46 protein-coding genes (1 of these 46 running past the window's edge) are annotated in these 57,671 nt (G+C 39.4%); 27 read left to right on the top strand and 19 right to left on the bottom strand.

All coding sequences use genetic code 11. From position 1 onward, the window contains the following. The 3 genes from ESZ39_RS07020 to ESZ39_RS07010 all read right to left on the bottom strand — a co-directional run. Window positions 1–392: the 5' end (the start) of an inner membrane protein YpjD gene (locus ESZ39_RS07020; protein ID WP_146879198.1), read on the bottom strand. It extends 409 nt beyond the left edge of the window; 392 of the gene's 801 nt are visible here — the first part of the coding sequence; the start codon lies at window positions 390–392; its stop codon lies beyond the left edge, outside the window. A 295-nt stretch (window positions 393–687) separates the two neighbouring features. Continuing rightward, a complete protein-coding gene (locus ESZ39_RS07015) occupies window positions 688–1,125 on the bottom strand; it encodes a permease (RefSeq protein ID WP_223270279.1) in 438 nt (145 codons plus the stop codon). 67 nt (window positions 1,126–1,192) lie between these two features. Further along, the gene (locus ESZ39_RS07010) at window positions 1,193–1,495 is read right to left on the bottom strand and encodes a permease (RefSeq protein WP_411266863.1); all 303 of its coding nucleotides are present in this window, start codon (window positions 1,493–1,495) and stop codon (window positions 1,193–1,195) included. Window positions 1,496–1,804: 309 nt separating this feature from the next. Between ESZ39_RS07010 and ffh the strand changes: the two genes are divergently transcribed. Continuing rightward, a complete protein-coding gene (gene ffh, locus ESZ39_RS07005) occupies window positions 1,805–3,187 on the top strand; it encodes a signal recognition particle protein (RefSeq protein WP_146879196.1) in 1,383 nt (460 codons plus the stop codon). Between the two features lie 163 nt (window positions 3,188–3,350). Here ffh and ESZ39_RS07000 read toward each other — a convergent pair whose 3' ends face one another. Further along, window positions 3,351–4,346, bottom strand: a complete 996-nt coding sequence (locus tag ESZ39_RS07000; RefSeq protein WP_146879195.1) for a DMT family transporter — start codon at window positions 4,344–4,346, stop codon at window positions 3,351–3,353. Window positions 4,347–4,607: 261 nt separating this feature from the next. Between ESZ39_RS07000 and rpsP the strand changes: the two genes are divergently transcribed. The 9 genes from rpsP (at window position 4,608) to ESZ39_RS06955 (ending at window position 12,860) form a co-directional block, all read left to right on the top strand. Beyond that, window positions 4,608–4,856, top strand: coding sequence for a 30S ribosomal protein S16 (gene rpsP, locus ESZ39_RS06995; RefSeq protein WP_146879194.1), 249 nt, complete (start codon window positions 4,608–4,610; stop codon window positions 4,854–4,856). Between the two features lie 28 nt (window positions 4,857–4,884). Further along, window positions 4,885–5,415 (top strand): ribosome maturation factor RimM, encoded by a 531-nt coding sequence (gene rimM, locus ESZ39_RS06990; protein ID WP_411266862.1) that lies wholly within the window; start codon window positions 4,885–4,887, stop codon window positions 5,413–5,415. Between the two features lie 43 nt (window positions 5,416–5,458). Then, window positions 5,459–6,268 (top strand): tRNA (guanosine(37)-N1)-methyltransferase TrmD, encoded by an 810-nt coding sequence (gene trmD / locus ESZ39_RS06985; protein WP_146879212.1) that lies wholly within the window; start codon window positions 5,459–5,461, stop codon window positions 6,266–6,268. 12 nt (window positions 6,269–6,280) lie between these two features. After that, window positions 6,281–6,634 (top strand): 50S ribosomal protein L19, encoded by a 354-nt coding sequence (rplS, locus tag ESZ39_RS06980; protein WP_146879193.1) that lies wholly within the window; start codon window positions 6,281–6,283, stop codon window positions 6,632–6,634. Window positions 6,635–7,213: 579 nt separating this feature from the next. Next, on the top strand, window positions 7,214–7,348 hold the full coding sequence (locus tag ESZ39_RS06975) for a PEP-CTERM sorting domain-containing protein (RefSeq protein WP_146879192.1): 135 nt from the start codon (window positions 7,214–7,216) through the stop codon (window positions 7,346–7,348). Window positions 7,349–7,637: 289 nt separating this feature from the next. Continuing rightward, a complete protein-coding gene (gene acs / locus ESZ39_RS06970; RefSeq protein WP_146879191.1) occupies window positions 7,638–9,581 on the top strand; it encodes an acetate--CoA ligase in 1,944 nt (647 codons plus the stop codon). Between the two features lie 513 nt (window positions 9,582–10,094). Continuing rightward, window positions 10,095–11,219: a 3-deoxy-7-phosphoheptulonate synthase gene (locus ESZ39_RS06965; RefSeq protein ID WP_411266861.1), complete on the top strand. Its 1,125-nt coding sequence runs from the start codon at window positions 10,095–10,097 to the stop codon at window positions 11,217–11,219. Window positions 11,220–11,234: 15 nt separating this feature from the next. Further along, window positions 11,235–12,377, top strand: a complete 1,143-nt coding sequence (tyrA, locus tag ESZ39_RS06960) for a bifunctional chorismate mutase/prephenate dehydrogenase (protein WP_146879190.1) — start codon at window positions 11,235–11,237, stop codon at window positions 12,375–12,377. A 12-nt stretch (window positions 12,378–12,389) separates the two neighbouring features. Continuing rightward, window positions 12,390–12,860 (top strand): thioredoxin family protein, encoded by a 471-nt coding sequence (locus ESZ39_RS06955; protein WP_146879189.1) that lies wholly within the window; start codon window positions 12,390–12,392, stop codon window positions 12,858–12,860. A gap of 208 nt (window positions 12,861–13,068) precedes the next feature. Here ESZ39_RS06955 and ESZ39_RS06950 read toward each other — a convergent pair whose 3' ends face one another. Next, the gene (locus ESZ39_RS06950) at window positions 13,069–13,665 is read right to left on the bottom strand and encodes an outer membrane beta-barrel protein (RefSeq protein ID WP_146879188.1); all 597 of its coding nucleotides are present in this window, start codon (window positions 13,663–13,665) and stop codon (window positions 13,069–13,071) included. 110 nt (window positions 13,666–13,775) lie between these two features. Next, complete coding sequence (locus tag ESZ39_RS06945; RefSeq protein WP_146879187.1) at window positions 13,776–14,522, bottom strand: hypothetical protein; 747 nt, start codon at window positions 14,520–14,522, stop codon at window positions 13,776–13,778. 221 nt (window positions 14,523–14,743) lie between these two features. On the opposite strand from ESZ39_RS06945, the gene ESZ39_RS06940 reads away from it, so the two are divergent. The 3 genes from ESZ39_RS06940 (at window position 14,744) to ESZ39_RS06930 (ending at window position 19,673) form a co-directional block, all read left to right on the top strand. Beyond that, on the top strand, window positions 14,744–15,802 hold the full coding sequence (locus ESZ39_RS06940; protein ID WP_146879186.1) for an efflux RND transporter periplasmic adaptor subunit: 1,059 nt from the start codon (window positions 14,744–14,746) through the stop codon (window positions 15,800–15,802). Beyond that, window positions 15,799–18,900 (top strand): efflux RND transporter permease subunit, encoded by a 3,102-nt coding sequence (locus ESZ39_RS06935; RefSeq protein WP_146879185.1) that lies wholly within the window; start codon window positions 15,799–15,801, stop codon window positions 18,898–18,900. Before ESZ39_RS06940 ends, ESZ39_RS06935 begins: the two co-directional genes overlap by 4 nt. 371 nt (window positions 18,901–19,271) lie before the next feature. After that, a complete protein-coding gene (locus ESZ39_RS06930) occupies window positions 19,272–19,673 on the top strand; it encodes a hypothetical protein (protein ID WP_146879184.1) in 402 nt (133 codons plus the stop codon). A 182-nt stretch (window positions 19,674–19,855) separates the two neighbouring features. Here ESZ39_RS06930 and pheA read toward each other — a convergent pair whose 3' ends face one another. The 3 genes from pheA to ESZ39_RS06915 all read right to left on the bottom strand — a co-directional run bounded on the left by pheA (window position 19,856) and on the right by ESZ39_RS06915 (window position 24,284). After that, window positions 19,856–21,034 (bottom strand): prephenate dehydratase, encoded by a 1,179-nt coding sequence (gene pheA / locus ESZ39_RS06925; RefSeq protein WP_146879183.1) that lies wholly within the window; start codon window positions 21,032–21,034, stop codon window positions 19,856–19,858. A 363-nt stretch (window positions 21,035–21,397) separates the two neighbouring features. After that, on the bottom strand, window positions 21,398–21,781 hold the full coding sequence (locus tag ESZ39_RS06920; RefSeq protein ID WP_146879182.1) for an MAPEG family protein: 384 nt from the start codon (window positions 21,779–21,781) through the stop codon (window positions 21,398–21,400). Window positions 21,782–21,848: 67 nt separating this feature from the next. Continuing rightward, on the bottom strand, window positions 21,849–24,284 hold the full coding sequence (locus tag ESZ39_RS06915) for a penicillin acylase family protein (protein WP_146879181.1): 2,436 nt from the start codon (window positions 24,282–24,284) through the stop codon (window positions 21,849–21,851). 244 nt (window positions 24,285–24,528) lie between these two features. Between ESZ39_RS06915 and ESZ39_RS06910 the strand changes: the two genes are divergently transcribed. The 7 genes from ESZ39_RS06910 to msrQ all read left to right on the top strand — a co-directional run bounded on the left by ESZ39_RS06910 (window position 24,529) and on the right by msrQ (window position 30,905). Beyond that, the gene (locus ESZ39_RS06910) at window positions 24,529–25,170 is read left to right on the top strand and encodes an NTP transferase domain-containing protein (protein WP_146879180.1); all 642 of its coding nucleotides are present in this window, start codon (window positions 24,529–24,531) and stop codon (window positions 25,168–25,170) included. A gap of 79 nt (window positions 25,171–25,249) precedes the next feature. Continuing rightward, window positions 25,250–25,720: a (2Fe-2S)-binding protein gene (locus tag ESZ39_RS06905; protein WP_146879179.1), complete on the top strand. Its 471-nt coding sequence runs from the start codon at window positions 25,250–25,252 to the stop codon at window positions 25,718–25,720. 2 nt (window positions 25,721–25,722) lie between these two features. Then, the gene (locus ESZ39_RS06900) at window positions 25,723–27,978 is read left to right on the top strand and encodes a xanthine dehydrogenase family protein molybdopterin-binding subunit (RefSeq protein ID WP_146879178.1); all 2,256 of its coding nucleotides are present in this window, start codon (window positions 25,723–25,725) and stop codon (window positions 27,976–27,978) included. Window positions 27,979–28,160: 182 nt separating this feature from the next. Continuing rightward, window positions 28,161–28,712: a DUF2058 domain-containing protein gene (locus ESZ39_RS06895; RefSeq protein ID WP_146879177.1), complete on the top strand. Its 552-nt coding sequence runs from the start codon at window positions 28,161–28,163 to the stop codon at window positions 28,710–28,712. A gap of 55 nt (window positions 28,713–28,767) precedes the next feature. Then, window positions 28,768–29,130, top strand: coding sequence for a glutaredoxin family protein (locus tag ESZ39_RS06890; protein WP_146879176.1), 363 nt, complete (start codon window positions 28,768–28,770; stop codon window positions 29,128–29,130). 129 nt (window positions 29,131–29,259) lie between these two features. Continuing rightward, window positions 29,260–30,267, top strand: coding sequence for a protein-methionine-sulfoxide reductase catalytic subunit MsrP (msrP, locus tag ESZ39_RS06885; protein ID WP_146879175.1), 1,008 nt, complete (start codon window positions 29,260–29,262; stop codon window positions 30,265–30,267). Continuing rightward, complete coding sequence (msrQ, locus tag ESZ39_RS06880) at window positions 30,267–30,905, top strand: protein-methionine-sulfoxide reductase heme-binding subunit MsrQ (protein WP_223270278.1); 639 nt, start codon at window positions 30,267–30,269, stop codon at window positions 30,903–30,905. Before msrP ends, msrQ begins: the two co-directional genes overlap by 1 nt. Window positions 30,906–30,997: 92 nt before the next feature. On the opposite strand, the gene ESZ39_RS06875 is transcribed toward msrQ, so the two are convergent. Beyond that, on the bottom strand, window positions 30,998–31,297 hold the full coding sequence (locus ESZ39_RS06875) for a peptidylprolyl isomerase (protein ID WP_146879174.1): 300 nt from the start codon (window positions 31,295–31,297) through the stop codon (window positions 30,998–31,000). A gap of 985 nt (window positions 31,298–32,282) precedes the next feature. Between ESZ39_RS06875 and ESZ39_RS06870 the strand changes: the two genes are divergently transcribed. Then, window positions 32,283–36,641, top strand: coding sequence for a PKD domain-containing protein (locus tag ESZ39_RS06870; RefSeq protein ID WP_146879173.1), 4,359 nt, complete (start codon window positions 32,283–32,285; stop codon window positions 36,639–36,641). Between the two features lie 115 nt (window positions 36,642–36,756). Here the strand turns inward: ESZ39_RS06870 and ESZ39_RS06865 are convergent, their stop codons facing one another. The 5 genes from ESZ39_RS06865 to ESZ39_RS06845 all read right to left on the bottom strand — a co-directional run bounded on the left by ESZ39_RS06865 (window position 36,757) and on the right by ESZ39_RS06845 (window position 43,091). Further along, on the bottom strand, window positions 36,757–37,284 hold the full coding sequence (locus ESZ39_RS06865) for a hypothetical protein (protein ID WP_146879172.1): 528 nt from the start codon (window positions 37,282–37,284) through the stop codon (window positions 36,757–36,759). A gap of 669 nt (window positions 37,285–37,953) precedes the next feature. Continuing rightward, window positions 37,954–40,125: a malate synthase G gene (locus ESZ39_RS06860; RefSeq protein ID WP_146879171.1), complete on the bottom strand. Its 2,172-nt coding sequence runs from the start codon at window positions 40,123–40,125 to the stop codon at window positions 37,954–37,956. A 923-nt stretch (window positions 40,126–41,048) separates the two neighbouring features. Further along, a complete protein-coding gene (locus ESZ39_RS06855; protein WP_223270277.1) occupies window positions 41,049–41,765 on the bottom strand; it encodes an LrgB family protein in 717 nt (238 codons plus the stop codon). A gap of 5 nt (window positions 41,766–41,770) precedes the next feature. Beyond that, complete coding sequence (locus ESZ39_RS06850; protein ID WP_146879169.1) at window positions 41,771–42,166, bottom strand: CidA/LrgA family protein; 396 nt, start codon at window positions 42,164–42,166, stop codon at window positions 41,771–41,773. Further along, a complete protein-coding gene (locus ESZ39_RS06845; protein WP_146879168.1) occupies window positions 42,156–43,091 on the bottom strand; it encodes a LysR family transcriptional regulator in 936 nt (311 codons plus the stop codon). The genes ESZ39_RS06850 and ESZ39_RS06845 overlap by 11 nt, the downstream gene beginning before the upstream one ends. Window positions 43,092–43,442: 351 nt before the next feature. Here ESZ39_RS06845 and ESZ39_RS06840 point away from each other — a divergent pair, with 351 nt between their 5' ends. Next, window positions 43,443–45,026: an isocitrate lyase gene (locus tag ESZ39_RS06840; RefSeq protein ID WP_146879167.1), complete on the top strand. Its 1,584-nt coding sequence runs from the start codon at window positions 43,443–43,445 to the stop codon at window positions 45,024–45,026. A 466-nt stretch (window positions 45,027–45,492) separates the two neighbouring features. Here the strand turns inward: ESZ39_RS06840 and ESZ39_RS06835 are convergent, their stop codons facing one another. Beyond that, on the bottom strand, window positions 45,493–46,344 hold the full coding sequence (locus ESZ39_RS06835; RefSeq protein WP_146879166.1) for an AraC family transcriptional regulator: 852 nt from the start codon (window positions 46,342–46,344) through the stop codon (window positions 45,493–45,495). Window positions 46,345–46,698: 354 nt separating this feature from the next. Between ESZ39_RS06835 and ESZ39_RS06830 the strand changes: the two genes are divergently transcribed. The 4 genes from ESZ39_RS06830 (at window position 46,699) to ESZ39_RS06815 (ending at window position 51,771) form a co-directional block, all read left to right on the top strand. Beyond that, complete coding sequence (locus tag ESZ39_RS06830; protein WP_146879165.1) at window positions 46,699–47,367, top strand: glutathione S-transferase family protein; 669 nt, start codon at window positions 46,699–46,701, stop codon at window positions 47,365–47,367. A 336-nt stretch (window positions 47,368–47,703) separates the two neighbouring features. Next, the gene (locus ESZ39_RS06825; RefSeq protein ID WP_146879164.1) at window positions 47,704–48,198 is read left to right on the top strand and encodes a (2Fe-2S)-binding protein; all 495 of its coding nucleotides are present in this window, start codon (window positions 47,704–47,706) and stop codon (window positions 48,196–48,198) included. Window positions 48,199–48,204: 6 nt separating this feature from the next. Next, complete coding sequence (locus ESZ39_RS06820) at window positions 48,205–50,490, top strand: xanthine dehydrogenase family protein molybdopterin-binding subunit (RefSeq protein ID WP_191321718.1); 2,286 nt, start codon at window positions 48,205–48,207, stop codon at window positions 50,488–50,490. Between the two features lie 516 nt (window positions 50,491–51,006). Further along, window positions 51,007–51,771 (top strand): ice-binding family protein, encoded by a 765-nt coding sequence (locus ESZ39_RS06815; RefSeq protein WP_223270276.1) that lies wholly within the window; start codon window positions 51,007–51,009, stop codon window positions 51,769–51,771. A gap of 203 nt (window positions 51,772–51,974) precedes the next feature. Here ESZ39_RS06815 and ESZ39_RS06810 read toward each other — a convergent pair whose 3' ends face one another. The 3 genes from ESZ39_RS06810 to cynS form a co-directional block, all read right to left on the bottom strand. Next, on the bottom strand, window positions 51,975–53,678 hold the full coding sequence (locus ESZ39_RS06810) for a bifunctional protein-serine/threonine kinase/phosphatase (protein ID WP_146879162.1): 1,704 nt from the start codon (window positions 53,676–53,678) through the stop codon (window positions 51,975–51,977). Window positions 53,679–53,854: 176 nt separating this feature from the next. Next, on the bottom strand, window positions 53,855–54,667 hold the full coding sequence (locus ESZ39_RS06805) for a formate/nitrite transporter family protein (RefSeq protein WP_146879161.1): 813 nt from the start codon (window positions 54,665–54,667) through the stop codon (window positions 53,855–53,857). 178 nt (window positions 54,668–54,845) lie between these two features. Beyond that, complete coding sequence (gene cynS / locus ESZ39_RS06800) at window positions 54,846–55,286, bottom strand: cyanase (protein WP_146879160.1); 441 nt, start codon at window positions 55,284–55,286, stop codon at window positions 54,846–54,848. A gap of 336 nt (window positions 55,287–55,622) precedes the next feature. On the opposite strand from cynS, the gene ESZ39_RS06795 reads away from it, so the two are divergent. Beyond that, window positions 55,623–57,494 (top strand): sigma-54 interaction domain-containing protein, encoded by a 1,872-nt coding sequence (locus tag ESZ39_RS06795; RefSeq protein ID WP_146879159.1) that lies wholly within the window; start codon window positions 55,623–55,625, stop codon window positions 57,492–57,494. Window positions 57,495–57,671 lie beyond the last annotated feature (177 nt).

The raw sequence follows: 57,671 nt of genomic DNA, 5'->3' as shown, positions 1-57,671 counted from the left end.
GTAATATGGCTCAACATAGCAAGTTTATCGGTAACAATTTCCATATTACCCATAGGTGAAATGAAGATCATACTGAGTTGCCAAAGGCCGGCAAAACCATAAATCACCGGCAACAATAAATTAACCTTGAAGCGTAAAGCGACTGTTGAAATAACTAAGGTAATAATTAAACTGACCAGCGACACTACGTTAGGCAGTGAGAAATTGAGGTTGTTATGAGTAAATAAAAATTGTGAGCTACTTAATACATGAAAAACAATCGCCAAACAGGCAAAAATCAAGGTAATAATTAAGTTGGGCCCTTTAGGATGAAATAAACGCGATAAAATTGATATCGTCGCTACGCTGTAGCATACAAACGCAGTAAATGAACTGATACTTGAAAATTCCACAAAGAGCTCCAAAAAAATTAAAAAATGTCCATAAAGTAAATAATACTACTAGTTAATATTTACTATGGCGATTCTAGCAGAACCGCTAGCAGACTCCATAACTATTGTTTATTTTATATCAACAGTTTACGCAAAGGTTTAATGGCTAGAAATGTCAGCATGCCAAGATAAGTTAAGCCAAGCCAAAAAGGTATTAACTGGTGGCTGTGTTGCATTTGCTGACTAATATTAATGTTAAAATACATTAGTCCCCAGTCCAGTAATAAGCCAGAAATAATCGCTGAAATACTAATGCCTATAGGTATTTTATTAATACGCCACTACCCATTTCATTTTTAATAACGTCTAAGGTTGAAATGTTAGTGGCTGGTCTCGCCATCATAAAAACTAAGGCAGTACCTGGAGAAATGCCTGCCATAATAAAGCCTGCGGCAATAGGTGTTGAGGCAGTAGCGCATATATACATAGGAATTGACATAGCAATCATCACTAGCATAGCGCCTAGCTTAATAAAAATCATTTGGCTACAAAGGTTTTTTACGGCAGTGGCGAATAATAAGCCAAGTAGTAGCCAGCGCACTAAGTCATCAATCAGTTGTGTCGCGCTATAGCGAATGCCGGTCAATGTTTTGGCTGTTACAGAGTTGCTAAGCTTTGCTGATTTGCTTGCACAGCATGAGCTTGTTGGCTCTGCTGCTTTAGCTTTAACAGCGGCTGTTTTTTTGCATAGCAAGTTGTCGATTCACTACTTGTTTTAGGGCTTTTTACTTGCGGACAACTCTCTTTAGTTGTCGCGACAATCATACCGGTAAATATTGCTGATAATATGGCCGTAATATCAGCAATATGGCCGTAATTGGGCGGTAAATGGCTAAGACAGGCCCTAATAAAGCATAGGAAACTGACACTGAATCTACGTCGGTTTCAGGTGTTTCGACTAAAAACGCTGCAGTGGCAGGAGCTGAAGCGCCCAAACGTCGTAGTTCAATCGCCACAGGGATCACGCCACATGAGCATAAGGGTAATGGCGCGCCAATAAATGCCGCTTTAATAATAGCTTTATTGCCATGACCTAAATGCTGGCTTAAAACTTTAGTGGGCAGCTAAGCTTTCATTAGACCGGCAATAAGTAGACCGAGTAATAGCCATGAGCTAGCTTCAACACTAAGTTGTAATAGATTTTCTAAAAATAAGATGAGGGTATTCACATTTGGTTCAAATATGACGTTGTTATTAACAGTTTATCATAATTTTTTTCGCTGTTATTGATCTGTAATCATGCTTGTGATTTTCTACATATCACGATATTAAATCCCATCATTAGCTTAAAATCATAACTTCTACTTTCGCTAATTAATTGTACGGGTATAATGGAGGTAATTTTTTGCGCAAAGTTAATATTTGAGTCATTTATGTTTGAAAATCTTTCCGATCGTTTAACGAAAACACTAAAAAATATCAGTGGCCGTGGTCGCTTAACAGAAGACAATATAAAAGAAACTTTACGTGAAGTACGGATGGCATTGTTAGAGGCTGATGTCGCTTTACCGGTTATTCGCGAGTTTATTGCCAAAGTAAAAGAAAGTGCTGTTGGGCAAGATGTGTCGAAGAGTTTAACACCAGGTCAGGTTTTTGTAAAAATTGTTCGTACTGAACTTGAAATGGCGATGGGTGAAGTTAATGAATCCCTTAACCTAAAAACAGCACCGCCAGCCGTTGTCTTAATGGCCGGTTTACAAGGTGCAGGTAAAACTACCTCTGTTGCTAAGTTAGCTAAATTTTTAACTGAGCGCGAAAAGAAAAAAGTGCTCGTGGTGAGTGCTGATGTTTATCGCCCAGCAGCGATTAAACAACTGGAAATGTTGGCCACTGAAATCAATGTTGGCTTTTTCCCGAGTGATATTAAGCAAAAGCCTATTGATATTGCTAACGGTGCAATTGATCACGCGAAGAAAAACTTTTTTGATGTCGTTATTGTTGATACCGCCGGGCGTTTGCATATCGACGGCGAGATGATGGCTGAGATTCAACAGTTACATGCGGCTATTAAGCCGATTGAAACTTTGTTTACGGTTGACGCCATGACAGGTCAAGATGCGGCTAATACCGCCAAAGCCTTTAATGATGCTTTGCCGTTAACCGGTATCATCTTAACCAAAACTGATGGCGATGCCCGTGGTGGTGCGGCGTTATCTATTCGCCATATTACCGGTAAACCGATTAAGTTTATGGGGGTTGGCGAAAAAATTGAAGCCTTAGAGCCTTTTCACCCAGACAGAATTGCTTCTCGTATCCTTGGTATGGGCGATGTACTGTCTTTAATTGAAGAGGTCGAGCAAAAGGTTGATCGTAAACAAGCTGAAAAATTAGCGAAAAAAGTAAAAAGTGGTAAGGGTTTTGATTTAGAAGACTTTCGTGATCAACTCGTGCAAATGAAAAGTATGGGCGGCATGATGGGTTTAATGGATAAATTACCCGGTATGGGCAATATGTCGGAGCAAGTTAAAGGCCAAGTGGATGATAAAATGACTATCCGCATGGAAGCTATGATTAACTCAATGACTAAAGCCGAGCGACAACGCCCTGATGTTATTAAAGGCTCTCGCAAGCGTCGTATTGCCGCAGGTTCGGGTACGCAAATTCAAGATGTTAATAAACTGCTAAAACAATTTACTCAAATGCAAAAAATGATGAAAAAAATGTCGGGTAAAGGCGGCATGCAAAAAATGATGCGCTCAATGAAAGGTATGATGCCTCCAGGTGGCGGCATGGGCGGCGGTATGCCTGGTCGTTAATTTGATAATTTAGACCGTGCTTTGAAACAAAAAAAGGTAGCTAAGTGCTACCTTTTTTGTTTCTTAAACTTGCGTTATGTTGATATGATTTTATAAAAAAATGGGTTGATTTAGTGCCTCACCGATGACTTTATTTAACTGAGTATCGACGGTATAGGTTAAATTAAGCGCTGTTATTTTTAAATTTTAAATATTCTTTGAGTGCATTTATATTCTTCTTATTGAGTATTCTATTACCTAGGGCTGTTAGCATTGAGCCTAAGACCACAAAGCCAGCACCGATATAAGCGAGTACATTCAACTGTTGTGCTTGGAATGTTGAGGGCCAAATTTGCTCAGCGATAGTGGCAAACATCACAGTAAGTAATGGCGTTATCGCCAAGGTCGCACTCACTTTTGCCGTTGATAAATATTCTAATGACTTAGCAAACGTGCCATAGGCAATAAGGGTGTTTGCGCAGCAAAAAAGTAATAACAGTAATGCGCTATCATCTAAAGACATTATTTTTTCGGGACTTGCTAACGGCAAAAAAAACAGCGCGCTTAATAAATAAATACACCACATTATTTGGTTTGAACTGTAATAACGCAACATTTGCTTTTGTATAATCGCATAGGCTGCCCACGTTATTGCCGCACCAAACATAATGATAAAGCCAAGTAAAAAATCATGATTATCCATCGCACTATTATCAATGCCACTATCACTAATAAATCGTTGATTAAAAAATAATAACAAGCCAGAAATAAGTACCAAAGAACCAACCATTTGGCCGCGGCTAAAGTGCTCCTTCATGACAACAACACTGCCCAGTAACATAAAAAATGGCGCCATTTGAATGAGCATTTGTGCAGTTTCCACAGGTATATAGTGTAATGAAACTAGGTACAGTATGTAGTTAAAGCTCAACAGAATGGCAGCAAGCAATAGTCGTTTCATCACACTGGTTTGTTGCAGTGCTGAGCGGGGTATTTTTCTTGTTGCTGATAAAAGTAGGGTAACAAAAAATGCGGCGAACACGAAGCGATACCAAGTAATGGTATAAGCGTCCATTAATACTAAAACAGATTTTAGCGCTAAAGGTAGTAATCCCCACATAACAGCCGTAGTCATCGCTAGCATTAATCCTTTTATACTGGTGTTTGTCAGTTCAGTCATCGTTTTTCCGGCCAGAAAGGGTTAATTGAAGCGCGAGAATATAGCGCTTGATTTTGCAGGCGTGGATTATATAGTTTCGCCGATGGCTATGTATAGTCATATTAATAACTGCGCTAACTAATTTGTGAAATAACGCATCTAACAATAGCTTTAGGTTGCTTTATCAGCAGAAAAGCGTAACATACGCGAGCTTTTCCGTCGCTTAGTCGACGGAAATGTCTGGGAAATTCGTTTTAACACTTAAATTATATAGAGGACGATATGGTTACCATTCGTTTAGCTCGTGCCGGCGCAAAGAAGCGTCCATTCTATCAGGTTGTTGTTGCAGATAGCCGTAACTCTCGCGATGGTCGTTTCATCGAGAAAGTTGGTTTTTTCAATCCTACAGCGCAAGGTCAAGCGGAAAAATTACGTTTAGACTTAGACCGTGTCAACCATTGGGTTGGTCAAGGTGCAACTGTATCTGATCGTGTGGCCAAATTAATTAAAGATGCTAACAAAGCAGCTTAATTTAATTGGTAGGTTTTAGGAGTTTGTTGTGGAAGTTATTGGTAAAGATGTCACTTTAGGTAAAGTAGGCGCAGTCTACGGTATCAAAGGTTGGTTGAAAATTCATTCATTCACAGATGACCAAGAAGCCATTCTAGACTATTTTCCTTGGTCTTTAAAATTAGGGAATAAGATTCAATCAGTAGATATTACCGATTGGCGCAAACATAACAATGGTCTTGTAGTTAAAGTTGCAGGTATTGATGATCGCGATATAGCCCAAAAGCTAGTGGGTTCAGAGATATTTGTCAGCGAAGAGGCGTTATCAGACTTACCTGATGGTGAGTTTTATTGGCGTGATCTAATCGGCATGGCGGTAGTTACTGACAAAGGTTACGACCTAGGTCAGGTTTCCGACATAATGGAAACCGGCGCTAACGATGTACTGGTTGTTAAGGCTAATCTGAAAGATGGCTTTGGAAAAAAAGAAAGGTTAATTCCTTACTTAATGGACCAAGTTATACTTTCGATAAGCGCTGAAGATAAACAGATTTGTGTTGACTGGGACCCAGGTTTCTAACTTGAGTAAGAGTGTATCAACAAACATGCTTAGCGATAAGAAAATGTGGATTGGGGTCATAAGCCTTTTTCCTGAAATGTTTGACGCCATTACTGAGTATGGGGTGACAGGCCGAGCGATCCGTAATGGCTTAATTGAGTTCCATAAGTGGAACCCAAGAGACTTTACTCATGATAAACATCGCACTGTGGACGACCGACCTTACGGCGGCGGACCAGGGATGCTTATGATGGTGCAACCATTACGTGATGCTATTCAAGCTGCAAGAAAAGCTGCAGATGAAGATAGCAGCCCAGATCTTATTAAAGAAAAGGGTAGAGCGAAGGTTATTTATTTGTCGCCGCAAGGACGAAAATTGGACCAAGCTGGTGTACGTGAATTAGCACAACATGACCGACTGATATTTATAGCAGGACGTTATGAAGGTATAGATGAGCGACTAATTGAGTCTGAAATAGACGAAGAATGGTCGGTCGGAGATTATGTATTAAGTGGTGGGGAATTACCTGCTATGAACGTAATCGATGCCGTAGCACGCTTTGTGCCCGGAGTATTAGGACATCAACAATCAGCTGAGCAGGATTCATTTTCTGACGGTTTATTAGATTGTCCACATTACACTAGGCCAGAGGTTATGGACGTTTCGGTAAACGAGATAAAGTCTGTTCCTAAAGTGCTATTAAGTGGTAATCACGAACATATAAGGCAATGGCGCCAATATCAGTCGTTAGAAAGAACGTGGACTAGAAGACCAGAACTATTAACTAACCTAGCTCTGACGGCAGAGCAGCAAAAAATGTTAACGGCCATTAAGGCTGATAATAAAAATGCTGTTGATGACTGTGAACACTAGGAAGAAGGTATTATGAGTAATATTATTAAGCAGCTTGAAGCTGAGCAAATGAAAAAAGATGTACCAGTGTACCGCCCAGGCGATACAGTTGTTGTACAAGTAAAAGTTACAGAGGGTGAAAAATCACGTCTTCAAGCATTTGAAGGTGTTGTAATCGCTATTAAAAACCGCGGCATCAATTCTGCATTCACTGTTCGTAAAACTTCAAACGGTGTTGGTGTAGAGCGTGTATTCCAGACACATAGCCCAATCGTTGACTCTATTGCAGTCAAGCGTCGCGGCGATGTACGTCAAGCTAAGTTGTATTACTTACGCGAACTATCTGGTCGTAAAGCACGTATTAAAGAGAAATTGGGAAAAAGATAATTCCCCTTTAATACGAGTATTATCAGTTAGTTTGAAAAAGGCCTGTTTGGGAAACCAAACAGGCCTTTTTGTATTTTTTTTAAGCTGCTAAAGTGCTAAAGACTTTATTAACTATAAAAATAGCGTAGATTATGAATAATACCAATCCCATTAAGTTATTGCTCACTTGTACTAGTTAAAATAGCTCAAGGCTGTGTTGCTCTCACTCCCAATAGCCAGCTATTGCTCAATCGAGCGCCTTACCTTGAGTTATTTTTCCTGCGCACAACAAGATCACAAACTTAATGGAACTGGTATAATACCAATCCCATTAAGTTATTGCTCACTTGTACTAGTTAAAATAACTCAATGCTGTGTTGCTCTCACTCCCAATAGCCAGCTATTGCTCAATTGAGCGCCTTACCTTGAGTTATTTTTCCTGCGCACAACAAGATCACAAACTTAATGGAACTGGTATAATACAACGCTTGTTATAGCAGTAATCGCAGTACCTGTGTTGATGCATTACGAGATTCTATCAGAGCAGCCAGTGGAAAAGTTTAAGGCATTTTTACTTGTTGAGCAGCTATAAGGTTAGAAATGGCCACGATAAAAGCATGGAACACGCTAGCCACTGCAGTGCCTGAGCCGGAAACTTTCGGGCTATTTTCTTTGCTGTTGTGCTTTATCGGTTTAGGTAAGTACAAAAAGCAGTCAGCAATTGTTTTATCTTAACACTCGATTTTTTAGGCTCTTAGGTTTTATTCTGTTGATTTTAAGGTTTTTTTTGTTTATGAAATATTATTTCGAAAACATTATTAGGTCATTTTAGTAGTATTAATATTCGGCTTATACCATCTTCAAATTGTATAAATAATTCATGTATATTCGACTTAAGTGGTGTGTCCCATCGCTAAAAGTTAGGCTATTATGATGGTAAGTTAAAAAACTGATCGATAGTTGAATGAGGTTTTGCTTCGACATCTCAACAAGCCATTAAATAACAAGATTTCAAGGATTAAGCATGCACAAATTAAAAAGCCATTATCCCGTATTAGCGCAAGCAAAAGCCGACACTTATATTGACGCTGCAAAATATGAGGCAATGTATAAGCAATCAATTGAGCAACCTGATGTTTTCTGGGCTGAGCAAGCTGAGCAGTTCCTTGATTGGTATAAGCCTTGGGACAGTGTTTCAGACGTAGATCTGAAGTCTGCTGATATCAAATGGTTTTCTGGTGGTAAATTAAATGTTAGTTATAACTGTATTGATCGTCATTTAGTCAGTAAAGCTGACGATACCGCCATTATTTGGGAAGGTGACGATCCCAGCGAAGATAAAAAAATAACCTACCAAGAACTGCATGATCATGTTTGTCGTTTTGCTAATTTATTAAAAGCACGTGGCGTGAAAAAAGGTGATCGTGTCTGTATTTATATGCCGATGATCCCTGAAATTGGTTATGCCATGTTAGCTTGTGCCCGTATAGGTGCGGTTCATTCAGTGGTATTCGGTGGTTTTTCTACTGAAGCTATTCGTTCACGCATCGCTGACGCTGACTGTAAAGTTGTTGTTACCTCTGATGAAAGTTTTCGTGGTGGTCGGGTTATTCCATTGAAAGTAAATGTTGACGCCGCCGTTGCCGACTGTCCAAATGTTCACTCAGTGATTGTTGTTCAACGCACTGGCGGTGATGTCGCGTGGAATGACAAAATTGATGTCAATTACCAACAAGAAGTCGCCAAGCTTCCTGCAGTTTGTCAGCCGGAAGTAATGGACGCTGAAGATCCACTCTTTATTTTATATACCTCTGGTTCAACAGGCACACCTAAAGGTGTATTACATACTTGTGGTGGCTATCTACTTTACGCTGCCATGACACATAAATATGTTTTTGATTATAAAGACGGTGAAGTTTACTGGTGTACGGCAGATGCTGGCTGGATCACTGGCCATTCTTATATTTTTTACGGACCACTAGCAAATGGTGCAACCACGCTGGTTTTTGAAGGTGTGCCGACTTATCCTGATGCTAGTCGTTTTTGGCAGGTGTGTGATAAGCACCAAGTCAATATTTTCTACACGGCACCAACCGCTATTCGCGCTTTGATGAGTGTTGGTGATAGTTTTGTTGAAAAAGCGGATTTATCATCGCTGCGCCTTTTAGGTACGGTAGGTGAGCCAATTAACCCTGAAGCATGGCACTGGTATTATGAGACGGTGGGTAAAAGTAATTGCCCTATTGTTGATACATGGTGGCAAACAGAAACGGGTGGGATTTTAATTACCTCCTTGCCAGGAGCGGTTGACATGAAACCAGGTGCAGCAGGTAAACCCTTCTTTGGGGTTAAACCTGCACTGTTTGATAAAGACGGCAATACTCTTAAAGGTGCAAATCAAGGTTTATTAATGATGACAGGTAGTTGGCCGGGTCAATTACGTACTGTTTATGGTGATCATGATCGCTTCTATCAAACTTACTTTAGCCAATATCCAGGTAATTACTTTACCGGTGATGGTGCCAAGCGTGATGAAGACGGTTTTTATTGGATCACCGGTCGTGTTGATGATGTATTGAATGTTTCTGGTCACCGACTAGGTACGGCTGAAATTGAGAGTGCTTTGGTATTGCACCCGGCAGTTGCTGAAGCCGCTGTTGTTGGTTATCCGCATGAAATTAAAGGCCAAGGTGTTTATGCTTATGTCACCTTAATGAGTAATGCGACCGAGTCAGACGAGTTACTCCGTGAGTTAACCGATTTTGTTGCGAAAGAATTAGGCCGTTTTGCTAAACCTGATTATATTCAATATGCTCCAGGGCTACCTAAAACCCGCTCAGGTAAAATTATGCGTCGTATTTTACGCAAAATTGCTGAGAATGATGTAGATACCTTAGGTGATACTTCAACGTTGGCTGATCCTGCTGTTGTTGAGAACTTAGTTAAGCATCGTATTGTGCATAAATAAAATTGAGCATATAAAAAATTAAGCTAAAAAGCGCCATTCGGCGCTTTTTTTATGTTCATGACAAACGGTATAATACCAGTTCCATTAAGTTTGTGATCTTGTTGTGCGCAGGAAAAATAATTCAAGGTAAGGCGCTCGATTGAGCAATAGCTGGCTATTGGGATTGAGAGCAACACAGCCTTGAGCTATTTTAACTAGTACAAGTGAGCAATAACTTAATGTAATTGGTATAACCTGTTCACCTGAATGTGAAGGAAGGTTGATTAGTCATATTTTTTAGAATAGGACTGTACGTGAGTAAATTATAGTGTAATATAAACGATACAAAACAAGTAAACTTTATTTTACAGCTAGAGGGGTTTGAAAAATGTACAATCTGCAGTATCAATATTATTACCTCCCATACTTTAACTAGTCGCTCTTCTAGCTGCACAACTATTAGTAGAGAATAGTTGTTAGCCAAAATACTTTACTTAAAACTTATATTTATTGTTCTATATTTAGGAAAGAATCATGTCAAAAAATACCTTAACGGCGTCAGATGCAAAGCCAATACCTAAAAGTAGGCTGAATGATATTCACGTAAATGCGGAAGATGTCTTAATTACCCCTAATGCTTTACGAGAAGAATTACCCTTGCCAGAAGCAGGCCGTGTTTTTGTTAAAAATGCTCGCCAAATTATTGCCAATATTATTCACAAACAAGATCATCGTTTATTAGTCATAGCAGGGCCTTGTTCTGTGCATGATCTTGAAGGTGCTAAAGCTTATGCAAGACAACTAAAAAAATTACATGATAAATATCAAGGTAGTTTATATATTGTTATGCGAGTTTACTTTGAAAAACCGCGTACTACGGTGGGCTGGAAAGGGCTAATTAATGATCCGCATATGGATGGTTCATTTGATGTAGAAACCGGCCTTCGTAAGGCCCGTGCATTATTAATTTACTTAACTGAGCTAGGTTTGCCATTGGCGACTGAAGCGCTAGATCCAATCAGCCCACAATATTTAGCTGAGCTATTTAGTTGGTCGGCTATTGGCGCACGCACCACAGAGTCACAAACGCACCGTGAAATGGCCAGTGGTTTGTCGATGCCAATTGGCTTTAAAAATGGCACCAGTGGTGGCCTTGGTGTTGCTATTAATGCTTTGCAGTCAGCCGCCTCTTCACATCGTTTTATGGGCATTAATCGCTTAGGCCAAGTGGCACTGATTAAAACTTCGGGTAACCCTGATGGCCATGTCATTTTGCGTGGTGGTAAAAAGCCTAATTACGATGCAGTTAATGTCGCTTTATGTGAAGAAGAATTAGCCAAGCAAAATTTAGAGCCAGGTATCGTGGTCGACTGTTCACACGGTAACTCTAATAAAGACTACCGTCGTCAACCCTTAGTGGCAGACAATGTTTTTGATCAAATTTGTGCAGGCAATAAAACCATTATTGGTATTATGCTAGAGAGTAATATCAATGCCGGTAATCAAAGTTCAGAGTTACCCATTGACCAGCTGAAATATGGCGTTTCTGTGACAGATGCTTGTATCGATTTTGAAACCACAGAGCAGCTTATTTCAGCGGCGAGTGCTAAACTTGAGGTGGTTTTAAAACAGCGGATTAATTTAACCGTTAGTGAATAGGAATAAGCAGCCACAATGAATAACAAATCTACATTTGAGCAAAAATTAGGTGTATTACGCGATGAAATTGACGATATTGATGGTCAATTAGTTGCATTATTAGCAAAACGTCGCGTTGTTACGACCAAAGTGGGTTTATTAAAAAGCCAAGCGGGTATGCCAATTTTCGCTCCTGAGCGTGAAGCGAGCTTATTAAAGATACGCCGCGAACAAGCAATAGATGCCGGTTTGTCGCCAGAGTTAATAGAAGATATTCTTCGGCGTTTGATGCAAGACTCCTATGTCAGCCAAGATGCTAGTGGCTATCGTTGTGTTAATCCTAATTGCAAAAAGGTCATAGTGATTGGTGGTCAAGGGCAATTGGGGCGAATTTTTGTCGATTTATTTAACCGTTCTGGTTATCAAGTACAGGCTTTAGAGCAAGCTGACTGGCCAAACAGTGCTGATATTTTAGCTGAGGCGAGTTTAGTCATCGTTGCGGTGCCGATTAGATTAACCACTTTGGTTATTCAAAAATTAGGCAGCTTGCCTGAAAACTGTATTTTGGCCGACGTAACCAGTATTAAAGAAGCGCCACTATATGAAATGATGAAAGTACATGCCGGCCCTGTTGTTGGATTACATCCAATGTTTGGGCCTGATGTCACTGGTTTAGTTAAGCAAACTATTATTGCTTGCGAAGGCCGCTTTCCACAACAGTATCATTGGTTATTAGAGCAATTTAATGTTTGGGGAGCAAAAATTTATCCGGTTGAAGCACATACGCATGATCAAGCGATGTCTATGGTACAAGTTATGCGACACTTCTCAACGATTGCTTATGGTTACCACTTAATGACTGAAGGGGCTGATATAGCGCAATTGGTTGAGATGAGTTCACCAATTTATCGCTTAGAGTTAATTATGGTTGGGCGTCTGTTTGCTCAAAATCCGGTCCTTTATACTGATATTATTTTCGCTAATCAAGACAATATCGCTATGATGAAGCGTTTTGCCTATCGATTTTTAGCATTACTGGAAGATGTGCAAACAAATGATAAAGCAGCCTTTACTGAAATGTTTTCACAGGTTGCTGATTATTTTGGTGATTATGCAGATATCTTTATGCAGGAAAGCAAAGTGATGTTGGCAAAAGCAGACCAATTAAAAAAATACTAGACAAGGAATGAAATGAAAAAATTTGTGGCGACGCTATTAAGTATTATGCTTGTTATTTCTGGCTGCGCCAATAGTCAGGTGGAAGAAGCGCCGATGGTCATTGGTGAAATCAGCCAACAGCAACTGATGGCTAATCATAAGTTTTTCCAGCAAAGTTATCAGCTATCTCAACTGTCTGAGCTTGAAGTTGTTGCAATTAACCGTTGGCCAAAGGATTTACACGTAGACGTTTACTTTGGCTCTTGGTGCCATGACAGTGTGCGTGAAGTGCCTAGATTTTTAAAAATAGTTGCACAAAGCCCAACGCTTTCCAATCGCTTAATTGCCCTCGATTATGCAAAGTTAGAGCCAAGCGGATCAGCTAAAAGCCACGATATAAAATATACCCCCACTTTTATTGTTTATCAAAACGATAAAGAAATTGGTCGTATTATTGAACGTCCGAAAGTGTCATTAACGGCTGATATCTCAGCGATGTTATAGTGTAGTTTAAAATGTAAGTGTCAGCATGTAGAGACAAAATCACTGATGAATAATATGCTCTGTGATTTTTTTGATCATGGCTTACTTTTCTGATAATAGCTTAATGGATATGCAGACTTTATCGGTTATTGTCTAAATATATGGAGTAAAGTAACAGCTTTAAGCTAAAATCAGGCTAATGTTGGCAGATAACTGAAGTGTTATTAAACTAAAATTTGATGGCGATTCCAAGGGCAATTGAACTATCTATCCAGAGTGAATCGCTAAAGTTCGCATTACAAATATTTCGCTGGCAAAACATGGCGTCATCCTCATCAATTAAGGTGGCATAGGCGCGTAGTTCGGTTACTAAGGCTATTTGTTGAGAGAATTCATAGCGAGTACCAAAGGCAACACTGGCTGAAGGATACAGTTCTTCACTACCTTGTTCGGCATCAAAATAAGCACCACCTAGCCCTAAACTCAAAGTGGTTACATAGCTTTGCTGGCGATACAAAGCGACGCCATTAAAATGTGCATAAGTGATATCTAGCTCATTATTAACTTGATTTTGGCCAATAAAATCATGGCTAACACGGTTGAAAAGTATCTGACCTTGGCCATTAACATTTTCTTGCCACGCTATACCAACAGCAATGTTACTACCAGAGTCAATATCGATATCGCTATTGTCACTGGTAACCAAATCAGGACCGTATATTTGACCCACCATAACACTGAGTTCTAATGGCTGTGCTATCGCTACATTTGATAACAAAAAAGTGCAAAGAATGGCTCGTGGTGTTAACTGGCTATTCACTTTCATTACAAGGTGTCCTGTGATTAGTTTTTTTATAAACTCAGCCCAATGTAGTGGCTAACTTTGGCTAACCTTGGCACATTTAGACTGAGCTTTAAGACTGTTAAAAATTAAAATTAGCCAAATAAGTCAGTCAGCTTTTTCTTGGCCTTTTCTTGTAGCTTCTCTTTCAATTTTTCTTTAGCGCTATCGGTTAACTTTTTCTTTTGTGTGGTTTTTGCTTGTTGCCAAATTTGAGATAATGCTTGTTTAACAATTTCAGCACCGAGTTGGCTTGCGGGCAAACCAGTGTCACCACCAACATTATCTAATATAATATCAGGTAATGTGGCACTATGTGCTTTATTACCAAAGGCACTTAAATCAAGCGTTAGCGCGGTGCCAGCAAGGATGATTTTACTGACTTTTATTTTAGGCTCTTCGCCACTTTCAGTCTCAGCAGCACTTGCCTCAGCTTTAGGGGTGTTACGCTTAATAGCATCTAAAATATCTTTAATATTAGAGCCACCGGTTTGGGTGAATTGGACAAAAGCTTGTGGTGATTTGATGATTATCGCGTCAATAATAATAGGTGATGAGGTTAAACTTTCTAAATTAATATCAAGTGTTACTTCTTCTAAAGCGAAAGCGTTTGGTTGGCTATAAGTTTTAGGATTGGCTAAATTAATACCTAAAATACTACCTGCACCGCTAGCGAGCTTAATATCAACAGTTTTTACCGTAACCCTTTGTTCGGTAACTTGGCTGCCCACCGTTTCAATTTGACCTTTAATATAGCCATTGAGTGAGCTGCCGGCTAAAAACCAAAGAGCACCACCACTAAGTAATAATAAAACAATAATAATTGAGGCAATAATTTTCACGAGTTTAATCCTTAAAATATAAAAATGAAGTATGGCGCATACTGGCTATACTTCATTTGGTTTATGTCTCATTAAATTATATCTTAATAAGTACAAAGTTAATTATTTTTTCTAATTTGCGACCAAAGCCTTAAATCTCAGGCTAAGGCGTCTCGAGCACTTTCAGTATCTAAGTTATAATTATATTATTATAATTTACTCAATTTTAGAGAGTTTTGTTTATGTCTACTGCCATTGGTCGTCGTTTACCTTTGTTATTACTTGTTGGAATGTTAATTGCCTTAGTGGTTTATTTACAATGGCCTGAACAGACGACTAACAAAGAAAAATATCAACGGGTGGTCTCGGTAAAAACCGCTAAAATCGAGTCAGTTGATTTTAGTGATTCTGTTGAGGCCATTGGTACGTCACGGGCGAATGAGCAGGTGTACATCACCAGTAAATATTCAGATGTCGTTGTTGAGGTTTTATTTCAAGATGGTGATACGGTTAAAAAAGATGACATTTTAGTACGTCTAAATAGTCAAGAAGAAGCGGCTAAAGTTAAAGAACTTCAGGCTAATCTTGCCGAGTCAGTGGCGCAACTCAATCGTTTTCAAGGTTTGTATAAACTAAAAGCTACCGCTAAGTCGTTGGTTGATCAACAAGAAGCTAAAACTAAGGCTATTTCAGCACAACTGCTAAGTGCAAGAATAAAGCTGGCTGAACTTACCATTACAGCGCCATTTTCAGGTGTCTTAGGCTTTCGTGAAATTAGTCTCGGTGCTTTAATTAATGTTGGAGATATCATTACTAGTTTAGATGACCTGAGCATTATTAAAGTTGATTTTTCAATTCCAGAGCGTTACTTAACTACCGTAGCGATTGGTCAACGCATAGAAGCGAGTAATATAGCGTATAAAGACAAAGTATTTATTGGCAAAGTCACCTCGATAGACTCGCGCATCGACAGTGTTACACGCACCTTAAAAGTACGTGCAAAAATTAACAATGCTAATAATCAGTTACGTGCAGGCATGTTGTTAAATTTGCAGGTGATACGAAAAGTTGAGCAAATATTACAGATACCAGAAAGTGCGATTATTCCGATTGAAGACCAGCATTTTGTTTTTGTTGTCGAAGCGGATAAGGCTATTAAGAAAGCATTAGATATTGGTCGTCGTTATCGTGGTTTTGTTGAGGTTACTGGTGGTCTAGAGGCGGGGACGGAAGTCGTTATTGAAGGCGCCTTAAAATTACGCGATGGTACTAGTGTAAAGGCCATAGGGAATAAATCGTGATTTTATCTGACCTGTCAGTTAAGCGCCCTGTATTTGCAACTGTAATAAATTTACTGTTGATCACTTTTGGACTGGTCGCTTTTTTAACCCTGCCCCTTCGAGAGTACCCTGATATTGACCCACCGGTAGTGAGTATTAATACCACCTACCCTGGGGCGTCTGCTGCGATAGTTGAAAGTAAAATAACGCAAATACTGGAAGATAGAATTAGCGGCATTGAAGGGGTTAAATCCATCAACTCTTCTAGCCGTGTTGGCCGTTCTAATATTTCAATTGAATTTGAATTGGACCGTGATATTGACTCGGCAACCAACGATGTGCGGGACAGAATTTCACGTGCATTAAACAACTTACCTGAACAGGCTGAACCGCCTGAGGTCTCCAAGGCAAATGATGATGAAAGCTCCATTGTCTGGTTTGTTTTACAAAGCGAGGTGATGAGCACATTACAGCTAACTGATTACGCAGAGCGTTATATTGTTGACAGGTTTTCTGTGGTTGATGGCGTAGCACGTGTGCAAGTTGGTGGCGGTAGAACCTATGCCATGAATGTGGTGTTAAATCGCAAGGCAATGGCGGCTAGAGGCATCACTGTTAATGATATCGAACAAACCTTGCGTGCTGAAAATGTTGAATTACCGGCAGGACAAGTCGAATCAATCGACCGAGATTTTTCGATTCGTGTTGAACGCAGTTATCTAACCGAGGATGACTTTGCCACTATGGTGGTGGCGCGCAATAATAATAAGTCTTTGGTCTACCTGGGTGATGTGGCTAAAATTGCCTTGGCGGCGGAAGATGAAGAAAACATGTTTCGTGGCAATGGCAAAAATATGGTGGGTTTGGGCATTATTAAACAGTCAAAAGCCAATACCCTCGAAGTAGTCAAAGCAGCTCGAAAAGAGATGATGTCGATCCGTGTTGGCTTGCCAATAGGTACAACGATCACCAATAGTTATGACTCATCAGTGTTTATTCAAGGCTCAATTGACGAAGTGTATAGCACACTGGGTATTGCCATGATCATGGTGGTATTGGTTATCTTTATATTTTTGGGTAATATTAGAGCAACACTTATTCCTGCGGTTACTGTGCCTGTAGCATTAATTGGCTCTATGATGGTGCTATCGTGGTTTGGTTTTTCAATCAACTTGTTGACCCTACTGGCCATGGTACTAGCCATCGGCTTGGTGGTAGATGATGCCATCGTGGTGCTGGAAAATATTTACCGCCGTATTGAGCGTGGGCAAAGCCCATTGTTAGCCGCATACGAAGGGGGGCGAGAAGTAGCGTTTGCCGTTATTGCCACCACGTTAGTACTGGTCGCCGTGTTTGTGCCATTAATCTTTTTATCAGGTAACGTTGGGCGATTATTCACCGAGTTTGCCATTGCGATTGCTTCAGCAGTAATTTTCTCAAGTTTAACCGCATTATCGTTAACGCCAATGATGTGTTCTAAAATGTTAAAGCATAAGGAACGTAGCTCATCGTTTGGTCAAAAGTTAGATCGAGGCTTTGCTAAATTTGAAGCCGCTTATGGGCGTGGGTTAAAAGCCAGTATTCATCAGCCTTTGATGATATGTATTGTTATCATTTTGTCGCTATTTGCGGTGTACAGTTTATTCAATCAATTACCTTCAGAGTACACACCAAAAGAAGATCGTGGCAATTTCTTCGTTATGATGCGTGGTGCTGAAGGGGCAAGTTATGAAAACAATGTTAAAAATATGCAGCAAATAGAAGCACAATTACTGGCGCATCAACAAAGCGGAGAGCTCGACCGAGTGCTTGTGCGCGTGCCAGGCTTTGGTGGTGCAGGTGGTATTGCTATTGTTGGTATGCCCGCTTGGAAAGATCGCATTACCGGAACCTTTGAATTTATTAATAAAATAAATGGCGAACTTGCTAAAGTAACCGATGTTAGAGCGTTCGCTATGATGCGCCGAGGCTTAAGTGGCGGCGGGTCTTCATCCCCCGTTGAGTTTGTCTTGCAAGGTAACACCTATGAAGAGTTAGCAAAGTGGCGTGATATTATTATTGCTAAAGCGCAAGAAAACCCCAATCTGCACAGTATTGATAGTGACTACAAAGAAACCTATCCACAATTGTTGGTTAATATTGATCACAACAGAGCCTTCGACTTAGGCGTGTCGGTTGGCGATATTGGCCGTACACTTGAAACGATGTTGGGTCAACGCCGCGTGACTAACTTTGTTGAGCGCGGTGAAGAGTATTATGTGATTGTTAAAGGTGAGAAAAATGATTTTTCAAACCCTAAAGACATTGATAATATTTTTGTTCGCTCCACGGTCAGTAATAAATTGGTGCCCTTGTCGAACTTGATCACGATTGAAGAGAGTGCTACATCATCGCGACTCAATCGTTTTAATCGCCTGCGCAGTGTCACTATTAGCGCCAACTTAGCCACAGGCTATGCCTTGGGTGATGCCTTAGCATTTTTAAATACCGCAGTTGCTGAACACTTGCCTGAAGAAGCGCAAGTAGCCTACAAAGGCCAGTCGCAATTATTACAAGAATCAGGTAACTCTATCGCCTTTATTTTTGTTTTGGCCTTAGTGATAACTTACCTAGTATTGTCGGCCCAATTTGAGAGCTTTATTCATCCTTTTGTCATTATGTTAACTGTGCCATTAGCCTTAGTTGGCGCTTTAGCTGGCCTAAAACTGATGGGTATGAGCCTAAATATATACAGTCAAATTGGTATTGTGATGTTAATTGGATTAGCGGCAAAAAATGGTATTTTAATTGTTGAATTTGCTAACCAGTTACGTGACAAAGGCATTGCTTTTGAAGAAGCATTGATCACTGCCGCCACCCAACGCTTAAGGCCTATTGTGATGACCACATTCACTACAGTCACCAGTGCTATCCCATTAGTGCTAGCGGTCGGACCTGGCGCTGAAAGTAGAATGGTGATTGGTGTGGTGATCTTTGCGGGTGTATCATTGGCCAGTATTTTCACTTTATTTGTTGTACCTGGGGCTTATTATTGGCTGTGCCGCAATACAGGCTCCCCGCAAGTTATCACTAAAGAAATTGAAAAGCAGCAAGCTCAAGCGCTTATAGATAAAGTATAGTTAAATAGTGGCAGCTGTAAAAAAGTCTATATAGCGTTGTTATACCAGTTCCATTAAGTTTGTGATCTTGTTGTGCGCAGGAAAAATAACTCAAGGTAAGGCGCTCGATTGAGCAATAGCTGGCTATTGGGAGTGAGAGCAACACAGCCTTGAGCTATTTTAACTAGTACAAGTGAGCAATAACTTAATGGGATTGGTATTATATGGACTTTTTACATTTAAGGTCGATTTACCTATTTTAAGCTTAATTGCCCTAACTCATGCTTTAAATTTATTATTACTATTTTTGTATAAAAACCAGACGTCTTGATTAAAAACTATACTTGGGATATAAATAGGGAAAATAATAATAATAAATTTGGGAAATATTGATGTTTAAGGTTAATAAAAAACTTTGGTCTTTTAATTTTGGTTGCCTCATTGCGGGTTCATTAGTGTGGTTGGTTCAGCTTGGTAACTTGGTGCCAGTACCGAGCATACTTCACCCCCATACTGATTTTATGCTTGATTATTACCCGGGTGCAGTTACGGCTATCACCGCTAGTATGGTGAGTCTACTGTTGCTGTTTTTGATGCATAAAGGCTTTAAATTATGTGCCAGTGAACATACTTTTTGGCTATTATTACCAACAGTGTGCTTTATTAGTTTAACCTTGTTGATGGGTCAGTTTATGTTTTCAGCCGTTATGTTTGCCGCGATGCCAATATTATCTATCTTAGTGTTTAGTGCTATTATTTTTAGACTAAAAAATCGCAAACTGGTCGTTATCTAAACTGAGCTAAGAACAATCAGTGATGTGTATGTGATAAGTATGCAGAGCTAAGCACTAAGTATTTAGAACTAAGCACTAAGTATTTAGAACTAAGCACTAAGTATTTAGAACTAAGCAATTAGAGATTAAATGTATTAATAAAGGGCAGTTTATCTGCCCTTTATTATGTTAAAAATTAGCGCTTATATGAGTGCGCTACTTGGGACACTGGTTGGGCTAATGTGTTCGATAGGGTAACAACCTAGAATTTTAATGAAATTTGTCTGTTCAGTGATTTGACTAATCGCCTCTTGTAAAGCTAAGTGCTTCAAATTGGCTTCTACATCGACATAAAACATTTCTTCCCAAGGTCGCCCTTGAATAGGACGAGATTCAAGTTTGCACATGTTAATGCCTTTGTTTTTCAGTACAAGTAGGCACTCGACTAATGCACCAGGCTTTTGGCCAGTGGCAATAATTAAGGTGGTTTTTGCTGGAATTTGTTCAGCAACCTCAATGGGTTTACGTGCCACTAGAATGAAACGACTATGGTTTTCAATTTGGTTAGCTATTTGTTTTTCCAAAGCCTGAAGTTGGTATAAGTTACCGCCTTCTTCGCTACCAATAACCGCCACACTGTCGTCTTGCAATTCATAGACTTTGGCCATGGCATCAGCGGTACTTTCACAGTATTCAATGCGAATATCATTTTGTTTATCTAAAAAGTTACTACATTGTGCAAATGGCTGACCATGGGCATAAATGGTGTTGATTTTATTCAGTTTGGTATTTACTGCGGTCAGTAGGCAGTGCTCAATAGGTTGGGTTATTTCGCCAACAATCGATAAATTGGTATGTTGTAGAACGTCATAAACTTCATTAATACTGCCTGAACTGGTGTTCTCAATTGGCAACATGCCATAGTCAACCGAGCCAGATTCAACTTGCTGCATAATCTCAGCAAAACTTTGGCAACCACTTTCAATAATTTTTGCTGCACGGCGAGAAAAATAACGGTGGCTTGCTAAGTAACTGTAAGAACCTTTATCACCAAGAAAAGCAACACTGACGGCCGGCTCTTGTATATTTGGGTTGGCTAAGGTTTGCAGGTAAGCTTGCTGATTAAGCACTGAATCTTCAATAATGGTTTGAAATACGCTGGTCACGTAATGTGCATCTAAACCTAGTTTTTTGCCTTGGGTGATCAAGCGGATCAGTAACTCTTGTTCGCGCTGTTGGTCTCGTACTGGACGAATGAGATGAGCTTTGCTTTTTGCAACATTTAAAGTAAGGGCGCGGCGTTCAGCAAATAATGTCAGTAGTTGCTGATCGAGTTGGGTAATTTTTTCACGTATTTTATTTAAATCTAATGCTTCGTTCACCGCGTTTTCCTATTAGGTAGTTATGAGTTTATTCGCTTTTATTATCATATTTTGCGAGTTATTTATAATTATTAATCAACTTGGTATTACTTGTTGCGACCACTAAAACTAAAAAACCTCCATTAGGAGGTTTTTTAGTGCATGCCAAAACCTAAAGCGCGCTCAGTGAACTGAGAGAAAGAAAGTGTTAAAAAAAAAGGCTAGTTTTGTCATTTGCATAGCTTTACTTTAGCCACCATCACAGCAGAGTACAACCGTTTCTTTATGCCTATTTTTGTCTAAAGGCATAAAAAAGGCTTATAAGCGATATTTTAGACGAATACACCGCTAATAGCTTAAAACTAATAACGATATATCTGTCACTTAAATACATTGATAGATAATAGTGAAAGAACTTATGATGCCAACACCCCATATTAATGAACGCATAACGCCAATATTTATTAAGTAGGCAATATTGTAAAGCACTCTGGCAACAATATGGGTAATAGCGAGTTGCTCGATAAAAACGCCAGTGTTTTGTGTTGCGATGGCTAACAAAACGGCGGGAGCAAAAATAAGCAGTGATTCAAAGGCATTTTGATGTGCGGCGAAAGCTCTAGCGCCAAAGCCGGTTAGCTTTGCTTGTTGAGCACGAGGGTGATTGTTGTTGTAACCGCCCATTTTATGCATGGCAATAGCAACCGGAATTTTGGCAATAAATGGTAATAGGGCGGCGATAAATAAACAAATGATTAAGGTGGTCATTATTGTTCCTTAGTATGTTGATGGTTTATGTTGCTTCGCTAGTAACTGAGTAACTGAGTAACTGAGTTTAGTAACTGAGTAAAGTCAGTGTGTACTTGCTTGGGCCTGGCAAAAAGCTAGATGCTTGACCTTTTATCCAACTCTCATGTCCTAAACCATAATATGGGCTCCAAGGATGACCTGATTGACTGGTGGGCATATGAAAAATGCCGCTTTCTTCGTGTCCAGGAGAGACAACCATGCGCTGCGACGCACCAAATGCTTGTCCTTGTACTCTTGGCATGTAGCTATCACCGGGTAATTCTACTTCAGGCATATCAAGCCATTGGCCAATAAATGGCACAGCACGGCTTAATGGGTGCTGAATTTTGCTGATGTTTTGTTTACCCCAAGTGGCGTTTGCCAGCGAGGTTGACTCGGTCATTTGGTTGAGTGTTTTCTCAAGGCTTACTTCAAATAAGGCCGACCAACTTGCCTGACCACGCCAGAGAAAGTTTTCAGGTTGTTGATTCACCAATTGCCATAATGGCGTTTCTATTTGATGACGTATGGTATGAAAACTGTAATCTTCATCGAGCTTGGTCATGTTTTCATTGAAAATTTCAAACACTTGCTCTCTGATAGTTAAGCGAAAATTTCTGATCAGGCGATAGGCAACAGAGTCTGTGCTAGCTGATAAATGTTTCACATTGATAATGTTTTTTACTTCATGCCAGTCTTGATGCTTAGCCAACATGGTATCAGTGAGTACTTCAGACAAAATAAACTCTTGCCAACGTAATAAAAATTTGGCGCTGTCATCAAGGGCAATATTGAGCAAGTCTTGTTCATCAAACGATGCTTTAGCCTCAAGGTTTTGTTTTATTTGCGAAGACCTTGCACCGATGGCATAGCCGCCATTACCGATTTTTTTCAACATGTCTGCACCAATAACCCGTGAATTTGCCGTCCATAAGCGCGAATTTTTTGGGTTGATAACTTTCGGGTAATCTTCAGCTGGCAAAAGCCCTAACCATTTATTGTTGCCATTGGCCCAAGATGTTGGTGTTTCACCAAACTTTGCGCTGCGTTGTGGGATTGGTCCCATGATGGTCCAGCCAATATTACCTTGTTTATCACCCACCATTAAGTTTTGCGCAGGTAAGCCAGCACGAGCAGCAATAGCGAAGGCCTGCGCTACATTGGTAGCGGTTTCAAACTCAACAATGGCCATGTTAACCGCACTTTTGTCGTGAGCAACCCAACGATATGCAAGTAAATCACCTTGAGCATTTTCACCGATAACAGGTCCCCAAATGGTATCAGTTACCGTTATGTCGACCGCTTCTTGATCTTTTACCGCGATAATTTGTTTACGTTTGATAAAGTGCTGATAGCCATCGGGTGTTAAATATTGGCTTTTATCGGCATTGGTTTCAAGAATAATCACATCGCTCCAGTCGCCATAACTGTTAGTAAAGCCCCAAGCAATATGACCGTTGCTGCCAATAATAATGTTAGGTGTGCCAGGTAATGTCGCGCCGGTGACTTTTACAGCGGTATTATCGACACTTTGATATTCAAAAGAGGCTCTAAACCAAGTGTTTGGTACCCGAATTCCCAAATGCATATCGTTGGCAACCATAGCGCTGCCGGTAGAACTTATATTACCGCCAATAGCCCAGTTGTTTGAGCCGGGGAATTCTTCATTTAAAGTTGATTTTTCTCTGGCAAGTGGTGAGGGAATCGCGTCAGATACGAGCGGGTCTAGTGCTTGATGCTTTAGCAAAGCCGCCATACCTCCACTTGAGGCAGAAGGCCAAGCTGCTTTTGGTAATGGCGATGCAGGAAACTCAGTGCCATCTATGGCAGCATCCCAACGACTGCCTTTAGGGTTAAGAAATGCATAGACCTCAGCGCTTAATAGTGAGTGCATTAGGCCTAGGGTTCGTTCGCGCTTTCCGTCTTGATACTGTAAGTCGATATACATACTGAGTACGGTTAAAATAGTATCTTCTTCTTGCCATTCGACCGGTGCTTGGCGTAGCAGTAAATATTCAAAAGGTGGCGCTTTAAGGTATTTTAAGCCTTGATTGACGCCGCGTGTGTAGGCTTTTATCAACGCTAAGTCTGCGGCTGATAATTGTGACACTATGCGGGTAGCGCGTTCACGAAAACGATGGCGGCGAATTTCACTGTCATAGGCTATCGCCGCGTCGCCAAATAGACTGGCAAGCTCACCAGCTGAGTTTCGGCGTAATAAGTCCATTTGAAAAAAGCGTTCTTGAGCATGAACAAAGCCGGTGGCGATGGCGATATCTAAGCGATTATCTGCTTTGATGGTGACAATGCCTTGCTGATCTCGTTCTACGATGGCGCTGGCAGATAAGCCATAGAGTGTTTGCTTACCGTCTAATTGTGGTAAGGCACTGTCGATTTGACTGTATATCCAAGTACTCAAAGTCGCTATAACTAAGAAGAGAATAAATAGTATGCCGATCAGCGTATTTTTTAAATGTTTCATTAGGCTTAGCAAAGTAAACAATTTCGATAGCGTAGAGTACCTTAAAACCAATGAAGTTTGAATCTTGATGATTCGATAAATTTATCTTAACCATTGATTACACTTTACATACATATCCACTGGGTAAAATTTGATGGTTGTCTGAAATTGCCTTGCTGGTTTTATTTGATGTTACACTTATCCTATTGGTATTAAGATGGTTCACCAACAAAAGAGCTAATATGATGTTAGAGAGCAGATTAAAATGACCCATCACGCAAATAACAATTTTGCCATCATAGTATTGGCAGCAGGTCAGTCGTCTCGTTTAGGTCATATGAAGCAATTAATTAATATCAACAAACAAAGCTTAGTTGAATGGCAATTAGCGCAAGCTTTAAAGGTGACAAGTCAGGTGTATTGCGTTTTAGGTTTTAATGCTAGCCAAGTTCAAGCGCGCATTGATCATTTACCTATCAAGACTATTATTAATAGCAAGTTCTCAGACGGCATGGCGTCATCAATTGCTGTTGGTGTTGCAGGGTTAGCTCCGGATATAAAGGCGGTTATGATCGTATTAGTTGACCAATGGCAGTTAACCTCAGCTGATTTGATTCGTCATCAAGGTTATTGGCAAGCTAATCCTCATGCTATTGTTGTTGCACAAGACTTAACGATAGTAGCGTCAAGCGCAAAAGAAAAAATTGGCCCGCCGGTGATATTTTCTCAAGACTATTTTACAAAGTTAACCCAGTTAACAGGTCAGCAAGGGGCAAAGCCGTTGCTAGCACAGTACCAAAGTAAGTTATTAAAAGTACCACTCGCGCATGCGTTTATTGATATAGATACACCAGAGCAATTAAGATACATGGTTCAAAAGCTTGGCATTAATGCACAACATCACTAGCTAAAGCTTTAACTAACACTATGCTAGCTTAAGCTAGGCTAACCAAAGCAAGGTTTAACAAACTAAAGGAAATGATTTTATGATTACCTTAACGGTCAATGGTAAAGAACATCAATTTAATGATGATGGCGATATGCCATTGTTATGGGCATTAAGAGACATTTTAAAATACACCGGTACCAAATATGGTTGTGGTAAAGGCTTATGTGGCGCTTGTACGGTCCATGTTGATGGTCAACCTGTTCGCTCATGTGTTATGCCAGTGTCAGCTATTGCGCAGAAAAAAATCACCACTATTGAAGGGCTTTCCGAGCATGGAGGGCACCCAGTTCAACAAGCGTGGCAAGAATTAAATGTGCCACAGTGCGGTTATTGTCAGTCAGGCCAAATGATGTCGGCGGTGGCATTGTTAGACCGCAAACCTAAACCAAACGATGAAGATATTGAGCTCGCCATGAGTGGTAATATTTGTCGTTGTGGTACTTATCAACGCATCAAACAAGCGATTCACCTCGCCGCTGATTTGGCCACTGAAGTACAAGGAAGCTGATCATGAAACACATTGAAAATGTTAGCCGTCGTGGCTTTTTAAAAACACTCGGTATCAGTTCTACGGCGTTGGTACTTGGGGTGCAATTACCGTCAATGCTTACCATACCAAAAGCGTTGGCAGGCGTTATAGCCGCTGATAAATTTTCACCTAATGTTTATGTCCAAATAGGCAGCGACAATATGGTCAGCATTGTGGTGCATAGATCAGAAATGGGCCAAGGGATTAAAACCAGTATTCCGATGATTGTTGCCGACGAACTTGGTGCTGATTGGCAAAAAATCACTGTTGTACAAGGCTTAGGTGATAAAAAATATGGTAGCCAAAACACCGATGGCTCACGCTCGGTAAGACGCTTTTATCAGCCACTGCGAGAAGCTGGCGCTGCGGCGCGTATGATGCTGCAACAGGCGGCAGCCAAGCAATGGCAAGTAGATGTGAGTCAAACATCAGCGGTAAATAACACCATAGTGCATGAACAAACCGGTCGAACATTATCTTTTGGTAGCTTAGTTGCCATAGCGAGCACGCTAGCATTGCCAGCACAATCTGCCTTGATATTAAAAGATAAGAAAGACTTTACGCTTATCGGTAAATCGGATGTGGCTTTAGTTGATGGTGAAAAGATCGCGATAGGCGCTACTACTTACGGTTTTGATGTTGAATTAGACCAGATGCAATATGCTGTTATTGCTAGGCCACCGGTACTGGGGGCAAAAGTTAAATCATTTAATAGCGATGCTGCAAAGGCGATTGCTGGTGTTATAGATGTCGTGCAATTGCCTGACCTAGAAGAACCCGCGGTATTTAAACCTTTAGGTGGTGTGGCGGTTATCGCTAAAAATACTTGGGCGGCAATGAAAGGTCGAGAAGCACTAGCAATACAATGGCATGAAAGTACACATCAAAGTTACAACAGCGATGACTACAAAAAAGCATTAGCCAAAAGTTGTGATAACCCTGCCAAAGTGCTGCGCAGTAAAGGCGATGTGAGCAAAGCACTCGTGGATGCTAAACAAGTGATCACAGCGTCATATTATGTGCCAGAATTAATCCATGTGCCCATGGAGCCACCAGCGGCTGCCGCACATTTTCATGATGGTATTTTTGATATTTGGGCCTGCACCCAAACCCCACAGTCAGCACAAAGCACCGTTGCACAAATTACCGGTATTGCGCCAGAAAATGTCAATATTAATGTTACTTTGTTAGGTGGCGGCTTTGGTCGCAAATCTAAGCCCGACTTTATTGTTGAAGCAGCGATACTCTCTAAGCAGTTAAACGTGCCAATTAAAGTGATGTGGACTCGTGAAGACGAAATTCAAAATGGTTATTATCATGCGGTTAGTTATCAAAAGCTTGCGGCTGGTATTGATGAAGATGGCACAGTTACCGCGTGGCAACATCATGTGGCAGAGCCACCTATTGGCTCAACGTTCAGCCAAGGTGAAGACTTAATTGGCTCAGAAGCCGATTTAGGCTTAATTGATATGCCCTATGACATTGCTAATGTTAGTTGTGCCGCCGGCAAAGCGCCGGCGCATACCCGTATCGGTTGGATGCGTTCAGTGACTAATATCAACCATGTTTTCGCAGTAAGTTCATTTGTTGATGAGCTGGCCCAGGCAAAAGGTTTAGACAGCAAAGACAACCTAATCGCCATGCTGGGCGCAGATCGTAAAATTGATTTCTCAAAAGAGCAGGCTAAATATGGCAATTATGGTGAAACACTGGCTAAATTCCCTGTTGACACCGCGCGGATGAAAGCCGTAATAGAAAAAGCCAGTACTATGGCAAAGTGGGGCAGAAAGCTACCTAAAGGCCATGGCCTTGGTATTGCTATGCATCGAAGCTTTGTGAGTTATGTCGCTTGTATTGTTGAAGTATCAGAAAACAGTGATGGAAAAATTAAAGTTGATGATGTCTGGATGGCAGTAGATTGTGGTTTAGCGGTAAACCCTGAACGCATTCGCTCGCAAATGGAAGGCGCAGCTATTTTTGCTTTATCATTAACCTTTTTTAGTGAGCTAACTGCGAAAGATGGAGTGATTGAGCAAAATAATTTTGACAGTTATCAAGTTGCTCGAATTGCAGATACCCCAACCACACATGTGGAAATAATTGACAGTGACGCACCTCCAGGCGGTGTTGGTGAACCAGGTGTACCACCTATTGCCCCTGCTATTTGTAATGCTATTTTTAATGCCACCGGTAAACGTTATCGAGAATTACCATTAAAAAAATATGGCATAGTGTAAAAGCCCATAATTAGCTAGCTGCAGCTGTTTTAGGCTGCACTAGAAGCTAATGTAAACGGGTAAATTAGCCCTGAAAAAGCAGGCAATTATACTGCTTTTTTATTGAATGCTGTAAAATGGTAAACGAACTGATAAAATAGTCAAAATCGATATTCAATTGGTATTCTACCATAGGAAAATAGATGGCCTCATTACAAGACCAGTTGCTTAAAGCAGGTTTAACTACCAAGCAAAAAGCACGACAAGCAAATAGTGATAAACGCAAAACAGGCAAACAAAAACGCAGCGGTGTCAAGGTTGACACTAGTTTACAAGAGCAAGTTAAACAAGAGCTTGAACTGGCGAAAAAAGACAAGCTAGCCCGTGATATCGCCTTGAATAATGAAAAAAAACAATCCTTAGCAGCCAAAGAGCAACAGCTGAGGATTTTACAAATTCTGCAACATCACCAAGTGACCAATGTGAAAGGTGAAGCAGAATATAATTACACTTTCAATAGTAAAATTAAGAAGTTATTTGTTGATGCTGTCACCCATAAAGCCTTAGTTAATGGTCGTTTAGCTTTATGTGGTGTTGATGATACAACTTATATTGTTACCGCTGAAACGGCAGAAAAAGTAGCGAGTCTAGATAAAACAGTGATTTTAGTGCAAAACACTAAAGTGGCTGATGAAGTTATTGCTGAAGATGACCCTTACGCAGAATTTCAAATTCCTGATGATATGATGTGGTAATAAAATCATGTCATTATTTTAGTTTATTTACTTAACCGTGAGCACAAATCCTATTATGTTTTTAATTCGTTGGCCGATTGGCCGTTTAATTTTGTTATTAAACTTTATATTTTCTCCCAGTGCGCCAAAACGCTCGCCACAACTACAAAAAGAAGTGGATGCTAGTACGGCACATTTAAGTTTATATCAATTACCCGCTTGTCCATTTTGTGTGAAAACCCGTCGCGCTATCAAGCGATTAGGCTTAAATATTGAGTTACGCAATATAAACCAGCATGAGCAATATCGTGCAGAGTTGATCCAAGAAGGAGGTAAAAGAACCGTACCTTGTTTGAAAATTATCAATGCAGATCAATCAATTACTTGGATGTATGAATCAGGTGAGATTATTGACTATTTAGAGCAGTTTTCTCGTTAAGTAGTATTTTTAATTAAATATGACTTTTAGTTAAACATTTAGCTTTTATTAAGAATTTTTTCACCTCTTTATGGGTCTGTATATTACAAGTTAATCCGATGGCTATAATTAGATCGATTAGAGGTGAAAATGTTAATTAACACGAAAAAAAACCATCAACTGTCTGAACAGCAAGTAACAGACGAGTCAGTTTATTATGGTCGCCGTGAGCTGTTAAAAAAGCTGGGTTACCTAGGTGCGGGTAGTTTATTAGCACAATCTGCCAGCACCAACGCTGGCGCACTAGATTTTTTCAGTAGTAAAGAAGAAGTGCTGTTTCAGCGTCAAGCCTTAAAATTTACGCCAGCAGGCGAATCTTCACAAATATTAACCCCTGAAGCTAAAATTTCCAGCCATAATAATTTTTATGAATTTGGTACCGGTAAGAGCGACCCAGTTGAAAATGCGCAAGGCTTTAAAGTTAATCCTTGGCAGCTCAGTATTTCTGGTGCGGTCGATAAACCTTATACCCTAGGTTACGATGACTTATTTAAACGCTTTCCCTTAGAAGAGCGTATTTATCGCTTACGCTGTGTTGAAGCATGGTCTATGGTTATTCCGTGGGTAGGTTTTGGCTTAGCAGCGTTAATTAAAAAAGCTGCACCTAATTCACGAGCAAAATATGTCGCCTTTGAGACTTTATATGATCCAGAGCAGATGCCAGAACAAAACAGTCGACTTGGTGGTGGCGTTGAATACCCTTACGTAGAAGGTTTACGCATTGATGAAGCGATGAATCCCCTAACGTTTATGAGCGTAGGTTTATACGGTAAAACCCTACCCGCGCAAAATGGTGCGCCGATTCGATTAGTTGTACCGTGGAAGTATGGTTTTAAAAGTATCAAATCAATTGTTGGCATAAAATTAGTTGAAGATAAACCACCTACCACATGGAATAGACTTGCTGACAGTGAATACGGTTTTTACGCCAATGTTAATCCAGCTGTGGACCATCCACGTTGGAGTCAGGCAAGTGAAAGGCGCATAACCACTGGCGGTTTATTTGCCCGTAATCGTATTGCTACTTTGCCATTTAATGGCTATGGCGAAGAAGTTGCTCACCTGTATAAAAATATGGATTTAAGGAAAAACTATTAGTGCAAACCAGTGCAACTTCGTTGAGTAAAGGGTCTTTCAAGGCATTATTTTTACGCTATAGAGTTATGTTACTTAAAATTACGATTCACTTGTTGGCTTTTTTACCGTTATTTACACTGTACTTTTTAGCCTTTACCGAGCAGCTTGGTGCAGACCCGGTCGAAGAGGTTATTCACTTCACCGGCATTGGCGCTTTTAATTTATTACTGATTTCCCTGCTGATCACACCGGTGGCGAAAAAATATCGTCAAGGCTACTTAGTACAAACTAGGCGACTACTTGGTTTGTATAGCTTTACCTATGCGGTATTTCATTTGTTGAATTTTTTAGCTTTTGAAGTGCAGTTTGACCTTAACCTTTTTTTTGATGAAATTATTGACAGACCTTACATTACGGTGGGAATGGTGGCGTTAATCATACTTTTTTCTTTAGCGCTAACCTCAATAACCGCACTAAGACGCAAGATGGGTAAAAACTGGCAAAAGTTACACAACGGGGTTTATCTCGCGGTATTATTGATTGCATTGCACTTTTTTTGGTCAGTGAAATCTGACATTGTTGAACCTATGATATATTTCACTATGGCAATATTTCTATTAATTTTACGTAAAGATAAAATTAAGCGCTGGTTTAAATAATGGTTATCGACTTTTTAGTCAAAAAAAACGAAGGCATTAGCCTTCGTTTTCTATTGTAGATGTTTTACCCGAGGGTATTAAATCGTCTACTACTAGTCGTCTCGAGCCGTAACTTCAAGTAAGTGATAACCAAATTGAGTTTTAATAGGGCCTTGTACTTCATTCAACGGGGCTGAAAATACCACTTCATCAAACTCTGGCACCATTTGGCCACGACCAAATGAGCCTAATGCTCCACCTTGCGCTTTTGAAGGACAGTTTGAGTGCGCTTGTGCTACGGCGGTGAAATCTTCACCGGCGGCTATTTCTTGCTTTAATGTTAGACATTGCTCTTCAGTATCTACCAATATATGACGTGCTGACGCTTTTGACATTGTGTCTCTCTTATTCATTACTTTAAAAATTATCAGTGACTTTAACGTATTTTTTTTGAGAATAGAATAGCCAAAAAGATAAATTATGTCACTTAAAGTAACGTGGCTATTGTTATACCAGTTCCATTAAGTTTGTGATCTTGTTGTGCGCAGGAAAAATAACTCAAGGTAAGGCGCTTGATTGAGCAATAGCTGGCTATTGGGAGTGAGAGCAACACAGCCTTGAGCTATTTTAACTAGTACAAGTGAGCAATAACTTAATGGGATTGGTATTATACCAGTTCCATTAAGTTTGTGATCTTGTTGTGCGCAGGAAAAATAACTCAAGGTAAGGCGCTTGATTGAGCAATAGCTGGCTATTGGGATTGAGAGCAACACAGCCTTGAGCTATTTTAACTAGTACAAGTGAGCAGGTAATTAATCAACTTGGTATTATATAACCGATAAAGTAGATAACCTGATAAACCAACTGATATTTACTGGTAATTTAATCGGTTTTAACTTTACAGTTTACAAAACAGCAGCAGAGATATGCAATGTCTCTTCATCATTTTTAAGTATGGTCATCAGTGAGCTTACAAAGGAATTAAGAGTGCTCGTTTTGAGCACAATAACAAACAAGTATTAGTGAGCCAAAAGGGTAGTTAATATTTAATAAAGTCAAAAAATAAAATTAGAACTAAACGAGTTACTACAAAGCTCACAATATGCTATTAGCTTTTCTTAAGCCCGATGACCCTAGGTATTTACCAATAACTTAATTGATTTAACTAACCGTATTGTTGTATAACTCATACTCGAGTAAACCTACTAATTTTAATGTAAACATTGTGTTATATAATTATTTTGACATCTTTATATCTTTACTTAAAATATTATTAATGCTTAAATCTTTTTTGATAATGACTAATATTTAATTCAAAAAATATTTTTTCTAAGTCAGTAATCAAAACATAGCCAATTACTTTTACTGTTTTTAAAGATTTGAATTAAGGGTCAGTCAATGAAGTGTTACTTACATAAAGTATATCCATCCTCCTACCTAAAAAGAATAATCAGTGTATTAATTATTTCCTCTGTACTTGCCGCTTGTAGCGGTGGTGGTGACGGTGAAAAAGTACCTAAACCAGAGATAGGTAATCAGTCACCGGTTGCTAATGCTGGTTCAGACCAATCAGTTAATGAAAATGTACTTATCACTTTAAGTGGCTATGGTACGGATTCAGACGGTAATATTTCTGCCTATAGTTGGTCTCAAACGGGTGGCGTATTAGTAACACTAGAAAATGCAGATAGTGCGATTACGTCCTTTCAAGCACCAGAGGTAAACTCAGATGAACAGTTAAGCTTTGAACTTTCCGTAACCGATAACGATGGAGTTACTTCAGCGGACATGGTTGCGATAACTATTATTAATGTTTTAATTCCGCCCACGGCAAACGCTGGCGATGATCAAGCAGTGTTAGAATCTACAACTGTGACACTAAGCGGTTCTGGCACAGACCTATATGGTAGTATTTCTGCTTATAGCTGGTCTCAAATTACCGGTACTTTAGTGACGCTACAAAATTCAGACAGCACGACTTCATCCTTTCAAGCGCCAGAGATAACGTCAGACGAACAGTTAATTTTTGAGTTTACTGTCACCGACAATGATGGCACTACTTCAGCGGATACGGTCGAGATAACGCTCCTTAATGTTGTCATCGCGCCCACGGCAAACGCTGGTGAAGATCAAGAAGCCTTAGAATCTACAACGGTAACACTAAGTGGCTCTGGCATAGATTCAGATGGCATTATAAGTTCATACCATTGGGAGCAGGTTAACAATGGAGCGCCGATAGTTTCGATAAAAAACGTAGCAGACGCTAGTACTAATGTTGATTTGCCAGAATTGACACAGAATATCGAATTCGTATTCAGATTAATCGTTACCGACAATGATGGTGAGTCTGCTCAAGACGAAGTTGTTATAACCGGTAGACCTACTCCTGGTATAACGGTGGGTACAGTAACTGGAAATACAGCCACTGTGAACGCTACAGCGGAATTTTCAATCCAACTAAGTAGTAGACCTACTGCAAATATCACTATCCCATTAAATTCTAGCAATGAGTCAGAGGCCATTACTGAGCAATCTGAACTAATATTCACAGAGGACAATTGGCTACAAGCTCAATCTGTGATAGTTAAAGGCACGAACGAGAATGTTCAAAATGGTGAGCAAAACTTTCAAATTATACTTGGAACTGTTACCTCTTCTGATATATTTTATAATGGTCTTAACCCTGACGATGTTAACTTAAAAGGTATTGAACTAACGATAGCTAAGTCAGAAGTTCTGACCCCATTTATTGCTGACATAGCCGTAGTTATTCAGCCTCAAGTTAGCTATACCGGTAGTAGTCAACTGTCTTTCTCTTTAACCGAGTCGCCTGAAGGAATGGACATTGATCTAAGCACAGGAATAATTAATTGGACACCAGAAGCGCCTAACGAAGGTGAAAGTTATACCGTAATTACTTCAGTTAATGATGGGAATAAATTTTCTGAAGCGAGCTTCGAAGTGAAGGTTGCTTTAACAACACCTGTTGAAGTTAGCATGACAAATAACGAAATTGAGATTGTTGAGCCGCAATTAGACTTATTGGGTGTAAAGTTTAGGTTTGCAGATGACTCATCTGCACTTCCCATTATTAAAACTACCACTGTTGAAAGTGTCAATTCTGCGATTTTTAAAGGCGAAAAACTGACAGAACTCTTTATAGCAAACGATGACTTATTGAGGGAGTCAGAAGTATTGGTGCCTATTTCATTGTTGCCAGAATTTAGTGATGTGACAAGACTTGCGGTTTATCATTACGTTTTAAATGAAGAAAGCGGTGAACAAGCATGGTCGCCTGTTAGATTAAATTTATCTCTAGAAGGAAGCGCTGACCGTGAATATGCGGTGCTTGATATGGGGGCGTTAAAAGGTATTTTTTATATAGGGTTATTAGACAAGGTTGTTACGGTTAATAACAACTCTGACTCAAATGCTAACAAAAAAAATTCTACAGTGATCAGTAGCCAACCATTACTTTTAAGTGCTAATCAGGCATTCACAGCTCAAGATGTAAGCTGCCAACCTAGACGAATAGAACGGCCATCAAATTCGTCCTTCATTGAAGACTTTATTGAACAAACTTGTCGCGTAACTGGATTAGATAATACTATTTTTACAGTTATTGGTTTTGGTAATGCAGGTGGAGCAACGACTATGTGGTCGTCTGCTATTACAATAAATGAAATGGTATTATGGGCCGCAGAGTCAAGAAACGAGTTTGATGAGCTAGATATTGGCAATTTCGACCGAAATATTACTATTCAATTACAATCTGACAACATAGGGTCTTATGGTTACGTTCTGACGAACAATCCTGTGGAAAGAGGCAATATTCTTCATCTAAGCAATCGGGCTTCAGAATCCTCTACATCAATGCAAATCACTTTAGCTCATCAATACTTTCATCATGCACAAGTCAAAACAAAATTTGAGATAGACAATGGAAAAAATCTCATGACTGAAAGCTATAATGAACGTAGGTGGATTTCAGAAGGCACCGCTATGTGGTTTGAAGATCATCTCTACGATACGCTAGATGATTACAAGCGTTTTTTAACTGTGCCATTATCTAGAGTCTTAGAAAAAGGGATTAATAGTGAAGCAGACCGACATAACAATATTGCGATCTGGAAACATCTCTTAAATGAATCAACCTGCCCAGATTTTAAAGGTAAAATTAAGGGGTTGTTTTATGGCGATTTTGCTGAAAATGATAAAAGTAGAATATCATATGTAAACAGCATACTATCAGCCTCTAGTTGTAATTTTGGCGACCATTTAGGTGCGGAGAATTCAGCTTCGTTAATATCTGCATTAAGTTATTACCAATACGCGACCATGTTTGAGAATAAAATATCTTTATTAGACGCTAATGAATCAAATACGGATTTCAACTTTAAACCAACCACCTACCAATTTGATCAACCCTTTTTTAATACGATCAGTCAATGGCTAAATATTAAGCAAGAAAAAGTTCATAAGCTCAACAATATCAGTAATATTCCTGCTGCAGGTGCTTATTCGTTCAAGATACCTGCTATTTCTGGTGAATTACCTGCGGGTAAAATTGCCCAATTATCCGTAGAGTCTAATAGAAAGGTAATTGTTTCATTAACAAGTTCAGATCCAGCTTTTAATGGTACTGGCACCATTGATAGCAATGCCCATACATGGTTTTCTACTGCGGCTCAAACAAGTTATACATATGACGCGGAAGGTACTGTGCCCGAAGTTTTCGTTACCGTTGCCAATCCAAGTTTAGCAACAAGTGCCAATGTTGACGTGTTCTTTAAAATTGTAGATAAACTAAAGGTAGATACCATCATTACAAGCCATATAACCGGTGCGCAGGTATCAAATCGGGTTGTGACTATTTCAGGCTCTATTCCAGAAGAAGCAAGAGCTGCGACATCTAAAATCGTTATTACTGCTAACGGTATTACCACAAATACTGCCTTAAACAATGATGGAACATTTGCAGCGGATGTTGTTATATCTCTTGGCGATAATATTATTAAGGCACAAGGTTTTAGTGGCACGAAACCGAACACTATTGAGAAAGTAATAACGCTTCAAGGTATTGAAAGTAGCACCACTGGATTAAACGCCTTAATCTCATCAAGAACAGTGTTTGTACTTCGTTGGGATACGGCTACTGATTTAGATATATACACTACAGATAAGAATAATGACACCATTTGGTACTCCAATAAAACACAAGGCCCTGGAAATCTTGACCTTGATGACAAGGGCGGATTTGGCCCAGAAGTTGTCTCATACAGAGCAACAATGGATGATGTCTATGTCAGTGGTACTTTTGATTTGGATGTGCATTATTATTCAGGGTCACCCTCAACAAACTATACTTTGGATGTGATTTTAAATGAAACAGAAGGAAGCAATCGTCGGTCGTTTAAATTTGAGTCTACAACTCCACTTACAACGTCTAGCTCATCAGAAGAAAGTCCAACAGGCTCAGGAAACTCAAGGTTTAATGATATTTTAAGTGTCTCTTGTAGTGCTCAGCGTGTTTGTACTCTAAAAGGGTTTGATACCAGTAAGCTGAAAAAACTTAGAGGCTCTACAACGACTGTACTTGCTAAGAAAACAGCTAATGTAGGGGATTTTGATATAACTCAAAAGCAAACTAAATTCGCTTCTGTACATCAGCAGTGCATGGATGAACTGAATGCGAGTATATCGAAAACGGGCTCAGCGGCATGGTCATGTAACGAAGACGGCACTAAATATTGGTAGTTGCATACACTTGAAGACAAACTTTAGCTGCCTATGCTGGCAGCTAAATTTTATAATGGTATGCAAAATAAACATGTAAAAGTCGTGTAGAAGCGCTTAAACCTTACTCAGAGCATCAGTCTAGCGTCCTAGCTTTTAATGAGTTACTGATATTTTTAGTAATTAAGTTAGATTTTTGCTGTAAATTTTTGTCGCTGATATTTTTATTTTTACCGTCAGTACTAGTTGATGAAAAATCAAAATAGGCGAGTACTTGTTGCAGTTTGTCATTAAATTTCGCTGCAAACTCAAAGATAGAATTTTTTTTATCAAACTTATGTGGTGTTAAGTTTGCAAAATCAGTGACTTTAATTCCCAGCGATGGTTGTTGAGATATTTGTGTCGCTAAATGCATAGCGTTTTGATTGTATTGATTGAAGACTTCGCTGGTAATAGTAGGGTAGGCGTAGTGATTAACTATGTTATTGCTGGGTGATTTTACCTCGATAGCGACATTGTTTATCATTAAAACAACATTAACTTGGTGTTTCATTCTTGGCTCTGTTTGAGCCACTGAGCTGTATAAGCTAAATAAACCAAGCACAAGCAATATAGTGCCACTTAAATTAGCTTTTGTTGGTTGTGTTTTTTTTGCGATTTTCATTGAATAGTTAACCCGTATCATTCCTTGATGTAACCACTGTACCATTGTGTTACAAATCAATATAGATAAGAGCTTGTGTTTACGCGAGAATAATAAGTTGAATTGGTTACTTTATCAGACCAATAACGTGATTTAGTCTATAATACCAATCAAACTAACTAAGTGATCTTTTTAAATGGTCTAAATATCCAATAACATCGTTGCTTTCAATCCCAATAGCCAGCTATTGCTCAATCAAACGCCTTGTTCTTGAAAATTTACCCTCATTAAAATTTGCACCATTAATTAATTTGATTGGTATAACCAGGTAACATAATTGGCCTAATACCAGTTCCATTAAGTTTGTGATCTTGTTGTGCGCAGGAAAAATAACTCAAGGTAAGGCGCTCGATTGAGCAATAGCTGGCTATTGGGATTGAGAGCAACACAGCCTTGAGCTATTTTAACTAGTACAAGTGAGCAATAACTTAATGGGATTGGTATAATTTAATTTATGGAGTTGTTGGCTCAGTAACTTGTTTGCTCTATGCCGGTTGCGATGTTGACTAAATTGCTTTGGCTTAGCTATTTTTTAGCCATAAAAATAGACCGGTGCTGATAAATACCATGATTTATCAGCACCGGTCTTTATTTACCACCAAGCTTTAGGTGGCTTTAGCTGTTAGCTTGTTAAGCTTGATCTTTAAATAAAAGTCTATTTCTATGTAATAAAGGTTCAGTATAACCGTTAGGCTGTTTATGGCCTTGGAGTACTAATGCTAATGCGGTTTGAAAAGCGATGCTGTGGTCAAAATCATTCGACATAGCATGATATTGACTATCATCTTGGTTTTGCTGATCGACAATGGTGGCCATTTTTTTCAAACTTGCTAGCACTTGTTCAGGTGTGCAAATGTTATGTTGTAACCAATTGGCCATATGCTGACTTGATATTCTTAAGGTCGCACGGTCTTCCATTAGGCCAACATTATTAATATCAGGTACTTTTGAGCAACCAACGCCATGATCAATCCAGCGTACAACGTAGCCTAAAATTCCTTGTGAATTATTGTCGAGTTCATCAGAAATTTCTTGCGCTGACCACTGGGTGTGTTCGGCTAAAGGTATAGTTAAAATATCATCAACGTTTGCTGGTACACGGTTTTTCAGTTGCTGCTGCAATTGCAATACATTGACTTTATGGTAATGCAAAGCGTGCAAGGTTGCTGCGGTTGGCGAGGGTACCCATGCGGTATTTGCGCCGGCTTTAACATGATTAATTTTTGTCGCTAACATATTGGCCATTTGATCAGGTATTGGCCACATGCCTTTGCCTATTTGTGCTTTACCACTAAAACCACAAGCTAAGCCGACATCAACATTATTATCTTCATAAGCAGAAATCCATTTAGTTAACTTGATATCTGCTTTTCTGGCCATAACGCCGGCCGCCATTGAAGTATGAATTTCATCACCGGTTCGGTCAAGAAAGCCAGTATTGATAAATACCACGCGCTCTTTTGCCTGATAAATACAGGCTTTTAAGTTCACACTGGTGCGGCGTTCTTCATCCATAATACCCATTTTTACCGTATGACGAGGCAGAGTTAATAGGTCTTCAACACGATCAAATAACTCATTGGCAAAAGCTACTTCTTCAGGACCATGCATTTTAGGCTTAACAATATACACTGAACCTGTGTCACTGTTGCGTAAGGTGTTTTTTTGATTAACGTCGTATGTGGATATTAATGAGGTAATAACAGCATCCATGATGCCCTCAGGCACTTCATTATTTTGTTGGTCAATAATGGCATTGTTGGTCATCAAGTGGCCAACGTTACGCACAAACATTAAGCTGCGAGCTTTAAGTTTGCCCTGTGTGCCATCAAGCTTTTGAAAACATTTATCTGGATGCATCAAACGGGTTTGTTGTTTACCTGATTTTTCAAAAGTCTCAGATAAAGTGCCTTGATTTAAACCAAGCCAATTTTTATAGGCAATCACTTTGTCTTCTGCGTCAACCGCGGCTACCGAATCTTCACAATCCATAATAGTGGTTATTGCTGACTCCATAGAAATATCACTAACACCCGCCGTATCACTTTTTGCAATCGTGCTGTTCTGAGCAAATTCAACAATAAAGTGTAAATCGTGGTGTTTAAAAACCAACTCATTTGGCGACGCTTGTGCACCGGTAAAGCCAATAAATAATTCAGGCTCGGCTAAACTGGTATTTTCATCATTACTTAGTGTAACAACAAGCGCATGGTCAACTATTTGATAGCTTTTTACATTTGTGTGAGAGCCACTAAGCAAAGGTATAGTTTGGTCTAAAAAATCGCGAGCAAAGGCGACAACTTTAGCCCCACGAACAGGGTTATAAGCTTTTGTTTTTTCAGCACCATGGTCTTCAGCGATCACATCTGAGCCGTATAAGGCGTCGTATAAGCTCCCCCAACGAGCATTGACCGCATTTAAGGCAAAGCGAGCATTCATTACCGGCACAACCAGTTGTGGCCCTGCGATAGTCGCTAATTCAGCATCAACATTTTTTGTCGAAATGCTGAAGTCAGGAACGGGGGCTGCTAGATAACCAATACCAGTTAAAAAGCTTTTATAGTCAGTAAAATCAAAATCTTCAGCGGGGTGTGCTTGATGATAGGCGGTTATTTGTTGTTGCAGTGAGGTACGTTTTAACAACAGGTTTTTATTTTTTGGTGCTAAATCGGCGATAAGTTTTGCAAAGCCAGACCAAAAGGTATCTGAAGCTAGCGTTGTACCTGGCAGCACTTGCTGGTTAACAAAATTATATAATTCTTCTGCTACCTGCAAATTTGCGATTGAAATTCTTTTTGTCATAGGACACCTATTTTGAATAGTTTGAAAGTTTTGAAGCAAGCTTTATTATTTAATACCTTGATAAAAAACTAATATCAGCAATTTAGAAATATTGTCTATCTGATGCAATAACTGTTGGTTAATACCAATTTGATTAATTAAATGATCACCTTTTTTATGAGGAAATATAGATAAATACAAGGCATAAAATTTAGTCAGTAGTTATACCAATCAAACTAACTAAGTGATCTTTTTAAATGGTCTAAATATCCAATAACATTGTTGCTTTCAATCCCAATAGCCAGCTATTGCTCAATCAAGCGCCTTGTTCTTGAAAATTTACCCTCATTAAAATTTGCACCATTAATTAATTTGATTGGTATTATTCAGCTTATAGATTTTATAACGCTGTAGTTATTCATTTTAACCCTTAAAAATGAGCAGGTAATTAATCAACTTGGTATAACAATAGCTATTACTTTAGCCAAGTGTTTTGTCTTTTAAAATGCTAATAAAGTTAATTCATTATTGATTATCATAAGCCGCATGTCGCTTTAATTTTAGTATACCTTTATTGATATTATTTTTTGTGCTTATCCTTGTTATCCCTGTTATTCATGCGGCGAATGAATAACAGGGATAACAAGGCTGAATAAATGTTTATATAGGTCAATCAAGGTTTTGAGATAAAGGATGCTTTTTTATTTTTTATCATATATGCCCACAGATTAAAGGTGAAGTTTGCCATAAAATAACGCGTTCAAGCCCATTTTTTCTAAGTATTTTTTCTAGGTACTTCAGCACGTTAAAATAATAATTTACTGTATTATCTAATAATTAGCACCACGGTTGATTAAAATAAATAGCTTCTATTTGGCCACTTTTTATCTCTCTACAGTAGCTTAGCTAATCCCATCGATGAAACTAGTATTAGGCTAATCAAACTAGAAAAGTGTCGCCAAAAAATTAATAATAAATGGGCTGAGCAGTGCAGTAATAACAGCCGAAACAATTAAAGCCAATGAGCTATAAGCGGCATGCTCGTAACTAATATTACTAACTGTTGCTGTGCCAATAGCATGACTCGCTGCGCCAATAGCCAAGCCTTGTGCTTTAGGTGATTTGACCTTAATAAATCGTAGCCAAGGTGGGCCAACTAAAGCGCCAAAAAATCCTGCAAGAATAATGGCAAAGGCCGTAATAGCGGTATTACCGTCTAATTGACCGGCAATGGCAATGGCGATGGGTGTGGTAACCGATTTTAGTGATAGTGCCACGGCAATAGAGTAATCGCCGATTAACAGCATAGTAATAACAAAGCTGCTGACAATGGCAATAAATGCACCAAATAATAACACTAAAATAATACTCTTCCACTGTTTAGTAATGGTTTCTAAGTGCTGATATAGCGGAAAACCTAATGCCACAACCGCGGGTTCAAGCAACGCATTAAGCAGCCAAGAGCTTGAAAAATAACTTTCAAAACTAATGTCTTGCCAAAGTAAGATAGCAATAATGGCTAAAATACTTATTAGCATGGGTTGCAACCAAATTGCGTTTAGTTTGCGTTGAAAGACCGCAGTCAGCTGAAACAGTGCAATAGTACTAACTACAGCAAAAATAGAGGACAGTATATGGTTGTTTAATAGCTCAGTTATCATCAGGGTTACTCATCGTCAACAGCGTAGCGCTGATAATGTAAGCCAACAACCGTCAGTAATAGGAAAGTGGTGACAAAGGTAATGGCGACTATGGCGATGCCAAATTGTTTGATTAATTCAAAGTGGTTAATAATACCAACACCGGCAGGCACAAAACATACCCCCATATGCTTTAAGCACCACATAACACTGCTTTTAATACGATCAGCATTAAACAGGCGAAAGTGCAGTGTTAGGGTAAAAATAATTAAGCCGTATAAACTCCCCGGTAATATTGGCGCAAAATACGAGCATAACTTACCCAGAGCAAGACAACTAAAAATCGCAAAAATGCTATACAAAACATTAAAGGTTTTTTGCTTAAAGGTGATCACACTGACTGTGTCCTTATTAGCCTTCATTGGCGGCTTCAATAACCAACTGTCTAAACCATATATGACTAGCATCATGGTGTAACAGTGGGCTCCAAATCATTTTTAGTTCAATGTCAGGAATATCAAATGGTGGTTTAAGCACGGTATAATTAGCATCGTTTTTATGAATTAATGCGGCTCGCGTCGGTAAGGTGGCGACTAATTCATCTTCAAGTGCAAGTTGCATTGCCACGTGGTAATTTCGTGTAAATACTTTAATGTTACGCTGTTTACCTAAGCGTGCTAAGGCTTCATCAACCCAACCTAATTTTTGCACATCTTTTGGATCCATGCCAACACCGACACCAAAGCCGGTTTTAGATACCCAAACATGCTTAGCACTGAGGTAAGTGCTAAGGTTAAATTTTGACACGATCGGGTTCTTGGCACTTAACAGGCATGAGAAAGAATCTCGCCAAATAGTTTTTTGATGAAAAGATTGTGGTAACTCATCAAAACGGTTAATGGCCATATCAATTTTACCGGCCTCAACATCATGAAAATTAACATCACTGGGTGTCATGATGTCAATGGTCACGTTAGGTGCTATTTGGTTGATCCGTTTCAATAATTTGGGTAATAACGTAGAAGCCGCATAGTCACTGGCCATAAGACGGAAAACCCGCTGGCTACTGAGCTCGTTAAATTCTTCTTCACCTTGTAACGCCTCTTCTAGCTCTAGCAAAATTTTACGAATAGCAGGCGCTAAAGCCCTAGCACGTTCGGTAGGCACCATACCATCTGATGTCCTGACTAAAATAGGATCGTTGAAAAGCGTACGCAATCTTTTTAAACCATTACTCATCGCCGGTTGGGTAATATTTAACTGACCCGCTGCGCGTGTAACATTTTTCTCTCTAAGTAAAACATCAAGATAAATCAGTAGGTTTAAATCAATTTTTGAGATATTCATAACATTAATAATCTAGAACAAAAGTATAACCTAGATATATGTCATGGCTTATAGTGATAATCAAGTAAATTCAATGGAAAACATAAATTAAACTCACGGTTATCATCCCACGGCTTTTATTAACTGGGTTACTTAGCGTTTGAATTTATTGAATTATTTACTTTTATTTTTTAGAGTTAATACACCACTATTCGCGCTGTGAATGGTAAGGATTTTAATTATATATTTTGTTTATTTATAGTGACTGGTTTAGTATTTGTCTTGTCCGGTGAAACAGCTTATAAAAAAGTAGTTACACCATAAAAATTAAAATTATAAATACTGTCAGTTAAAATTTTTGGAGAAAGTAATATGTCTAATTACCAAAGTGCAATCGAAGCAGTTCAAGCAATTAAAGCAAAAGCTGGCAGTTCATGGAATGCCATTAATCCTGAATCAGTAGCCCGTATGCGAGCACAGAACAAATTTAAAACTGGTTTAGACATTGCTCAGTACACAGCAAACATTATGCGTGCTGATATGGATGCTTTTGACGCTGATAGCTCTAAGTACACTCAATCTTTAGGTTGTTGGCATGGTTTTATTGGCCAACAGAAGATGATTTCTATCAAGAAACATTTTGCTGGTCAAACAGACCGTCGTTACTTATATCTTTCTGGTTGGATGGTTGCGGCACTACGCAGTGAGTTTGGCCCTCTTCCTGATCAATCTATGCACGAAAAAACTTCAGTAGCTGCTTTGGTTGCTGAGCTTTACACTTTTCTACGTCAAGCAGATGCCCGTGAACTAGGTGGTCTTTTTCGTGACCTAGACGCAGCAAGCGATGGTGACAAAGTCGCTATTCAAGAGCAAATTGATAACCATGTAACACACGTTGTGCCAATTATTGCTGATATCGATGCAGGCTTTGGTAACGCAGAAGCAACTTATATCATGGCTAAGCAAATGATAGAAGCGGGTGCATGTGCACTTCAAATTGAAAACCAAGTGGCTGATGAAAAACAATGTGGACACCAAGACGGTAAAGTGACGGTGCCTCATGCAGACTTTCATTCTAAAATTCGTGCCTTGCGTCATGCATTCCTAGAGCTAGGCATCGACAACGGTATTATTGTTTCTCGTACTGACTCTGAAGGTGCTGGCTTGACTAAAGAAATCGCCGTGGTTAAAGAGCCTGGCGATCAAGGTGACATATATAACTCTTTCCTAGACGTTGAAGAAATTGACGTAGCTGACATGGCTGAAGGCGATGTTTGTTTCAACCGTAATGGTAAGCTAGTGCGTCCTAAGCGCTTACCTTCTGGTTTATATCAGTTTCGTCAAGGTACCGGTGAAGAGCGTTGTGTATTTGACAGCATCGAAGCAATTAAAGCGGGCGCTGACTTACTTTGGATTGAAACGGCAACACCAAACGTTGCTGACATCACGGCAATGATGGATGAAGTACGTAAAGAAATTCCAAATGCTAAGCTGGTTTACAACAACAGCCCATCATTTAACTGGACGTTAAACTTCCGTCAACAAGCCTTCGATGCAATGGTTGCTGCGGGTGCCGATGTATCTAGTTATGTTCGTGCTGATTTAATGGATGTTAATTACGATACGACTGAATTAGCTGCAGCTGCAGATGATAAAATTCGTAGTTTCCAAGCAGATACTTCACGTGAAGCGGGTATTTTTCATCACTTAATTACACTGCCTACATACCATACAGCGGCCTTATCTACTGATAACCTTGCGAAAGAATACTTTGGTGATGCGGGTATGTTGGGTTATGTTGAAGGTGTACAACGTAAAGAAATTCGTCAAGGTATCGCCTGTGTTAAACATCAAAACATGTCAGGTTCTGATATGGGTGATGACCACAAAGAATACTTTGCTGGTGAGAACGCACTTAAAGCCGGTGGCGCAAACAACACCTCTAACCAGTTTTAATAGCACACTAGCTTAATCGTTGGCGAGTAAAGCAAAGCCAACTGCAGTAATAATAATACTGTCTTTAAGCCGTAATGCTTACAAGTTAAGAAAGTTTAGCTTAAAAGTTGGTCAGAAAACTAAAATCCGATGAAAGCTATTCATCGGATTTTTTATGTCTAATTTTTAGGTAGTAAAATTTTTAGCGGTTAAAATCTAAGCTAATAAAACAGTGAGCAGATCATTAATCAACTTGGTATAACCCAAAAATTTTATGTGTTTACGAATATGATTAACTACATTGTTAGAAAGCTCTTACTTAGGTAAAAGCTTTTTTATGCCATTTTTAATATTAAACGGGTGGAGAATTAGTGGCTTAATATCCCACAATTAAAAACATAAAGCTGAAACTCACAAAATATCACTCAAAACTTATAAGAAGACATTTTAGTTAATATTTTATTATTTATAGCTGACTAAATTTAGCTTAAACTTTTCGTATTTCTTCATTGGATTGAGCCGTCAGTGCCGTGCCTTGATTTTTAATCATCTGCCGAAAAGCACCTGGAGTTATGCCATAGCGGCGTTTAAAGTGTCGGTATAAATGGCTTAAATTACTAAAGCCTGTGGCAAAAGCTACTGCTGTTATATCGGTGTCTGAGCTTGCAAGTAATTTAGCTACGGCATCACAGCGCACCTTAAGGAGATACTCAATAACACTGAATCCTGTGTGTAGACGAAATTGGCGAGCAAAATGACTTCTTGATATATTAACTTCATTTGCTACCATTTCCAGCGTGATATCAAGGGCATGGTTGTCATGGATCCAATTCTGAGCTTTAGTCATTCGTTGTGATGATTGCGCACGTGTTTTCTGTTCATAACCGGCACTACTCATATGAATAAGTAATAACCGCAAGTATAAATTCTCTTTTAAACTGGCATGCAGTAGTGAGCTGGAATCAGGAAGTTTTTCGATTTCATTGGCAATTTTTTGCATTTCCTGAGTGTTGTCATCAGTGTTTAAGAGATGATTATTTATTAAAAATTCGCCTTCAGAGAGCGTATTTAAAAACAGTCGGTTGGTGGGGTTTGACAACGTATCAAATGATGGCGGATCAATGCAGACAAAGAGTAACTTGGTCTGGCCTTGCTTATCAACAGCAATGGTATGTGGACATTTAGCAGGGATAAAAGCAGAGTGTCCAGCTGAAAAATGATGTACCTCGTCATTAATGCGGATGTTTACACTTCCTTGTAAACAGACCACAAACTCATGCAGGTTATGGTGGTGTTGCTCGATATCGTGATGTAATACAACACTGGAAGTCCAAAGCATGAAAATAGTCCAATAGTATAATTATAGGGTTCAATCCTATGCGACAGCAAGCAATAAAGATACTAAAATAAGCCATACTTACACTATTGTGCTCTAAGTCGTGGTCATAAAAAATGAATTGCCAAGGTAAATGCTTAACTCTGGCAATCGAATGGCAATAGCTTATACCAGTTCCATTAAGTTTGTGATCTTGTTGTGCGCAGGAAAAATAACTCAAGGTAAGGCGCTCGATTGAGCAATAGCTGGCTATTGGGATTGAGAGCAACACAGCCTTGAGCTATTTTAACTAGTACAAGTGAGTAATAACTTAATGGGATTGATATTAGTTGATATTTTATCTTATTGGAGAAAACTATGGTTATTGTACATCACTTAAATAATTCTCGGTCTCAACGGGTTCTTTGGGCTTTGGAAGAGCTTGGCGTCCCTTATGAAGTAAAACAATACCAACGTGATCTCAAGACTAATCTAGCGCCTGCTAGCCTTAAAAAAATACATCCTTTGGGTAAATCTCCAATAATTACCGATGGAGACATCACTATTGCAGAATCTGGAGCGATTATTGAATATCTTGCTCAAACCTATGGTGAGGGTAACTTTATTCCAGAGACTAAAACTGAAGCGCATCGCCAGTATTTATACTGGTTACACTTTGCTGAAGGTACTATGATGCAGCAATTATTGTTGAAACTTATTTTAGAAAAGGCAGTACAAAGGTCGAAGCCATTTTTTGTTAAATACATCGCTAAAGCCATTATGAAAAAAGTAATGGCGGGCTATGTTGGGCCTAACATCACCGCTAATTTAGCCTTAATTGAAAGTCATTTAACGGATAACGAATGGTTTGCCGGTGAGCAGCTATCAGGTGCTGATATTCAAATGAGTTTTCCTCTAGAAGCATGGGCGGCAAGAAAAACAGTTGCTCAACACTATCCAAAAATCATGGCTTACGTTAAACGTTTTCAGGCTCGGCCAGCGTATCAAAAAGCCATAAAATCAGGTGGCACTTACGATTATGCTTAATCCTGTTTGTGAAATAAACAGCAATAAATAAATAGAAAGTGCTAAACTTAACGCTATAAAGTGCATAATAAAACGGCGTTTAGTGCTATGTTAATCAATGGCTTTGTTAGACTTTAGAAATCAAAAAAACAACGATTAAATATAGAGAAATTTAGCAGCAATGCTAACGGTGTATTGGTTGGCCCAGCGGTTTGTTTAGGAAAGTAATTCCCTGAAAAACTCATATGAGCCATGTCAGTGAGTGCCACAGATAAATAATCAGCCACTGCCATATGTGGCGTACTTAATAAATTGATGAGTTGTTAATGTTTCAACTCAATTTTGGGAGAGAAAACTATGATCGTATTCAAGTTAAATGGGAACAAGGTTTCCTCTGCTGCTGATGTAAACACACCACTATTGTGGGTTATCCGTGATGAGTTTGGTTTTAAAGGCACAAAATTTGGCTGTGGTATTGGTCTGTGTGGTGCGTGTACCGTGCATATTGACGGTGCGCCAGTTAGAACATGCTCTTATCCATTAATAGCAGCAAAAAATAAAAATATCACCACGATTGAAGGTTTAGAAAATAAACATCCATTACAACAAACATGGGTTGATGAACAGGTGCCACAATGTGGTTACTGCCAGTCAGGACAAATTATGCAAGCAGCTACTTTATTAGCCAGTAATTCGTCGCCGAGTGACCAAGAAATTGTTGACCATATGAGTGGAAATTTATGTCGCTGTATGGCCTATGTACGGATTAAAAGTGCAATTAAAAATGCGGCAGGTGTGATGTCAGCCGAGGTACAAACTTTTGATCCTAGCTCTTCAACGCAACAATCATAAAGGCGTATGGCAATGAAAAATATTAAAGATGCAAAAAATAATGTCAGCTTATCTCGACGTCGATTTTTAGTAGGCTCGGTCAGTGGCTCACTGTTAATGGCTTTTGCCCCGCTAGTTGGTGCAGTAGGCTTAGATAACAGCCCACAAGAAACGCTGAAAAATAAATTATTTTCCCCAACAGTTTGGTTTGAAATTAATCCATTGGGTGAAGTGAACATTAATATTGCTAAGGCAGAAATGGGCCAACATATTGGCACTGCACTGGCACGCGTTGTTGCTGATGAGCTAGGGGCTGATTGGTCTAAAGTCTCCATCACCCATGTCGACACCGATCCTAAATGGGGTTATATGGTCACGGGTGGTTCATGGTCAGTTTTTCAAACATTCAAGCCACTGTCTCAAGCGGGTGCTGCAGGTCGGATAGCCTTAATAGAAGCGGCAGCAAAAATATTAAATTGCCCTGCAGAGCAATGTAGCGTAGAAAATGGCGCGGTACTCTATCAAGATCGCTCGATTAGTTTTGGTGACATTGTCGCCAAGGGCAGTTTTAATCGTACCTTTACACCAGAAGAAATTAGCGCTTTACCGTTAAAACCTGCAAGTAAAAGAACTTTAGTTGGAAAGCCGAGCTTAGCGCTTGATATTCCCGCTAAAACTAATGGTTCAGCCGTTTACGGTATTGATATTGAGTTGGCCGGTATGGTTTATGCCCGCCCTATTGTTCCACCGACCCGATATGGCAGTAAAGTCACGAATGTTGACGATAGTGCTGCTCAGAAAATCAAAGGTTATTTGGGCTATCATCTTCTACAAGATCCGAGTGACCATCTGCAAGGTTGGGTTAGTGTCGCGGCCGATAGTTATTATGGCGCTATTCAAGCGGCTGATGCCTTAAATGTCAGCTACCAAGCAGGTAAAACAGCTAAGGTCAGTGAGCAAGATATTCTTCAAGAAGGAGAGCGTTTAGTTGCTGATAAGAGTGAAGGTGGATTGTTTGTTGATGAGGGCGATTTCTCAGTGGCAAGCACTAAAGCCGATAAAGCTATTGATGCGGTTTATCGCACACATACCGCTTTACACTTTGCCTTAGAGCCGGTTAATGCGACCGTAGAAGAAAAAGATGGCCTTTGGCATGTTTATACGGGTAATCAATGGCAATCATTAACTTTGCCTGCAATCGCTAAAGCGCTGCAAGTAACTGATGACAAAGTTGTTATGCATCAGCAATATCTCGGTGGTGGTTTTGGTCGCCGTTTGTTTGGCGATTATGCAATACCCGCGGTATTAACCGCTAAAGCGATTGGCAAGCCAGTGAAAATGGTTTTTACCCGTGAAGATGACTCTAGATTTGATCAACCAAGATCGCCATCTGTCGTCTCGTTTCGAGCGGTATTTGATCAGGAAAATAAATTTACTGGTATGGAGCATGCACTTGCTGCCGGTTGGCCAACCTTAGCTATGGCACCAGGATTTATGCCTCAAAGCTTAGACAAAAAAACGCGTGTTGATATGTTTTCTACCAGTGGCGCTGATCACTGGTACAGCATGGATAATCATCGTGTGCGCGTGGTTAATAATAGCCTAGCACAACAAACCATGCTGCCCGGTTGGTTAAGATCTGTTGGCCAAGGTTGGATTGTTTGGGGACTAGAATCATTTATTGATGAAATTGCCCATCAAACTAATACTGATCCGATTGATTTTCGCTTATCAATGCTTGACGGTTTAGGTAAACAAGCCGGTAAAGCGCCAGAAAGTGTTGGTGGTGCCAAGCGATTAGCGAATGTACTAAGCATCCTTAAGCAAAAAACCAAAGGTGTTAAATTAGCCGAAAATGAAGGTATGGGTATTGCGATAAGTGCGGGACAAGAACGTACCATGCCGGCTTGGATGGCTTGTGCTGCAAAGGTTCATGTAGAACCTAGCTCAGGAAAAATAACGGTTAAAAAGCTCACCATGATTGTGGATGCCGGCGTTATTGTCCATCCTGATGGTGCCTTAGCGCAAGTTCAAGGCTCTATGCTTTGGGGGGTAAGCTTAGCTTTACACGAACAAAGCCCGATAGAAAATGGCCAAGTGAGTAATCTCAACTTAAACACTTACTCACCATTACGTATGGGTGATGTACCTGAGCTTGATATTGAATTTGTTGAAAGCGAAGAGTTTCCTGTTGGCTTGGGCGAACCTGGCGTAGTATCGATAGCACCTGCGATAGCTAATGCTATTTTCCAAATCACTGGCGTTAGAGTGCGAGACTTACCGATTACAGCCGCAGCAATAAAAAATGCTTAAGCAATAAGCGTGACACTTTTAAGTTAGTATAGTGAGTACATAAGCGCTAAAGCTAACCAGTTGATTAAAGCCCTTAGTTGTTTTCATAGCGACTAAGGGTTTTTTATTTTTATCTTCCTGCTTAAGTCTGTCAGCATATTAAATAAATAGTTATAACATGGACTTATACCAGTTCCATTAAGTTTGTGATCTTGTTGTGCGCAGGAAAAATAACTCAAGGTAAGGCGCTCGATTGAGCAATAGCTGGCTATTGGGATTGAGAGCAACACAGCCTTGAGCTATTTTAACTAGTACAAGTGAGCAATAACTTAATGGGATTGGTATTATAATATATTTTAATGGCTAACTTACTGTAGGGATTTAATAAAAAAAGCCTGAAAGTATATCAGTCGTTAATATAACTTATCTTGCTATTAGCAACATATGCTTTCATTTTTATATTTAAATAGCGAAAATTAAATCTTATTAGTAACATCTCTGTTACATTAAGTTAACGGCTTTATATGGAGAAATATTTTGAAGATATTAATAAGTAATGCAAAAAAATCACTATTACCACTCATTATCGCTAGTTTATTTGCTGGAAATACTATGGCTAAAGGCAGTGGAGCCGCCAGTGCTTATGCCGTTGAACTTGGCGCCGCAGGTACTTTCACTATTTTAAGTAAATCTGGCATTACTGATGTTAAGACTTCGGCTATTACAGGCGATGTGGGTACTAGTCCAATTACCGGTGCAGCGCTGCTAATTAGCTGCCCTGAAGTAACAGGCACCATTTTCACGGTTGACGCTGATGGTCCACCTTGTGCGATAAATTCAGCATACGATCTCGGTGTTGCTGTCGGCGATATGGAAACTGCCTATACTGACGCTGCAGGACGGCCAGCAGATAGCACAGAACTTGGCGCAGGAGAAATTGGCGGTTTAACGCTGGTACCTGGCGTTTATAAATGGTCTACGAACGTCAATATCAGCACAGATGTTACCTTTAACGGTACGTCGAATGATGTTTGGATAATGCAGGTGTCAGGTAATTTGAATCAGGCGAATAGCACCAGAGTTACTTTAGCTGGTGGTGCATTAGCCAAGAACATTTTCTGGCAAGTTGCAGGTCAAACTGCCCTTGGAACGGATGCCTTTTTTAAAGGTATTGTGCTGAGTAAAACATTGATTTCTGTGAATACGCATACGGAAGTCAAAGGTAGACTATTCTCTGGAACCGCAGTTACATTGCAAAAAAATACCGTGACAGCACCGGTTGAATTTCCTGCAAGGCCATAATAAAAAGCAAGGTCTGTTAGCTAGTGTAAAGTATCGATAGACCTAATTATAAAGAGGGTTAGAGATTAAACTCTCTAACCCTCTTTTTTTGTATGTTGTTGTTCAAAAATTTCAAAATCCACTTATTGCAAAAAATAATAGCGACAATTTGGTTAATTTCAAGCCAAGGTATAAACTTATAAATTAACACCCTGAAAATGTTTTTAAAGTGCCTGTACAATCAAAAGCAGCAAGAGAATAAGACTAACCCATTGCCAAAACATTACAGGATCACGCTGCATTAGTGGCGGTTGAGTTTTTGCTAGAAATAATTTATTTGGCTGTCGCAAGTCATGAACAAACTCTGACAATACAGAGTAGCGTTTTAAAGGGTCAATTTTTAAGGCGCGCTCAAGTGTATCGTCAATCCAAAAGGGTAATTCAGTATTATCATTAATCATCGATTTATAGTTGAGCTTACGTTGCGCTGATACGCTGTTCGCCTGTGCTATTTCACGACCATATGGAAATTTACCTGATAACATTTGATAAGTGATCACACCCAACGAATAAAGGTCAGATGCCTGAGTTGCCAAATGTCCTAAAAAATATTCAGGGGCTGAATAACGAATGGTACCGCGCATAATTTCTTCAGTATCAGCATCGGTAACACCAGCAATAAAAGTTGAGCCAAAGTCTATTATTTTTACCGTGTTAGTACTGTCGATCATGATATTAGCTGGGCGTAAGTCTTGATGTATCATGTCTTGGCGATGAAAAGCCTGTAAGCCTTTTGCGGTTTGCTCGATAATACTTCTAACTTGTTCTAATGTTGGTTTTGGATGGTCTATCATCCATTGATTTAATGAAATGCCATCAATAAATTCTGTCACCAAATATAAATAATGACGTTTTCTTTTAGGAATAATTGCTTTAGCAACATGTGGATTGTTAATGCGTTTGGCTATCCATTCTTCTAGCATAAAACGCTCAAGGTATTGCTTGTCGGTTCTTAATTCAGTGGATGGCGTTTTTATCACTACGGTTTGCAGTGTCTCATTGTCGCGCGCTAAAAAAACATGGCTTCGGCTACTGATATATATTTCGCGGATAATTTCATAACCGTCAAACTGCATTCTTGGTGAAAGCCTTGGCGGTAGTGGCAACATGGTGAGTTGATGCACCTCATCAAGCTGATAGCTGGGCACGTTATCAATACGGACAATTTGAATACTAAGGTTGTCATTACTTCCTAGTGCAAGGGCTTGTGCAATAATGGCATCAGCCGCATTATCTAAGCTCTCGGCATTACTAATGTTATTGGCAATTTGAGCACTGTTAATAAACTCGTAAACACCGTCAGTGGCAATAATATATATATCGCCTTGTTCCAGCAGCTGGCTTTGATAATCAATATCAAACGTTTGGTTAATCCCTAACGCGCGGGTTAAATAGCTAACATCGGCAGACATAACTCGGCGGTGATCTTCGGTTAACTGCTCCAATTGTTGACCCGATAAACGATAAATTCGGGTATCACCTGAATGAAAAAGGTGTGCCGTATTTGACTTTAATATCAGCGCACTGAAGGTGCAAACATAGCCTTTGTCTTTATCAAAGCGATAAGGGCTATTACGCGTTTGTGAATAAAGCCATGAATTAATTGACTTAATCACTTTTTGTGCAGAATTTTTAACCGACCATGAATCAGAGGTGCAGTAGTAATCCTCTAAAAAACTCGATATTGCTGTTTCACTGGCAACTTGGCTTACATTACTTGAGCTAATACCATCAGCCATGGCAAGCACAATGCCTTTACTGCTCAGCATGGGTTCTTTAGGAATGATGCTGCCGAGAAAATCTTGATTGATTTCCTTTACACCTTTATGGGTAGCGCCGCCAATACTCACCGCTAATGCTTGACTCATCACTTGTTTCCTATGGTATTAAAATCAGCTTAAATCAGCTTAAATCAGTAAAGCTTGTAGCAATAAAAAGACTTCGTAAGTTAAATTACGAAGTCTTTTATCTGCATTGATATTAGTTATTTATTAATTGACTCATACAAGCTTATGCTTTGAATAAACCATTAATGAAACATGAATTAAGCAAGTTTTCTACTCGGCGATGTTTTAACATGTGTAAAGTATAATGGTAAACCTACTAATAATAAGCCACCGGCAAGGTTGCCTAATACCGTTGGAATTTCATTCCATACCAAGTAATCATAAACAGTAAAGTCACCACCCATGATCATGGAGAATGGGAACAAGAACATGTTAACAATTGAGTGTTCAAAACCCATAAAGAAAAACAACATGACGGGCATCCACATCGCAGCCATTTTAGCACCAGCAGAAGTAGAGATCATCGCACCAACCACACCCATTGATACCATCCAGTTACATAACATGCCACGGAAAAATATAGTGATCCAGCCGCTTAAACCATGTTCTTGGTAACCTACGGTTCTTGCCTCACCAATGCTTGCTACTTTAGCTGCAATAGCACCGCCATCAGCTGAATAACCATAGGTTAAAATAAAGGACATTAAAAAAGCTGTGGTCATCGCCCCGCCAAAGTTACCTAGAAAAACCAAACCCCAGTTACGCATTACGCCGCTAAAGGTAACACCAGGACGCTTGTCTAATAAGGCTAATGGTACCAGTGTAAATACACCCGTGAGTAGATCAAACTTCATCAAATAAAGCATGATAAAACCAACAGGGAAAAGACAGGCGCCTAAAATAGGGCTACCGGTTTTAGTAGCCACCGTAATAGCAAATATCGCTGCTAGGCCTAAAATAGCGCCTGCCATAAAAGCACGTATAAGAGTATCTTTGGTAGACATGTAAACTTTTTGTTCACCTGCGTCCACCATTTTGGTTACAAATTCACTGGGTTCTATATAAGCCATTGTTATATCTCTATTTAAAAGTAATGTTAATTCATTTTACTGTTTACCTAACAAAGCAAATTGAATGCCAGTCATGTAACGTGTTGATTTATATTTAATATGTTATTTTTAACTTGGTTTTGCTGGCTTTGTTTGCCAGCGTTGCACAACTTTGATTAGCTTATTGCACCAAATAAGATCACCATGATTTATAAGGTAAAAATTTGCCATTCAAGGTTAAAATGACTCTATCGCCTTTTGGATTTTCTTCTTTTTCTACTTCCATAGAAAAGTCGATAGCACTCATGATGCCGTCACCAAACTTTTCTTGAATAACTTCTTTAAGGGTATCGCCATAGACGCCTACGACTTCGTAGATACGATAAATTAATGGGTCTTGTGGTACTGACTTATCCCACTCCTTAGTTGGATAGGCCATTAGGGCTTGCTTTGTTTCTTTAGGTAAACCTAAAAATTCAATCACTTTGTCCGCTTCAACTTCAGGCCAACTGTTCATACCTAAACAGGCTGAGGTTGTCCAAACGATAGACATACCAACAGCGTCTGCAATGCTCTGCCAACTAAGTACTTTTTCATTTTTTATGGCGAATATTGCTTCAGTTACATCGAGTTTATTCATGTGACTTCCTTAAAATTAAAATATTATTTTATTAATTTAGCTGTCTAATTTTGGTGCGTTATTTTCAATACAGTGCAAGCATTTTAAATTACGCGTTGATTTAACCATTAAACGACTAACCTTGTTATCTACTAACATTAACAATTGCGAAAACTATGCCAACAACTCAAAATTTATTAACTCATTGATTTTTAGTTATATTAATTATTTTATTGGACTGCGTAGGACCACGACTTTTCGTGATAAACGATATTTCGTGCTGTTAGGCACGAAATATCGTTGGTTGGCTTGGAAATTGAATGGTGGGGTTAGTTGATGAGTCATCAGGAATATTTTATGCAAGCGAACTTATTTTTAAATGCACCTAAAGCACTGTTATATATTGATCCTTTTAATAATAAAATTTTGCAGTTAAACCACAAAGCTGCGCTATTATTTGCTATTGAAAGTGACGTTGAGCTAGAAAATAATACGCTAACTGAGGTTACTGTAACGCAATTTTTTACTGGCTGTTTAGATAAGTTAATTCACTTTACTCAACAAATATTAGCGCAAGGCGAAGCGTGGACAAACGATCTATTTCTCACTATTAATAATGAAAAAATATATTTAGATATTACCGCTAGCGCTTTAGACAATAAACTTTTGTTCTCCTGTCAAAACGCCAAAGTTACTTATGCCCGCTACCATCAGGCAATAGCACAGGCTAAGTATAAAGCTGGCATTGTCCATTGGAATGCCAACGAAAGCGTATTCGAAGAAATTGAGCGACAAAATCAATTGTTACTTAGTGCGGTAGGTGATGGCATCTATGGTGTAGATGCTGACGGCAATACCACCTTTGTAAATGCAGCAGCAGAGCAAATATTAGGCTGGAAAAAAGCAGAACTTGTCGGGAAAAAAATTCATGACGTTATTCATCATTCGCATGTTGATGGTCAACATTATCATGCCTACAAATGCCCGATTTATGCGGCTTTTAAAGATGGAGAAGTACACAGCGTTGATGACGAAGTGTTCTGGTCAAAAAGTGGTATGCCCGTTGCGGTAGAGTATAAAAGTACGCCGGTCACTGAAAACGATTTATTAATCGGTGCTGTAGTTATTTTTCGAGACATAACACAAAGAAAGTCTACTCAGGCTAAACTACTAAAGGCCATAAAAGAGGTAGATACGCTAAAAGAGCGCCTTGAAATGGACAATGCATATTTGCTTGAAGAATTAAATGCGGACTTTAATCATCACCAGATCATTGGTCAGAGTATGCAAGTGCAGCATATGGTTAATCAAATAGAATTAGTAGGAGCGACTAACGCGAATGTCATCATTACTGGCGAATCTGGCACAGGTAAAGAGCTAATTGCTAGAGCAATTCATGAAGTGAGTGATAGAAAAGGCCGGCCATTAATTAGAGTGAATTGCGCGGCAATTCCGGCAGACTTATTTGAAAGTGAGTTTTTTGGTCATGTAAAAGGTGCTTTTTCAGGCGCAATATCAGACCGAATTGGCCGATTTGAATTGGCTGATGGCGCCACTATTTTCTTAGATGAAGTCGGTGAAATTCCCTTACAACTACAAGGGAAATTATTACGGGTATTACAAGAGCAGCAGTTTGAACGGGTAGGAGAGTCGAAAACCAGACATGTTGATGTCAGAGTGATCTCAGCAACTAATCAGAAATTAAAAACCTTAGTTCAGCAGAATAAATTTAGAGAAGACTTATATTTTAGGCTCAATGTCTTTCCAATTCATTCACCCGCATTACGAGAGCGTATTGATGATATTCCTCTGTTAGTGAATCACTTTATTGATAAAGTGTGTTTGAACTTTAATCGACCTAAACCACAAGTGTCAGTTTCGCAAATGCAGTATTTAAGCCAATACCATTGGCCCGGCAATATCAGAGAACTGGAAAATATTATTGAACGTCAGATAATATTAGCCAAGAGTAATAAAATAAATTTTGAATTTTTGGCCAATGAATCCGTTGTTAATGATGCATCATTTAACCCTAAAGTTGCTCCGCAGTTGATGAGAGTGGCAGAGCAAAAGTTACTTGAAAAAACCAATTTGGCTAATGCCTTAAAACATTGCCAAGGTAAAATTTATGGTGAGAATGGTGCTGCTGAGTTATTAGGCTTAAAACCAACAACATTGTCGTCAAAGTTAAAAAAATATGGCTTAAACCGTCAGGATTTTACTCCTTGATGTATATCGATACTATCGATGACTCGCTAGCTTCTGACTCCTAGGGTACTTATAATACCAGTTCCATTAAGTTTGTGATCTTGTTGTGCGCAGGAAAAATAACTCAAGGTAAGGCGCTCGATTGAGCAATAGCTGGCTATTGGGAGTGAGAGCAACACAGCCTTGAGCTATTTTAAC

Source organism: Colwellia sp. C1TZA3 (genome assembly GCF_007954265.1).
Classification (GTDB): Bacteria; Pseudomonadota; Gammaproteobacteria; order Enterobacterales; family Alteromonadaceae; genus Cognaticolwellia.
This window is presented reverse-complemented; position numbering and strand designations above follow the sequence as displayed.

Excerpts from the sequence above, each read along its gene's own strand:
- ESZ39_RS06870 (WP_146879173.1), top strand. The coding sequence starts at position 32,283 with ATGAAGTGTTACTTACATAAAGTATATCCATCCTCCTACCTAAAAAGA.
- ESZ39_RS06835 (WP_146879166.1), bottom strand. The coding sequence starts at position 46,344 with ATGCTTTGGACTTCCAGTGTTGTATTACATCACGATATCGAGCAACAC.
- ESZ39_RS06910 (WP_146879180.1), top strand. The coding sequence starts at position 24,529 with ATGACCCATCACGCAAATAACAATTTTGCCATCATAGTATTGGCAGCA.
- ESZ39_RS06865 (WP_146879172.1), bottom strand. The coding sequence starts at position 37,284 with ATGAAAATCGCAAAAAAAACACAACCAACAAAAGCTAATTTAAGTGGC.
- trmD (WP_146879212.1), top strand. The coding sequence starts at position 5,459 with ATGTGGATTGGGGTCATAAGCCTTTTTCCTGAAATGTTTGACGCCATT.
- ESZ39_RS06850 (WP_146879169.1), bottom strand. The coding sequence starts at position 42,166 with ATGAAGGCTAATAAGGACACAGTCAGTGTGATCACCTTTAAGCAAAAA.
- ESZ39_RS06900 (WP_146879178.1), top strand. The coding sequence starts at position 25,723 with ATGAAACACATTGAAAATGTTAGCCGTCGTGGCTTTTTAAAAACACTC.
- ESZ39_RS06965 (WP_411266861.1), top strand. The coding sequence starts at position 10,095 with ATGTCAAAAAATACCTTAACGGCGTCAGATGCAAAGCCAATACCTAAA.
- ESZ39_RS06920 (WP_146879182.1), bottom strand. The coding sequence starts at position 21,781 with ATGACCACCTTAATCATTTGTTTATTTATCGCCGCCCTATTACCATTT.
- ESZ39_RS06805 (WP_146879161.1), bottom strand. The coding sequence starts at position 54,667 with ATGGCTTATATAGAACCCAGTGAATTTGTAACCAAAATGGTGGACGCA.
- tyrA (WP_146879190.1), top strand. The coding sequence starts at position 11,235 with ATGAATAACAAATCTACATTTGAGCAAAAATTAGGTGTATTACGCGAT.
- rplS (WP_146879193.1), top strand. The coding sequence starts at position 6,281 with ATGAGTAATATTATTAAGCAGCTTGAAGCTGAGCAAATGAAAAAAGAT.
- ESZ39_RS06810 (WP_146879162.1), bottom strand. The coding sequence starts at position 53,678 with ATGAGTCAAGCATTAGCGGTGAGTATTGGCGGCGCTACCCATAAAGGT.
- ESZ39_RS06940 (WP_146879186.1), top strand. The coding sequence starts at position 14,744 with ATGTCTACTGCCATTGGTCGTCGTTTACCTTTGTTATTACTTGTTGGA.
- ESZ39_RS06875 (WP_146879174.1), bottom strand. The coding sequence starts at position 31,297 with ATGAATAAGAGAGACACAATGTCAAAAGCGTCAGCACGTCATATATTG.
- ESZ39_RS06915 (WP_146879181.1), bottom strand. The coding sequence starts at position 24,284 with ATGAAACATTTAAAAAATACGCTGATCGGCATACTATTTATTCTCTTC.
- msrP (WP_146879175.1), top strand. The coding sequence starts at position 29,260 with ATGTTAATTAACACGAAAAAAAACCATCAACTGTCTGAACAGCAAGTA.
- acs (WP_146879191.1), top strand. The coding sequence starts at position 7,638 with ATGCACAAATTAAAAAGCCATTATCCCGTATTAGCGCAAGCAAAAGCC.
- ESZ39_RS07000 (WP_146879195.1), bottom strand. The coding sequence starts at position 4,346 with ATGACTGAACTGACAAACACCAGTATAAAAGGATTAATGCTAGCGATG.
- ESZ39_RS06975 (WP_146879192.1), top strand. The coding sequence starts at position 7,214 with ATGGCCACGATAAAAGCATGGAACACGCTAGCCACTGCAGTGCCTGAG.
- ESZ39_RS06855 (WP_223270277.1), bottom strand. The coding sequence starts at position 41,765 with ATGATAACTGAGCTATTAAACAACCATATACTGTCCTCTATTTTTGCT.
- ESZ39_RS06830 (WP_146879165.1), top strand. The coding sequence starts at position 46,699 with ATGGTTATTGTACATCACTTAAATAATTCTCGGTCTCAACGGGTTCTT.
- ESZ39_RS06840 (WP_146879167.1), top strand. The coding sequence starts at position 43,443 with ATGTCTAATTACCAAAGTGCAATCGAAGCAGTTCAAGCAATTAAAGCA.
- ESZ39_RS06820 (WP_191321718.1), top strand. The coding sequence starts at position 48,205 with ATGGCAATGAAAAATATTAAAGATGCAAAAAATAATGTCAGCTTATCT.
- cynS (WP_146879160.1), bottom strand. The coding sequence starts at position 55,286 with ATGAATAAACTCGATGTAACTGAAGCAATATTCGCCATAAAAAATGAA.
- ESZ39_RS06895 (WP_146879177.1), top strand. The coding sequence starts at position 28,161 with ATGGCCTCATTACAAGACCAGTTGCTTAAAGCAGGTTTAACTACCAAG.
- ESZ39_RS06825 (WP_146879164.1), top strand. The coding sequence starts at position 47,704 with ATGATCGTATTCAAGTTAAATGGGAACAAGGTTTCCTCTGCTGCTGAT.
- ESZ39_RS06905 (WP_146879179.1), top strand. The coding sequence starts at position 25,250 with ATGATTACCTTAACGGTCAATGGTAAAGAACATCAATTTAATGATGAT.
- ESZ39_RS06860 (WP_146879171.1), bottom strand. The coding sequence starts at position 40,125 with ATGACAAAAAGAATTTCAATCGCAAATTTGCAGGTAGCAGAAGAATTA.
- ffh (WP_146879196.1), top strand. The coding sequence starts at position 1,805 with ATGTTTGAAAATCTTTCCGATCGTTTAACGAAAACACTAAAAAATATC.
- ESZ39_RS06930 (WP_146879184.1), top strand. The coding sequence starts at position 19,272 with ATGTTTAAGGTTAATAAAAAACTTTGGTCTTTTAATTTTGGTTGCCTC.
- ESZ39_RS06795 (WP_146879159.1), top strand. The coding sequence starts at position 55,623 with ATGCAAGCGAACTTATTTTTAAATGCACCTAAAGCACTGTTATATATT.
- ESZ39_RS06950 (WP_146879188.1), bottom strand. The coding sequence starts at position 13,665 with ATGAAAGTGAATAGCCAGTTAACACCACGAGCCATTCTTTGCACTTTT.
- ESZ39_RS06955 (WP_146879189.1), top strand. The coding sequence starts at position 12,390 with ATGAAAAAATTTGTGGCGACGCTATTAAGTATTATGCTTGTTATTTCT.
- ESZ39_RS06890 (WP_146879176.1), top strand. The coding sequence starts at position 28,768 with ATGTTTTTAATTCGTTGGCCGATTGGCCGTTTAATTTTGTTATTAAAC.
- rpsP (WP_146879194.1), top strand. The coding sequence starts at position 4,608 with ATGGTTACCATTCGTTTAGCTCGTGCCGGCGCAAAGAAGCGTCCATTC.
- ESZ39_RS06845 (WP_146879168.1), bottom strand. The coding sequence starts at position 43,091 with ATGAATATCTCAAAAATTGATTTAAACCTACTGATTTATCTTGATGTT.